42 protein-coding genes, 1 tRNA gene and 1 pseudogene (1 of these 44 running past the window's edge) are annotated in these 44121 nt (G+C 54.2%); 16 read left to right on the top strand and 28 right to left on the bottom strand.

Annotated features, from left to right (window positions below; genetic code table 11):
* Positions 1–10: 10 nt before the first annotated feature.
* Positions 11–1351: an MATE family efflux transporter gene (locus ACF8D4_RS06285; protein WP_071238768.1), complete on the bottom strand. Its 1341-nt coding sequence runs from the start codon at positions 1349–1351 to the stop codon at positions 11–13.
* A gap of 19 nt (positions 1352–1370) precedes the next feature.
* Between ACF8D4_RS06285 and ACF8D4_RS06280 the strand changes: the two genes are divergently transcribed.
* Positions 1371–2426, top strand: a complete 1056-nt coding sequence (locus ACF8D4_RS06280; RefSeq protein ID WP_028780836.1) for a polysaccharide deacetylase family protein — start codon at positions 1371–1373, stop codon at positions 2424–2426.
* Here the strand turns inward: ACF8D4_RS06280 and ACF8D4_RS06275 are convergent.
* From ACF8D4_RS06275 to ACF8D4_RS06220, 12 genes are all read right to left on the bottom strand, one after another.
* Entirely contained in the window at positions 2416–3435 is a 1020-nt protein-coding gene (locus ACF8D4_RS06275; protein ID WP_144165241.1) for a chemotaxis response regulator protein-glutamate methylesterase, read from the bottom strand. The two genes, ACF8D4_RS06280 and ACF8D4_RS06275, sit on opposite strands and share 11 nt — an antisense overlap.
* Positions 3436–3437: 2 nt before the next feature.
* Positions 3438–4310, bottom strand: a complete 873-nt coding sequence (locus tag ACF8D4_RS06270; protein ID WP_392464811.1) for a CheR family methyltransferase — start codon at positions 4308–4310, stop codon at positions 3438–3440.
* 10 nt (positions 4311–4320) lie between these two features.
* Positions 4321–6906 carry a methyl-accepting chemotaxis protein gene (locus ACF8D4_RS06265; RefSeq protein WP_144165243.1) on the bottom strand — a complete coding sequence of 862 codons (2586 nt, stop codon included), beginning with the start codon at positions 6904–6906 and terminating at the stop codon, positions 4321–4323.
* Positions 6907–6924: 18 nt separating this feature from the next.
* Complete coding sequence (locus ACF8D4_RS06260) at positions 6925–7476, bottom strand: chemotaxis protein CheW (protein WP_025888185.1); 552 nt, start codon at positions 7474–7476, stop codon at positions 6925–6927.
* A 12-nt stretch (positions 7477–7488) separates the two neighbouring features.
* Positions 7489–9579 carry a chemotaxis protein CheA gene (locus tag ACF8D4_RS06255; protein ID WP_144224326.1) on the bottom strand — a complete coding sequence of 697 codons (2091 nt, stop codon included), beginning with the start codon at positions 9577–9579 and terminating at the stop codon, positions 7489–7491.
* A gap of 21 nt (positions 9580–9600) precedes the next feature.
* Positions 9601–9963 carry a response regulator gene (locus ACF8D4_RS06250; protein WP_025010825.1) on the bottom strand — a complete coding sequence of 121 codons (363 nt, stop codon included), beginning with the start codon at positions 9961–9963 and terminating at the stop codon, positions 9601–9603.
* Positions 9941–10258, bottom strand: coding sequence for an STAS domain-containing protein (locus ACF8D4_RS06245; protein ID WP_025010824.1), 318 nt, complete (start codon positions 10256–10258; stop codon positions 9941–9943). Before ACF8D4_RS06245 ends, ACF8D4_RS06250 begins: the two co-directional genes overlap by 23 nt.
* Before the next feature lie 105 nt (positions 10259–10363).
* Positions 10364–11011, bottom strand: a complete 648-nt coding sequence (locus ACF8D4_RS06240; RefSeq protein ID WP_028780841.1) for an SCO family protein — start codon at positions 11009–11011, stop codon at positions 10364–10366.
* Between the two features lie 3 nt (positions 11012–11014).
* Positions 11015–11920, bottom strand: a complete 906-nt coding sequence (gene cyoE, locus ACF8D4_RS06235; protein WP_028780842.1) for a heme o synthase — start codon at positions 11918–11920, stop codon at positions 11015–11017.
* A 13-nt stretch (positions 11921–11933) separates the two neighbouring features.
* Positions 11934–12917, bottom strand: a complete 984-nt coding sequence (locus tag ACF8D4_RS06230) for a heme A synthase (RefSeq protein WP_392464807.1) — start codon at positions 12915–12917, stop codon at positions 11934–11936.
* Positions 12917–13459: a hypothetical protein gene (locus tag ACF8D4_RS06225; RefSeq protein WP_054745309.1), complete on the bottom strand. Its 543-nt coding sequence runs from the start codon at positions 13457–13459 to the stop codon at positions 12917–12919. The genes ACF8D4_RS06230 and ACF8D4_RS06225 overlap by 1 nt, the downstream gene beginning before the upstream one ends.
* Positions 13460–13510: 51 nt before the next feature.
* The gene (locus tag ACF8D4_RS06220; protein WP_144133262.1) at positions 13511–14257 is read right to left on the bottom strand and encodes an SURF1 family protein; all 747 of its coding nucleotides are present in this window, start codon (positions 14255–14257) and stop codon (positions 13511–13513) included.
* Between ACF8D4_RS06220 and ACF8D4_RS06215 the strand changes: the two genes are divergently transcribed.
* A complete protein-coding gene (locus ACF8D4_RS06215; protein ID WP_025010819.1) occupies positions 14229–14447 on the top strand; it encodes a DUF2909 family protein in 219 nt (72 codons plus the stop codon). The genes ACF8D4_RS06220 and ACF8D4_RS06215 overlap by 29 nt on opposite strands.
* Here ACF8D4_RS06215 and ACF8D4_RS06210 read toward each other — a convergent pair.
* The 6 genes and pseudogenes from ACF8D4_RS06210 to lexA form a co-directional block, all read right to left on the bottom strand.
* Complete coding sequence (locus ACF8D4_RS06210; RefSeq protein ID WP_025888193.1) at positions 14444–15319, bottom strand: cytochrome c oxidase subunit 3; 876 nt, start codon at positions 15317–15319, stop codon at positions 14444–14446. The genes ACF8D4_RS06215 and ACF8D4_RS06210 overlap by 4 nt on opposite strands.
* The gene (locus tag ACF8D4_RS06205) at positions 15316–15879 is read right to left on the bottom strand and encodes a cytochrome c oxidase assembly protein (RefSeq protein ID WP_025010817.1); all 564 of its coding nucleotides are present in this window, start codon (positions 15877–15879) and stop codon (positions 15316–15318) included. Before ACF8D4_RS06205 ends, ACF8D4_RS06210 begins: the two co-directional genes overlap by 4 nt.
* A 1-nt stretch (position 15880) precedes the next feature.
* A complete protein-coding gene (gene ctaD / locus ACF8D4_RS06200) occupies positions 15881–17491 on the bottom strand; it encodes a cytochrome c oxidase subunit I (protein WP_025010816.1) in 1611 nt (536 codons plus the stop codon).
* Positions 17492–17509: 18 nt separating this feature from the next.
* A pseudogene (coxB, locus tag ACF8D4_RS06195) lies at positions 17510–18631 on the bottom strand (cytochrome c oxidase subunit II); the annotation flags it as partial.
* 468 nt (positions 18632–19099) lie between these two features.
* Positions 19100–19591, bottom strand: coding sequence for a cell division inhibitor SulA (locus ACF8D4_RS06190; RefSeq protein ID WP_037475197.1), 492 nt, complete (start codon positions 19589–19591; stop codon positions 19100–19102).
* On the bottom strand, positions 19588–20208 hold the full coding sequence (gene lexA, locus ACF8D4_RS06185) for a transcriptional repressor LexA (RefSeq protein WP_025010814.1): 621 nt from the start codon (positions 20206–20208) through the stop codon (positions 19588–19590). The genes ACF8D4_RS06190 and lexA overlap by 4 nt, the downstream gene beginning before the upstream one ends.
* A 265-nt stretch (positions 20209–20473) precedes the next feature.
* Here lexA and plsB point away from each other — a divergent pair, with 265 nt between their 5' ends.
* From plsB to ACF8D4_RS06155, 6 genes are all read left to right on the top strand, one after another.
* Positions 20474–22900: a glycerol-3-phosphate 1-O-acyltransferase PlsB gene (gene plsB, locus ACF8D4_RS06180; protein ID WP_392464803.1), complete on the top strand. Its 2427-nt coding sequence runs from the start codon at positions 20474–20476 to the stop codon at positions 22898–22900.
* Complete coding sequence (gene mtr, locus ACF8D4_RS06175; protein WP_028780849.1) at positions 22900–24147, top strand: tryptophan permease; 1248 nt, start codon at positions 22900–22902, stop codon at positions 24145–24147. Before plsB ends, mtr begins: the two co-directional genes overlap by 1 nt.
* Before the next feature lie 98 nt (positions 24148–24245).
* A tRNA-Gly gene (locus ACF8D4_RS06170) sits at positions 24246–24319 on the top strand.
* 166 nt (positions 24320–24485) lie between these two features.
* A complete protein-coding gene (locus ACF8D4_RS06165) occupies positions 24486–26558 on the top strand; it encodes a TonB-dependent siderophore receptor (RefSeq protein WP_101058670.1) in 2073 nt (690 codons plus the stop codon).
* Positions 26559–26573: 15 nt separating this feature from the next.
* Positions 26574–27650: a PepSY domain-containing protein gene (locus ACF8D4_RS06160; RefSeq protein WP_115389562.1), complete on the top strand. Its 1077-nt coding sequence runs from the start codon at positions 26574–26576 to the stop codon at positions 27648–27650.
* A 391-nt stretch (positions 27651–28041) separates the two neighbouring features.
* Positions 28042–28839, top strand: coding sequence for a VOC family protein (locus tag ACF8D4_RS06155; RefSeq protein ID WP_107111066.1), 798 nt, complete (start codon positions 28042–28044; stop codon positions 28837–28839).
* A gap of 4 nt (positions 28840–28843) precedes the next feature.
* Here the strand turns inward: ACF8D4_RS06155 and ACF8D4_RS06150 are convergent, their stop codons facing one another.
* Complete coding sequence (locus ACF8D4_RS06150; protein ID WP_052678961.1) at positions 28844–29818, bottom strand: hypothetical protein; 975 nt, start codon at positions 29816–29818, stop codon at positions 28844–28846.
* Between the two features lie 287 nt (positions 29819–30105).
* Here ACF8D4_RS06150 and ACF8D4_RS06145 point away from each other — a divergent pair, with 287 nt between their 5' ends.
* A complete protein-coding gene (locus tag ACF8D4_RS06145) occupies positions 30106–30345 on the top strand; it encodes a hypothetical protein (protein WP_345871363.1) in 240 nt (79 codons plus the stop codon).
* A gap of 39 nt (positions 30346–30384) precedes the next feature.
* On the opposite strand, the gene ACF8D4_RS06140 is transcribed toward ACF8D4_RS06145, so the two are convergent.
* The 4 genes from ACF8D4_RS06140 to ACF8D4_RS06125 form a co-directional block, all read right to left on the bottom strand.
* Positions 30385–30615, bottom strand: coding sequence for a TM2 domain-containing protein (locus ACF8D4_RS06140; protein WP_025010807.1), 231 nt, complete (start codon positions 30613–30615; stop codon positions 30385–30387).
* Between the two features lie 9 nt (positions 30616–30624).
* A complete protein-coding gene (locus ACF8D4_RS06135; RefSeq protein WP_025010806.1) occupies positions 30625–30930 on the bottom strand; it encodes an NINE protein in 306 nt (101 codons plus the stop codon).
* Between the two features lie 129 nt (positions 30931–31059).
* On the bottom strand, positions 31060–31554 hold the full coding sequence (greB, locus tag ACF8D4_RS06130; protein ID WP_025888206.1) for a transcription elongation factor GreB: 495 nt from the start codon (positions 31552–31554) through the stop codon (positions 31060–31062).
* Positions 31555–31680: 126 nt separating this feature from the next.
* Positions 31681–32466: a TOBE domain-containing protein gene (locus tag ACF8D4_RS06125; protein ID WP_392464798.1), complete on the bottom strand. Its 786-nt coding sequence runs from the start codon at positions 32464–32466 to the stop codon at positions 31681–31683.
* 159 nt (positions 32467–32625) lie between these two features.
* Here ACF8D4_RS06125 and modA point away from each other — a divergent pair, with 159 nt between their 5' ends.
* From modA to ACF8D4_RS06095, 6 genes are all read left to right on the top strand, one after another.
* Positions 32626–33393 (top strand): molybdate ABC transporter substrate-binding protein, encoded by a 768-nt coding sequence (gene modA / locus ACF8D4_RS06120; protein ID WP_071237269.1) that lies wholly within the window; start codon positions 32626–32628, stop codon positions 33391–33393.
* Between the two features lie 16 nt (positions 33394–33409).
* A complete protein-coding gene (modB, locus tag ACF8D4_RS06115) occupies positions 33410–34102 on the top strand; it encodes a molybdate ABC transporter permease subunit (RefSeq protein ID WP_044733466.1) in 693 nt (230 codons plus the stop codon).
* Complete coding sequence (modC, locus tag ACF8D4_RS06110) at positions 34096–35184, top strand: molybdenum ABC transporter ATP-binding protein ModC (RefSeq protein ID WP_392464796.1); 1089 nt, start codon at positions 34096–34098, stop codon at positions 35182–35184. The genes modB and modC overlap by 7 nt, the downstream gene beginning before the upstream one ends.
* Positions 35185–35319: 135 nt before the next feature.
* On the top strand, positions 35320–36045 hold the full coding sequence (gene ompR / locus ACF8D4_RS06105; RefSeq protein WP_025010803.1) for a two-component system response regulator OmpR: 726 nt from the start codon (positions 35320–35322) through the stop codon (positions 36043–36045).
* Positions 36042–37358 (top strand): two-component system sensor histidine kinase EnvZ, encoded by a 1317-nt coding sequence (gene envZ, locus ACF8D4_RS06100; protein WP_044733425.1) that lies wholly within the window; start codon positions 36042–36044, stop codon positions 37356–37358. The genes ompR and envZ overlap by 4 nt, the downstream gene beginning before the upstream one ends.
* 90 nt (positions 37359–37448) lie before the next feature.
* Complete coding sequence (locus tag ACF8D4_RS06095; protein ID WP_101058675.1) at positions 37449–39374, top strand: methyl-accepting chemotaxis protein; 1926 nt, start codon at positions 37449–37451, stop codon at positions 39372–39374.
* Between the two features lie 7 nt (positions 39375–39381).
* Here the strand turns inward: ACF8D4_RS06095 and ACF8D4_RS06090 are convergent, their stop codons facing one another.
* The 4 genes from ACF8D4_RS06090 to ACF8D4_RS06075 all read right to left on the bottom strand — a co-directional run bounded on the left by ACF8D4_RS06090 (position 39382) and on the right by ACF8D4_RS06075 (position 43357).
* On the bottom strand, positions 39382–39855 hold the full coding sequence (locus ACF8D4_RS06090) for a peroxiredoxin (RefSeq protein ID WP_028780860.1): 474 nt from the start codon (positions 39853–39855) through the stop codon (positions 39382–39384).
* A gap of 81 nt (positions 39856–39936) precedes the next feature.
* Positions 39937–40464: a DUF2937 family protein gene (locus ACF8D4_RS06085; protein ID WP_243890094.1), complete on the bottom strand. Its 528-nt coding sequence runs from the start codon at positions 40462–40464 to the stop codon at positions 39937–39939.
* Between the two features lie 211 nt (positions 40465–40675).
* Positions 40676–42421 (bottom strand): ankyrin repeat domain-containing protein, encoded by a 1746-nt coding sequence (locus tag ACF8D4_RS06080; protein WP_335920946.1) that lies wholly within the window; start codon positions 42419–42421, stop codon positions 40676–40678.
* Between the two features lie 177 nt (positions 42422–42598).
* Positions 42599–43357, bottom strand: a complete 759-nt coding sequence (locus ACF8D4_RS06075) for a class I SAM-dependent methyltransferase (RefSeq protein ID WP_392464792.1) — start codon at positions 43355–43357, stop codon at positions 42599–42601.
* 131 nt (positions 43358–43488) lie between these two features.
* Here ACF8D4_RS06075 and ACF8D4_RS06070 point away from each other — a divergent pair, with 131 nt between their 5' ends.
* Positions 43489–44121, top strand: the 5' portion of a protein-coding gene (locus tag ACF8D4_RS06070) for a 23S rRNA (adenine(2030)-N(6))-methyltransferase RlmJ (protein ID WP_144167975.1). 225 nt of this gene lie beyond the right edge of the window; only the first 633 of its 858 coding nucleotides appear in the window; the start codon lies at positions 43489–43491; the stop codon falls past the right edge of the window.

The raw sequence follows: 44121 nt of genomic DNA, 5'->3' as shown, positions 1-44121 counted from the left end.
TTTATTGCCATCAGGCAGGAATAAATTGCCGCCGACGCCAGAGGAAGTGCAGCCCCAGGCTCAGGCTACGCGCCAGCATAAAGGCGCTCATGGCGGCCCATAGAGCATGGTTACCCAAGGGTTGCAACATGAACCAGACCGGGAAAAATACTGCCAAACTGGCGAAAATCATGCTGTTACGCATCACTTTACCCTTGGTGGCACCAATATAGACACCGTCAAATAGATAGGAAGCAAATGCCAGCAGCGGCAGGGCGATAAGCCATGGCAGGTAGATCAATGCGACCTGACGCACCTCGGGAATATTGGTCAGCATGCCGATGAGCTGCTCACCGAAAATCCAGAAACAGCCGCTGAACCCCAGCGCTATGATGGCCGACCAACTAAAGGCCAGGGAAACCGCCTGTTTGAGCGCATCCAGGTGTTTTTGACCCGTGGTGCGGCCCACTTCGGCCTCGGCATAGTAGGCGATGCCATCCAGGGCGTAGGAGATCAGCAGCAACATATTCAATAACACGGCATTGGCCGCGACAGTTTCATCGCCGAGCCCGGCACCCTTGAAGGTCATAAAGGCGAAGGTGGCCTGCAAACACAAGCTGCGGATAAAGATATCCAGGTTCAGGCTCAAGAGGCGACCAAAGTCGCGGGGATGTAACTGCCCGAGCAGCTCAGCAATAGGCGGCACATTGAACAGTTTTAACTGGCGCAACACCATGGTGCAGGCTACTGCGCAAGCGGTCATATCGGCGATGACGGATGCCAGGGCCGCGCCTTCTACGCCCCAACCCAAACCTATAACAAACAGCAGATCCAGAGCTATATTGGCACAGTTGGCGATGATCAACTGCCACATGGCGGCCTTGGGTTGCTGACGGCCCAGCAACCAGCCAAGTAGAGCCAGGTTCAGCAATGCAAACGGGGCCGACCAGATACGAATGGAAAAGTAGCTCGCGGCGTAGTGGCTGACCTGCTCACTGGCATCGGATAAACTGGCAGCCAGGCTGAGTATCGGCCCTTGCAACAGCAGAGCCATCAAGCCGAGGAAAAGTGCCAGCGTGCCGGCCTGCATCAACAGCTGCAGTTGCCGAGGCTTGTCATCGGCGCCATAGGCTTGGGCAACCATGCCCGTGGTGGCCATACGCAGAAACCCTAGCAACCAGAACAGCAGTGTTATAATGGTCGAACCAACGGCGACGCCCCCGAGATAATAGGCGTCACTCAAGTGCCCTATGACAGCCGTATCCACCAGACCCAGTAGCGGCACAGTTATGTTGGACAGTATCATTGGAAGCGCCAGCGCAAACAGCTGGCGGTTTTTTTGCCTGTCGAACAGGCCAATGCTGGTGGTCATAATTTCTCAGAGGTTAATGATGTTGAAAAAGCTGTGCTTTTTGCTCTGCAGTTGTCTTGGGCTAATAAGTTCACCCGTCCTGGCGGCAGTCATTCTACAGTATCACCATGTTTCTGACAGCTCGCCGGCCAGTACCAGTGTGACTCCGGCCCAGTTTCGGGAGCAGATGCAGTATCTGGCGGATCATGATTTCAATGTGGTGCCGCTGACCCAAGTAATAGAGGCGATTCGTCAGTCCAAAACGCTGGCACCGAGAACGGTTGCCATCACCTTCGATGACGGTTACCTCAGCATTGCCGAGGCCGCTCACCCAATACTGAAAGAGTTTGGCTTTCCCTACACACTGTTTGTGGCGATAGAGCCGATAGAAAAGGGTTACCGTGAGATGATGAGCTGGGAGCAGCTCAGAACACTGGTGGCAGAAGGCGCCGAGATTGCCAACCACAGTTGGGGGCATGAGCATCTGATCCGCCGCAATGCCACCGAAACCGAGGAGCAGTGGCTGGCGCGAATCGAAGCCAACCTGCTTGAGACCGAGGCCCGAATTGCCAAAGAAACCGGCGACAACCTGAAGATACTCGCCTATCCCTACGGCGAATATAACAGCCAGTTGGAGGCCTTGTTGCAGCGTCTTGGATTTGTTGGCTTGGGGCAGCAGTCCGGTGCGGCAGGCCCTCACTCTGCTTTGACCTCTTTGCCGCGTTTCCCCGTGGCCGGTGCCTATGCCGATATGAATGCTCTCAAGGTGAAACTGCATAGCCTGAATATGCCGGTGCAGGCCATCTCCCCCAGTAACCCTGAGTTACCCATGGGTCAGTGGCGGCCCGAACTTGAAGTGACTCTGGACATGAGCGATATCAATCAGTCGCAGCTCATGTGTTATGTACAGGGGCAGGGCGCCAAGAAACCTCAATGGTTGTCGGCGAATCGTTTCCGTATTCAGGCTGAACTGGACTTGCCTCCGGGGCGATCCAGATACAACTGTACCGCCCCCAGCAAACGTCACGGCAGCTATTATTGGTTTTCCCAGGCATGGGTTAGGCCAAAGGATGACGGCAGCTGGGTCAAGGAGTAGTCAGTAATTTCAACAGCCTGGCCGGGATATTCGCCAGTGGCAACTGCTCGTTGCAGGCATTGAGTGCCACTGCCGAGCCAGGCATACCCCAAACCACAGAACTGGCCTCATCCTGGGCTATGGTGTGGGCTCCCGCTTGATGCATTTTCAGCAGGCCGGCCGCACCGTCTTTACCCATGCCCGTGAGTATCACCCCTATCGCCGACTTAGCGGCAATCTCGGCAATGCTGTTGAACAGCACATCCACCGAGGGCTTATGGCGGTTGACGGTTTCCGTGTCCAGCAGTCTGGTGTAGATATGGGCCCCACGGCGCTCGAGTACCAAGTGGGCATGGCCCGGTGCCAGATAGGCAACGCCCTGACTCAATCTTTCCCCGCCCTGAGCCTCTATCACTTCCATTCTGGCGTGTTGGTTGAGTCGGCGGGCAAATGAAGCGCTGAAGGCCGCGGGAATATGCTGGGCTATGACTATGGGGGGGGTATTGGCCGGCAGTGGTGCGACTACCCGTTGAATGGCCTCAGTACCGCCGGTGGAAGCGCCTATGGCTATGATACGGTTTTTGAGTTTGGCATCACCGCTCAGTGGTGCAGTGCTGCCTTGTTGAGGGGTGACATGGCTGGCGGCAGCCAGATGCACCTTATCGATCAGCTCTTGCTGATAGTCCAGAAGCCTATTGGTCAAGTCCTGTTTAGGCTTGGCGATAAAGTCGACCGCCCCGAGGGATAAGGCCTCCAGGGTCACGTCGGCGCCGCGCTCGGTCAAGGACGACACCATCACTACAGGCATGGGCCTTAGGCGCATCAAGTTGCGCAGAAAGGCCAGGCCATCCATCTTGGGCATTTCCACATCCAGGGTCAGTACATCCGGCTGCAGCGCTTTAATCATCTCTCTGGCTTCGTAGGGGTCCTCGGCGCAGCCGACGACATCTATGTCTTGGGCCTGGCTGAGCATATGACTCAGCAACTGGCGTACCAGTGCCGAGTCGTCAACAATCAGAACTTTTACCATGATCAGTATGGCTCCTTGCTTCCTGAGACATGGGACAGTCGCGGCAGAGTCGAATCCTGATGCCGCAGGCGATAAGTGGTTTGAGCGACGGTTTCAAACTCACGGGAGATATTGGTCAGGCTTTCTGAGTGACCGATAAACAACACACCATCATCGGCCAGGAGTTTTCTGAAACCGGCCACTATCTTCTGCTTGGTGCTCTGGTCGAAATAGATCAGCACATTACGGCAGAAGATGGCATCGAATGGGCCCTGCATCGGCCAGGGCTCCAGTAAGTTGAGCTGCTTGAAGAAGAGTAATTTTTTGATCTGGTTGCTAATACTAAACTCTTCCGCTGCGCCTTGCAGATAGTGGTGCCACCGTTCAGGGATGGCCTCCATTCCGGCCAGGGGATAAACTCCGGCTTCGGCTCTGGCCAACACATTGGTATCGAGATCGGTTGCCAATATTTTCAGGTCCCAACCCGAGGCGGCGGGAAAGTGCTCTGCCAAGGTCATGGCTATGCTGTAGGGCTCTTCACCGCTGGAGCAGGCTGCCGACCAAACTCTCAGCCTGCGTTGCTTGCGCTGCTGCCAATAGGGCACCAGCTCGGTTTCCAGAAAGTTGAAGTGGTGCCGCTCACGGAAAAAGGAGGTCAGATTGGTGGTCAACGCGTTGATAAATGGCGCCAGTTCCAGAGGGTCGCTTTGCAGCTTGAGGCAGTATTCCCCGAAGTTGGCCAGCCGCAACAATCGCAGCCGGCGGCTGAGCCTGGAATACACCATATGGCGCTTGCGCTCGGGTAACACTATCCCTGTGTGTTGGTAGGCCAGCTCGCGGATAATGCCGAAATCCGCGGCTGTCATCGGGAATACCTTCTCTTCATCGAAGCTCAATCAGTATCTCCTAGAACTCGCTCCACTCTTCTGAACTGACACGGATCTTGGGGGACTTATCCCCGGCGATCAGGGTCAGGGGCTTACCGGCGCCCTTTTCCAGATTGGCGGTATTGAAGAAGCCCAATTGACGCTTCATGCTTCTGGCCTGTTCGGCCATGGCATCTCCTGCTGCCGAGACCTGTTCCACCAAAGCGGCATTTTGCTGAGTCATTTCATCCATCTGTGATACAGCCTTATTGACCTCCTGGATCCCAACCGACTGCTGCTCTGCGGCTATGCTGATCTGGTTGATCATGCCGGCTACCTTGGACACGGCTTGCACTATCTCCTGCAGGGTTTCACCGGATTGATTGACCAACTGAGTGCCATCTGTGACCTTGTTGACGCTGTCGCGGATCAGCTCCTTGATCTCTTTGGCGGCACCGGCGCTGCGCTGTGCCAGGTTACGTACCTCTCCGGCCACTACGGCAAAACCACGGCCCTGTTCTCCGGCTCTGGCAGCCTCGACCGCGGCATTCAGCGCCAGCAGGTTGGTCTGAAAGGCGATTTCATCTATCACGCTGATGATGTCGGCAATGCGTTTGCTCGAGGTGTTGATCTCCTCCATGGCACTGACAGCCTGTTTGACTACCTTGCCACCTTCGCCTGCCTTCTCGCTGGCCTCCTGAGCTAAGTTGTTGGCCAGAGTGGCATTTTCGGCGCTTTGCTTCACAGTAGCTGTCATCTCCTCCATGCTGGAGGCGGTTTGCTCCAGGGAGGCGGCCTGCTCTTCGGTACGCTGGCTAAGATCGGCGTTGCCCTGAGCTATCTCTTCGGCTCCTGAGGTGACGGTATTGGCCGAGTCATTGATACCCCCAATCACTTCGGTCAACTTACTGATGGTGGCATTGGCATCTTGCTGCAGTTTGGCAAACTGACCCTGATATTCGCCGTCAAGTTTTCGATCCAGTTGCCCCTTGGCCAGGCCATCGAAGATATCGGCGATTTTGGAGATGACATTGTCGGCTATGCCGACCAAGCGGTTGAGGCCGTTGGAGAGATTAAGGAAGAAGCCTTCCTTGTTGTGAATATCCAGGCGGCGGCTCAGGTCGCCGTCGTTGGCCGCCGTGATAATGGCGTCAATCTCCTGCTCTATGGCCACTTCATTGGTACGGTCGGCCCACTCAACCACAGTGCCAATTCGTCCCTGTTCCGGGTCCAGTATCGGGTTGGCAATGATTCTGAAGGTACGGCCGCCAACTTGCAGCTGGCTGTCGTAGGTCTCGGTCAATCCGGCGAGAATATTGCGCTGGTGGCTGGGGACCTTGTGGAAACCATCGATATTTTGTCCCAGCAGTTTGCTGGCATTGAACTTGGGCAGGTCGCGGAGAATATCTTTCTCAGCTGCCTGAAACATCTGCTGCACAGCTTGGTTGAGGTAGATGATATTGCCGTCGTTATCCGCCACCATGGTATTTGAACTGACATTATCCAATGCCTGACGAATGCGGGCATTTTCGGCCGCCAGCTGTTTTTCCTGCTGCTCTCTGGCCAGGCTGGCGGTGATATCCTGCCACTCCACAACTGTGCCGGTACGCTTGCCCTGTTCAAATACCGGGGTGGCAATCAGGTTGAATGTCAGCCCGGCCACCTTGATGCGTGTGTTATAGCTGTCGGTGAGCTGGTCCAGCAATTGTCGCTGATGCTCAGGATGGCGATGGAAGATATCGATATTGCTGCCAATCAGCTTGCTCATGTTGAAGGCCTGCAACTCCTGTTGCAGCTTTTGCTCATTGCCGGCCAGCATTTCATTCAGTGAGTCGTTCAGGTAGATGATGTTGTAGTCGGTATCGGCGACCATCACATTGGCCTGGCAGACATTGAGAGCCTGCTTGATGCGGGTGTTCTCTGTAGCGCTTTGCTGCTCCAATTGTTGTTTGCTAAGGGCTTCGGTGAGATCCTGCCATTCGACCACAGTGGCAATACGTTGCTTGTTTTCGTCGAATACCGGCGAAGCTATCAGGCTGAAGGTGCGACGACCTACCTTGATCTGAGTCGAGTAGACCTGCTCCAAGCCGGCGATCAATTTCTTTTGATGCTCAGGGTTGCGGTGGAAAACATCCATATTGGCGCCCTGCAGCTTGTCGGCCTGGAATTTGGGCAATACCTCTTGAATGTCGGCCTCGGCGTCCTGCATGGTTTGTTGCAGCGAGTGGTTGAAGTAGAGAATGTCACCGGCCGGATTGGCCACCATCACATTGGCCTGGCAGATATCCAGAGCCTTGAGAATGGCTTGCTGCTGTTGCTGGCTCTGACGCCAACGGCTGAGCTCGTCCAGCAGTGGCTTCCAGCCCGGCAAATCAAGCTCGGCAAACTGCTGCGTGCCGTCTTTCAGCAACCGCTGCAGTTGGTTGATGGCCCTATCCAGCGTGCCTTTGTGCTTGAGTGAGTGCAATAGCCCAAGCAGTATGCAAACCAGGGTGACGCCCTGCAGAATAATAATGATATTGGGATCCTGGCCTAGCAGCATGAGCGCCATCACGGCGATGCCCGTGATTAAGCCAAGCAGATTCCAGGGATTGCTGTTGATTATGTTGGCATTGGCGGCATCCATTCTTCTTTCCTCGATGTCTTAAAGGTTGGCAGCCTGAGGCTGTTCCAAGTCCAGTTGCTGCAGCAAACTGGAAAGTTGTGATGCATCCGGCAGCACTTCATTACCGAGTAACATATTGATATTCAATAGTATGACCATCTTATCGGCCACACAGGTGAGCCCATGGATGAAACGCATGTCCGTGTCCTGGCCAAAATCGGGCGCACTGCGGATCTCGCTCTGGGTGATACTGAAAACATCGGAAACGGCATCCACCACTATGCCCATCACCTTGTGCTGTTTATCCAGGCGCACCTTCAGCACTATCACTACTGTGGTTGGGCCATATGCCAGGGTCTTGATACCGAACCTTTGGCGCAGATCTATGATGGGGACTATGGTGCCGCGCAGATTGATCACCCCTTTGACATGGGGCGGCGCATTGGGAATAACCGTGGTTGCTTCCCAGCCACGGATCTCCTGCACCGAGAGAATATCGACGCCATATTCCTCATCGGCCATCATAAAGGTGAGGTATTGCTGTGATTGATCTTCCGCAGCTGCCGATGTTGCAGGGTTGGATTCTGTCATTGCGCTTCCCTTCTAGGCTGCATGTTCCTGAGTTTGATTGAGGCCAGACATGGTCACGAGTCCGGGAATATCCACTATCAGCGCCACCCGGCCGTCACCGAGAATGGTGGCACCGGACACCCCGGGCACTTTGGCGTAGTTGTCTTCCAGACTCTTGATCACCACTTGTTGCTGCGCCAGCAACTCATCGACCAGCAGGCCGACTTTTTGGTTGTTGTTGTCCACCACCATCACCAGCCCCTCTTTGACCTCTTTGGCCTGAGCCTGGTGATTGAACTCCTGATAAACGCGGATGACCGGCAGGTACTCGTCTCGCAGGCGGATCACTTCGTGTTCTTCAGACAGCTTGTTGACCTTACTGCTTTCCACTTGCAACGACTCATAGATGGAGACCAGCGGCACCACATAAGTATGCTCGCCGACCCTCACCAACTGGCCGTCGAGAATGGCCAGGGTCAAAGGCAAGCGAATGGTAAAACGGCTACCCTTGTCGGGCGTCGAGGCCAGCTCTACACTGCCGCTGAGTGCTTGAATGTTGCGTCTGACCACATCCATACCCACGCCCCGGCCAGAGAGGTCGGAGACGCTGTCGGCGGTAGAAAAGCCGGGTTTAAAGATGAGTTGCTGAATCGCCTCTGTGCTGAGTTCCTCTTCAGCGCCGACCAAGCCTTTATCTCTGGCCTTGGCGAGAATTCTGCCGGTATCCAATCCGGCGCCGTCATCGGTTATTTCTATGACGATATTGCCGCCTTGATGGAAGGCGTTGAGGGTGATCCTGCCGGTTTCCGGTTTACCCTTGGCACTGCGCACGGCAGGGGATTCAATGCCGTGATCCAAAGAGTTACGTACCAGATGCACCATGGGGTCGACAATTTTCTCCATCACTGTCTTGTCCAGCTCTGTCTCCTCACCTTTGAGGATCAGCTCAACCTTCTTGCCCAGCTGCTGACCTATATCGCGTACCAATCGGGGAAAACGGTTGAAGGCGAAGCTGATAGGCAGCATGCGGATCTGCATCACGCTTTCCTGCAGATCCCGAGTGTGATTGGCCAATTGCTCCAGCCCCTGCTGCAGTGACAGCAGAGCGTTACCGTCAATGCGTTCCTGTTGGCCTATCTGCCCCAGCATAGCCTGGGTGATCACCAGTTCACCCACCATATTGATCAGCATGTCTATCTTGTCGGTGCTGACCCGGATAGAACTGGTTTCCGCCGTTTTGGCAACAGCCTTGCCGGACTCCACTTTGGCTGTGGTGGCTGCGACCTGTGTCTCTTGGGAGGATGGGGCAGAAGTCGAGATAGGGGCTTGTTCCTGCGGTGAGACACCTTCAACAAGCTGTGCCTTGGCGGGTAACTGCTGATAATGGATTTCACAGTCGTCCTCGACCCACTCAAACACCTCTTTTATCCGCTCAAGTGGCGCCTCTGTGTCGAGTTGCAGCTGCCAATACAGACGGCAGGATTCGGGGTCCAGGTCTTCAAACTCAGGCAGTTCCTGCGTTGGCAGGCTGACCTTTAGCTCACCCAGCTCGGCGAGTTCGTTGAACATCAAAATGGGGTCGTTGCCGCATCTGAGAATGTCGGCGCCGGCATGGAAATCTATCTGCCAGCTGAGCCCAGTTTCTTTGGTTTCAGAATCTTTGGTTTCTGATGCTTTGGTTGATGACTTTTCATTATTTTGGCTGGCGTTATCCGGCGCATCTTCGACCCCGGCAACTTCGGACAGCTCCTGATTGAAGCGGTTTTCCAGCTCTTGTTGCTGGGGTGATTCAAAGCTTTGACCTGCCATCAAGGCCTGCAGCATGTTGCGCAGCAGATCCACCGACAAGAGCAACATATCCTGATGATTGGCGGTCATTTCCCGGCGGCCATCACGGATTTCATCCAACAGGGTTTCCAGCAAGTGGGTGAATCCGGCGACCTGGTTGAAACCAAAAGTGGCGCTGCCTCCCTTAATCGAATGGGCGGCACGAAAAATGGTATTTATGGTTTCCGGATCCGGTTGCTGCACGTTCAGTTTCAGCAGCTCAGATTCCATGACCTCCAGGCCTTCGAGGCTTTCTTCAAAGAACACCTGGGTGAATTGGCTCAGATCTATGTCCATATATCCGCTCCTTGCCGGAGGCTAACCCAATACTTTGCGAACCGTGGCCAACAGCTGATCCGGGTTGAAGGGTTTGACTATCCAACCGGTGGCTCCGGCGGCTCGTCCCTGTTGCTTCTTGTCTGTGGTCGACTCTGTGGTCAGCATCAACATGGGCACAAACTTGTAGTTGGGCAGCTCGCGCAAGTTACGTATCAGCTCGATACCATCCATAATTGGCATGTTGACGTCCGATATCACCAGGTCAAACTCTCTGCCTTGGGCTACTTTCAACGCTTCCTCGCCATTGTTGGCTTCGGTCACGTCGAAACCTGCTGTCTTGAGAGTAAAGCTCACCATTTGCCGCATGGAGGCTGAATCATCAACTGCGAGGATTGTCTTCATTGAGCGTTTCCTTTTCAAAATCCGAATCGAGTGTCGGGATCCTGATACCCAGGCGCGTCAGTTGAGCGATAAAGGCGGGTTGAGCCTGTTGCCATGACAGTTTCAACCCTCGCTTGTCGCAACTCAGAGCAAACAGGTACAGCAACTGGGCGCCGGCAGTATCCACCTTGTGCAACTCACCGGCATCCAGGATCAATTCATCGACCCGATGCAAGAGCTCCAATAGTTTTTGGTAGAGTGGCTGAATATTGCGAATGCTTATTTCTGAACCCAATGCCAGTGTGTCGATGGACATAGTGCTTCCCTGTTTTCCCAACACACAAAAGATAGTCGGCAAATTTCACTTCTGCCTCTTTTCAAAAGAAAAAATGGTATATGAATGACTAGGCTCTTTAGGGGGTTAGTGAGGCCCTTGATACTGAGTAACCAGAGTGCGAAAGTCGGCCAGCAGTTCATCGTTGCGGATTTGCGGCAGTTGTCCGGGTGTCTGTGAACTGGGCTTGATGGTGGCGTAGCGGCGGCCGTCGGGCGAGATCAGGATTAAAGAGGCGCTGTGATCCACTTGGTAGTCAGGGCCATCGCCGACCAGTGAATACACCAGGCCCAGATCGCGGCTGAAGGGCAGTAATGCCGGGTGCTCGGCCCGCAAACCTATGAACTCGGGATTAAAGAAGGCCAGGTAATCCTTGAGTTTGCTTTGGCTGTCTCGCTCAGGGTCGACACTGAGCAGTATCACCTGTATTGGTGCCACTTGTGCCAGTTTCGGGTAGACGGCACTGAGTTTGCCAAGGGTGGTGGGACATACGTCCGGGCAGGAGGTGTAACCGGCGAAAATCAGACTCCATTTCTGTTTTAGCTTGTCATTATCGAATTGATGACCGTTTTGGTCCTGCAACTCAAAAGGTTGCAGAGGCCTTGGGGTTTCATATTGAAAGCTGGTTTGTAGTGCCTGCGGCGGCTGAGACGAAGGTCGGTGAAACAGCTGCACACTGGCCAAACCGCCAAGACCTATGAGCAAAATACCCGCCACCAAGATGCGTTTCTTCATGATTCAACTCCAGAGGTAATGATCCACAAGCAGGGCAATAAACAGCAGCATTAGCTGATAGATGGAGAAACGGAACACGGCCATCGCCAGCCCGGGGCGGTCGGCAAACTTGAGTTGCCAGGCCTTGTAGATAAACAGGCAACTGAGAATGGTGGAAGCCAGCAGATAGACGGGGCCACTCAAGCCAACCAAAACCGGCAATAAGCAGGCGATGGCCAGCAGTAGGGTGTAGAGCAGAATACAGGTCTTGGTAAATTCCACCCCGTGAGTCACAGGCAGCATGGGGATATCCACCTTGGCATACTCTTTTTGACGGTGAATGGCCAAGGCCCAGAAATGAGGTGGAGTCCAGGTGAAAATAATGATCACCAACAGCCAGGCGTGGCCGTGAAAGTCATTGGTTACCGCCGTCCAACCCAGCAGTGGCGGCATGGCACCGGCAAGGCCACCTATCACGATATTTTGGGGGGTTGCCCGCTTTAAATAGGCGGTATAGATAAGGGCGTAGCCAATCAGGCTGGCACAGGTCAACCAGGCGGTGAGTGGATTCACCAGCCAATAGAGTAGGGTAAAGCCCGCCAATCCAAGCAAGACGGCAAAGCTCAAGGCTCGGCTCACGCTCACTCGTCCCTTGGGTAAGGGGCGGTTATAAGTGCGGGCCATCAGGCCATCAATGCGTCGATCGATAAGGTGATTCAAGGCGGCCGCCGAGCCCGCCATCATGGCAATTCCCATTAGCCCGGCAAGCAAGGGCTGTAGGGGGACGGCACCGGGCAACGCCAGGCACATGCCCACCAGGACGGTGAGCAGCATCAGCGCCACCACCTTGGGCTTGGTCATTTCCAGGTAATCGCGCCAGGAGATCTCTGTGCGGGTCGCATCCTGGGCTATGGAGAGTAGTTTGGCCATAAACAGTCCCTCTTCAGGCTTTACGCCAAAGCGCATAGTTGATGAATACCAAAGTCAGCAGCAGCAGGGCTGCGCCGCCGTTATGGGCAACCGCCACCGGCAGCGGCAGATGCAGCAATACGTTGGCCAGGCCCAATGACAGCTGTAATCCCAGCACTAAGGTGAGTCCCAGAGCCGAGCGTTTCAGCATGCTCGAGTCGGCTCTGCGCCAGAGCATGAATGCCAGGGTAAGTACCACTATCGCGGTCAGCAGGGCACCTATTCGGTGGGCAATATGTATGGTCATCCGGGTGTGATAATCCAATACGCCGAACTCAAAGCTGGGATGCTGACCCTGAAAAGGAGAGAAGGCATCTGCCAGACGTAGGTTGCTGCTCCAGTCACCTTCGCAGATAGGCAACTCTGTGCAGGCCAGGGCGGCGTAGTTGGAGGAGGTCCAGCCGCCAAGCATAATTTGCAGTACCACAATGGCCAGCGCCACCATGGCCAAAGGCGCCAAGGTGCGGGCTTTGGGATCGCCATCCGGGATTTGCAGCGGCCGGAGCCTGAGATACAGCAGCAGCAACAGCGAAAACAGGGTGAATCCCCCGAGCAGGTGAGACATGACCACGACGGGCATCAGTTTCATGGTCACAGTCCACATTCCCAGCAGCGCTTGAAATACGATCAGGGCAGCGATCAGTCCCGGCAGCTTCTTCGGGGTTGTGTTGCCACGCCAACTCTGGATCACAATAAGTAATACCAGAATCCCCAGCGAGCCGGCCACATATCTGTGGATCATCTCCAGCCAGGCTTTCTTGGGTTCTATTTCTTGTCCCGGAAAGTGGCGTTCGACATGAGCCAATTCATGGGCCTGAGAAGGCACCTTGATATGGCCATAGCAACCGGGCCAGTCGGGGCAGCCAAGGCCGGCATCCGACAGCCGGGTGTAGGCGCCCAACAGGATTACCGTCAGAGTGCAGATGAGGGTCATCTTCAGTAGCAAGTTCAGTTTCATCAGCCCACCCTCGAGAGTTTCAACAGCTTGCGCAGGTCGCTGACCAAGGCCTTGCCCTGTAGGAGTTGGCTCTGGTGATCCACTACCCCCGGATAGGCCAACACCCAAGCGCCCAGAGGGTCGACTATCACCAACATCTGCTGCTGTAATGGATTCTCGGCGGTCAGAGGTTTATCCAGAGTGACTCGATGAAAGTCGTTGTTTAGCGGAGCTTCCGTGTCGCTTTCCCGGTTAACGAAAATCAGGGTGTCGACCCTGTCCATCTCGGCGCCCAGCGCCGTATGGCTCTGCTGCAATATGTAGAGTCGTTCCTGGCATAGTTCATCGCAGTTGGACGGTATCAGGTATAGGACTTGCCAACGGCCGGGAAGCGGGTTGTCGAGTCCAAGTTGCTGATAACCCAGATTAGTCGGCAGCAACTGGCCCTTATTGGTGGCCCCACCTTGATATAGCTCGAAGCTCAGTACCAGTTTTGCCAGTATCACAGGCAGGGCAAAGGCCAGCAGTAGTATCAAGAGTGGTCTTTGGGTTCGGGAGTTCATCCTGGCTCCTCTTGCTGTAATTGGGCGTTCTGAATTCAGCTCGCCCTATGGTTAGTGTCGATTCAGTTTCCAGCGCCACCAGACAAGCAGTAACAACAGGGCGGCAGCCATGGAAAACCACTGCAGGGCATAACCCAAGTGTTTTTCAGCCGGCATGGGCAATGGCTGCCAGGGTCTTGGCAAGTCCACACCTTCCAGCTGAACCGGCTGCAACACGGCCGGAATCAGTTTGTGCCCAAGCAAGTGTTCGAGCTGCGGCCAGTTGAGATTCTGTATTCGCTTGGGCCAACCGGCTTCGGCCAAGAGCTCCTGGCTCAGTGGGTTACTGCCCTTTTGCCACAATCGGCCTTCGAGGGTGAGGTGTGGCGGTAATGGCAATATCTCTGGCAGTTCACTGCGTTTTTCTGGAGCTGGGATAAACCCCAGCTCCAGCAATAACCAGGGTTGCTCCGGCTCAACTTGCAGAGGTTGCAGCAACAGGTAGCCCACTCGTCCTTGGTACACCTGGTTGTCCAGCAGCAATTGCTTACCGCTCAATACATTGGCACTCAGCTGCAGTTTCTGCCCTGTGAGCCGGCTGCCAGGGTCTTGCCTCAGCAGAGCTGAAAAACTGCTTGGCCCCGCATCTGCTTTGGCAGCAATCTCCTGAGCCAATAGTTGCTTTTCTTCAGCGCGCTGCAGTTGCCAGAATCCCAGCTTGACCATGAGTAGAAACAGCCCCAAAGTAAATAACAGTGCAAGGTAACGCCCCCAAGGGATGGGAGAGTGAATGTCAGTCAGTTTTTTCTTTAAAGTCATATTGGTACTGCTACTGCTGTTCATCATTTTCAACCTTGGTCGCGCCCTGTGGATCATGGTGCGCGGCGATTCATCTGTTCCCATGAGCCGTTTTCTTGGCCGCCGGGTGTTGTTTTCGGCGCTGGTGGTTCTTTTGTTGCTGCTGGCATTGGCGCTGGGGATTATTTCCCCCAATCCCCGGCCTTACTAAAGCACATACACAAAAACAAACAGGCATAGCCAAACCACATCGACAAAGTGCCAATACCAGCTGCCGGCCTGAAAGGCAAAGTGACGCTCAGCGCTGAAGTGCCCCTTTAAAACCCTGAAAAACAGCACCAACAGGAATAGCGTGCCCAGAGTCACATGCATACCGTGGAAACCTGTCAGCAGGAAGAAGGTGTTGCCATAGACACCGGACTGCAGCGTCAGCCCCAGCTCAGTGTAGGCATGGACATATTCCTCTCCCTGCAAGATTAGAAAGGCCAGTCCCAGCAAGATGGTGAGTCCAAGCCAGAGGGTTAAGGCGGTGCGTTTGCCTTTCTCTAACCCCAGGTGGGCAAAGTGCAGGGTAATAGAGGAGGTGAGCAGAATAATGGTGTTGAAAAGGGGTAAACCATTCCAACCCATGGCTTGGGTTTCAGTGCCGTCCGGGGTTTTCAGTAAGGGCCAGCCTGCGCTGAATCCGGGCCAGAGCACTTCGTTGGTCATGGCATTGTTGGATGCGCCACCCAACCAAGGCACGGCCACCATACGGGCATAGAAGAGGGCGCCGAAAAAGGCCGCAAAGAACATCACCTCAGAGAAGATGAACCAACTCATTCCCTGACGAAATGACCTGTCCATCTGTGGCGAATAGAGACCACTCATGGATTCATGGATCACGTTTCTGAACCAGCCAATCAGCATGAACAGAATGACGGCAATTCCTGCCAGCAGTACATAACTGCCATGGCCACCGTCAGACTTGAGCTGGGATACATAAGTACCGGCACCATAGGCGATAAGGAAAAGCCCCAATGCGCCGACAATCGGCCAGGCGCTTTGAGCCGGAACATAATAGTGTTCATGTTTACTGGTCATTTCGCTGCTCCTTGCTCCAGGGCATCGGATATCTGTCTATCCGTGATGTCATAGAGGGTGTAAGAGAGGGTCAGAGTGCTGATGGAGTCCGGCAGGTCCGGATCCACGTAAAACACCAGCGGCAGCTCGGCACTGGCATCGGCAGCCAGCGGCTGCTGATTGAAACAGAAGCACTCGGTTTTATTGAAGTAGGCGGCGCCTTGTCCCGGTGAAACGGAAGGGATCGCCTGACCTATCTTGTATTGGTGTGACAGGTTGCGGGCCAGAAAGCGGGTATGGGTCAACTGGCCGGGATGCACCTTGATACGGGTCACTTCCGGCTTGAACTCCCACGGCATTCCCTTGGCCACCTGAGAGATAAACTCCACAGTGACCAAGCGGCTGTTATCCACTTGGGCACTATAAGTGGCGGCGCTGGTGTTGGTCTTGCCATTGATCCCCAACTGCTGACAAAGCACATCATAGAGCGGCACCAGGGCAAAGCCGAAGCCGAACATGGCTACGGCGCCAAGTAGCAGCAGGCGTACCAGTTTACGGTTGTCAGGACGGGAGTCTGTCATATCACTTAATCTCCGGCGGAGTGCTGAAGGTGTGATAAGGCGCCGGACTTGGGAGTGTCCACTCAAGCCCCTGGGCTCCTTCCCAAGGTTTGGCCGGAGCCTGGGCGCCACCACGAATACACTTGATCACCAGTACCAGAAATATCAGCTGTGACAGGCCAAAGGCAAAACCGCCAATGGAGACAATCTGATTGACATCGGCAAACTGCACCGAGTAGTCGGGGATGCGTCTGGGCATACCGGCCAGCCCGAGGAAATGCATCGGGAAGAACAACACATTGACCGAAATGACCGAGCACCAGAAATGCCACTTGGCCAAGGTCTCGCTGTACATATGCCCGGTCCACTTGGGTAGCCAGTAATAGGCGGCGGCCATGATGGAGAAGATGGCGCCGGTGACCAGCACATAATGAAAATGGGCAACCACAAAGTAAGTGTCATGGTATTGGAAGTCGGCTGGGGTGATTGCCAACATCAGGCCGGAGAAGCCGCCTATGGTGAAGAGAATAATAAAGGCACAAGCGAACATCATAGGGGCTTCAAAGCTGATGGATCCCCGCCACATGGTGGCAACCCAGTTGAATACCTTGACCCCGGTTGGCACGGCAATCAGCATGGTGCAGTACATAAAGAAGAGTTCGGCAAAGACAGGCATACCTGTGGTGAACATGTGATGTGCCCACACCAGGAAGGAGAGGATCGCGATGCTGGCGGTGGCGTAGACCATTGAGGCGTAGCCAAACAAAGGCTTGCGACTGAATGCCGGAATGATGGCCGAGATGATGCCGAATGACGGCAATATCATTATGTACACCTCGGGGTGGCCGAAGAACCAGAAAATATGCTGGAACATCACAGGATCTCCGCCGCCGGCGGCATCGAAGAAGCTGGTGCCGAAGAATTTGTCTGTGAGTACCATGGTCACAGCCCCGGCTAATACAGGCATAACGGCTATCAGAAGGAAGGCGGTGATAAGCCAGGTCCAGACGAACAGGGGCAGCTTCATCCAGTTCATGCCAGGTGCGCGCAGATTCACTATGGTGACTATCACGTTGATAGCCCCCATAATTGAGCTTATCCCCATGATATGTATTGAAAAAACAAACAAGGCTGTACTGTCGGCGCTATAAGTTGTCGACAATGGGGCATAGAAGGTCCAGCCAAAATTGGGGCCGCCACCTTCCATAAACAATGAGCTAAGCAGGATCAGGAAGGCGAAGGGCAAAATCCAGAAGCTCCAGTTGTTCATCCGCGGCAGCGCCATATCCGGCGCACCTATCATCATGGGGATCAACCAGTTGGCCAGACCGGTAAAGGCCGGCATCACGGCGCCAAAAACCATGATAAGGCCATGAACTGTGGTCATTTGGTTAAAGAAGTTGGGTTCGACCAGTTGCAATCCGGGCTGGAATAGCTCAGCACGGATCACCATGGCCATGGCGCCCCCTATCAGGAACATGATGAAGCTGAACCAGAGATAGAGTGTGCCTATGTCTTTATGGTTGGTGGTCAGCAACCAGCGCATGATCCCCTTGGGGGCGTGATGATGCTGGTGTTCCTGTTCAGCGATTTCCTGAACGCCGGCTTCGGCATCTTGACTGAATGAGTTCATCTTCTCCCCCTACTGCCCGTGGTTATTGACGTCGGCGGCTTGCACTGTGTCGCCTGTATTATTGCCCCAGGCATTACGCTCATAGGTCACCACAGCAGCCAGTTCCTTGGCGGTTATCTGTTTGCCGAAGGCCTGCATGGCGGTGCCTGTCTTGCCATGGATCACTATGTCCAGATGGGCAGCCATTGGGCCTATGGCAATAGCACTGCCCTTGAGCGCCGGGAACACCCCTTGAAGTCCGGCGCCGTTGGGCTGATGACAGGCGGCGCAACGCGCCATATAGATCTGTTCGCCAAGCGCCATGGCCTCATCATGGCTCATGGTCTCACTGAGGGCCGCCTGAGCTTCTTCGGCGGCCGTAGCCGCGGCTTGTTTCTGCTCCGCCATCCAGGCGTCAAACTCATCTTCTGCCAGTACCTTCACCACAATCGGCATAAAGCCGTGGTCTTTACCGCAAAGCTCGGCACATTGGCCGCGGTAGATCCCCGGTTTGTCCACCCGGGTCCAGGCTTCGTTAATAAAACCGGGATTGGCGTCTTTTTTGACGGCAAAGGCGGGCACCCACCAGGAGTGGATCACATCATCTGAGGTCATCAGGAATCGGACTTTGCGATTGATGGGCAATACCAAAGGCTTGTCGACTTCAAGTAAGTAGTGCTCGCCCTTGGCTTCCTGGCCTTCTATCTGGGATCTCGGCGTTGCCAATATGCTGAAGAAGTCGATGTCTTCGCCGAAATAGCTGTAGTGCCATTTCCATTGCGAGCCGGTGATCTTGACCGTCAAGTCGGCATCACTGGGATCTTCCATGGCAATCAGCGTTTTGGTTGCGGGGATTGCCATCAGGATCAGGATTAAAAAGGGGATAAGCGTCCAGGCAATTTCTACCTTGGTACTTTCATGGAATTGGGACGCGACTGCCCCTTTGGACTTCCTATGGTTGATCATGGCGTAGATCATCACGCCGAATACGACCAAACCTATGGCGCAACAGATATAAAGAATGATCATGTGCAGGTGATACACCTTGCCACTGATCTCAGTTACCCCTTGAGTCATATTCAAGGGCATATCTGCCTGAGCGCCTGGAGACAACAAGCTGACGCACAACAAGGTCAGCAAAACACACAGCCATTGCTTCACAAGACATCTCCTCTGTCAATTGCATTCGCAACTACAAAGAAGAGTCACACAGTAAGTCTTTGCTCTATGCAAACTCTTCAGTTCCCAAAAAAGCAACGATGACTTCAAAGTGCGGCGGCGGTTTCACTTAGCTCTAGGTATACAGGTGGTGACCACTGTTGCACTTACCGCTGAATATACTCAGCATTTCCGGCGACGGCACCACTCGCTATGAATCGAAATGGGGCGGTCAACCTACGACGAATTGCATGGAGATAACACAATCGTTGTTCTTACATTACTTGTAGATTAAATATTGATCAAGATCACGATGTTTTCTAACTATATGAAAAAAAAGCGTCTGTTAATCCAGAGGTGAATTCTGTGTGAGTAGCAGAGCTGCGCGGTTTGCCGCCGATTGACAGGGGAAGGCATTGCACCAAAAAGGCACAGAAAAAAGGCCATCCCAGGGATGGCCTTTAAACACAATCAATGGATGGAGTGGGTAAGTTCGTTGAGGTGGTTATCCACCTCTTTCGCCTGCTGTCCCGTTTCCAACACTATGCCCATGGCTCTGGCGTTACGGGCGACCAGCTGCAATCGGCGGTTATCACGGGCATCCAGGCTGTCTATCCAACTGATCACTGCACTGGAGGTGCCGTTGGTCAGGGCTCTTTCCGTTGCCCACAAGGCTTCTACTTCATCCTTGGTGCGCACCAAGAGTACTCTATCCATTCTGACACCGGCCCTTGCTAAGGTTTCTTTGTAACCTATGCTGGCCGGGGCGTTAATCAAGACTATCCAGCGTCCCTGTTGACTCAATTGCGCCAATTGAGGGCAGAGGCGCAATAATTCCTGACGTCCCTGGCTATGGCTGGCCAAGCTGGAGATACCGGTATGTTGCCAAGGCTGATTGCCGGCAATACCGGTGTCTGTCCACAGGCCTGGGTGTCTTGGGGCGTTGCCAGTCATTATGCTCATAGCCAGTCTCCATTGCGTATTATCCCTACCGCCAGTCCTTCAATGGTCAATGGCTGGAAAGTCAGGTCGACTTTGATTGGGGAGTAAGCCTCGTTCTCGGCATGTAGATAAACCACATTACCTTTCTTTTCAAAGCGTTTCACAGTTACATCGTCTTCAACCCTGGCCACCACGACTTGACCGTTACGGGCTTCCTGTACCTTGTGAACCGCCAGGAGATCACCTTCGAGAATACCTATGTTCTTCATGCTGTCGCCGCGTACCCGTAGCAGAAAGTCGGCATTGGGGTGGAACATGCCAGGGTCGACCTGGTAATACTGCTCAACGTGTTCCTGAGCCAGTATGGGTTCACCGGCGGCAACCTGACCAATCAGGGGCAAGCCTGTTTCTGACTCCGCTTGTTCATCATGAGGCAGGCGAATACCACGAGAGGTGCCTGGCATGATCTCAATACAGCCTTTCTTGGCCAATGCCTTGAGGTGTTCCTCGGCGGCATTGGCGCTCTTGAAGCCCAGCCGGGTGGCAATTTCGGCCCGGGTTGGCGGCATGCCGGTGTCGGCTATATTGCGTTTAATCAGTTCCAGAATCTGTGCCTGGCGCGGTGTCAGTGGTCTCATGGTGATTCCTGTTTTTTCATACAGTACCTGTCAGTATATACAGTATTTTTGTCAGTGCAAGTATTAACCAAAATTGAAACTTTTAGGGAGCGGATAAGTAAGCCATTCGGTGCTTTGGTTTTAACGGCTTGTCTGATGCAGCATGGGGAGTTCAAGGCATTGGCCAGAGGAACTGCCGGGGCCGGTTCGCACCTTCCCTAGCTAAGGTTCAGGAAATTCTGGTATTCTATTGGGCTATTGATTGTGGCTCAGACACTGAAAAAACATGTCCAAACAAGATTCATTCTGGTTTAAATCTCTTCGCTGGCTCCAAAGCAAGCTGGTGCATACCACTGTGGTGCCTCAGGATCCTTTCGCCGATTTGAACCTGGATCCGGCCAAGCCGATGGCCTATGTAATGAAGACGGAATCTGTCAGTGATATTGCGGCATTGGCGGAAGTCACCCGTAAGTTTGGTTTGCCTTGTCCTTATGAGGCACTCAAGGTTGATGATATTACCGTTCCCCGAGTCGTCTGCCTGGAAGGAGCCAAGCCCCTATTCGGCAAGCGCAAGAGCAACAAGCCATTTCTCAGCTGTTTCACTTCTCTGCTGAACCTGCATCAGGCCAATCCACAACTGGATATTCAATTGGTGCCAGTGAGCCTCTATTGGGGCCGCACTCCGGGTAAGGAAGATGACAGCATGCGTGCCGCCGTATTTGAGCGGGAAAATCCCACTTGGCTGCGCAAGTTTCTGATGATCCTGTTCCTGGGGCGCGACAACTTTGTGCAGTTTTCCAATGCCGTGTCGTTGCGGCTGATGGCCGATGAACATGGGACCGACAAGGCTATTGCCCATAAGTTGTCACGGGTGGCCAGGGTACATTTCCGCCGGCAACGCAAGGTGATGACAGGACCCGTGCTGCCCAACCGTCAGGCTCTGTTCAATGAGTTGCTGCGCTCGGAAACGCTGAAAAAGGCGATTAAAGAAGAGGCCGCTGCCAAGAAGATCCCCGAGGCCAGAGCCCGGGAGATGGCGGAAGAATATCTCGATGAGATTGCCGCCCACTATTCAGACAGCCTGGTGCGTATTGCCGAGCGGATCCTCACCTGGTTGTGGAACAAGCTCTACAAGGGGATCAACATCAAGGGCGCCGAGCAGATACGCCAGCTGCACCACGATGGCCATGAGATAGTTTATGTGCCTTGCCACCGCAGTCATATGGATTACCTGCTGCTCTCCTATATTCTCTATTTTCAGGGTATGGTTCCGCCCCACATAGCCGCCGGTATCAACTTGAACTTCTGGCCCGCCGGGCCCATGTTCCGCCGTGGTGGTGCTTTCTTCATCCGCCGCAGCTTCAACGGTAACAAGCTCTATACCGCTGTGTTCCGCGAGTATCTGGATCAGCTGTTTGCCAAAGGCTATTCGGTTGAATACTTCACCGAAGGTGGCCGCTCCCGTACCGGGCGGCTGTTGTCACCCAAGACAGGAATGCTGGCGATGACAGTCAACTCTGTGCTGCGAGGCATTGAACGGCCGGTGACTCTGGTGCCCGTGTACCTGGGCTACGACCATGTCATGGAAGTGGCCACTTACCACAAAGAACTCAGCGGCAAGAAGAAGCAGAAAGAATCTGTTTGGCAGGTGGTTGGCGCCTTGCGTAAGCTGGGCAATTTCGGTCAGGGTTATGTGAACTTTGGTGAGCCTGTGACGCTGCAGAATTTCCTCAGTGAAGCGGCGCCCAACTGGCGCGAAGAAGTGGCGGCCGATCCTGAGCAGAAACCCAGCTGGCTGACCCCGGCGGTTAATACTCTGGCCAATAGGGTGATGACTCATATCAACGATGCCGCCGCAGCCAGCGCCGTGACTCTTACCAGCCTGGTACTCTTGTCATCAGAGCAGAATGCGCTGGAGCGAAGCCAGTTGGAACGTCAGTTGGACTTGTATCTGGATCTGCTCAAGGAAGTGCCATATACCCAGTATACTTCTGTAGCTGAGGGCGACGGTAAGCAGTTGCTGCAACAAGGTCTGGAGCTGAATAAGTTCACGGTTCAGGAAGATGAACTGGGCGATATCATCTCAATCGACGAGTCGATTGCGGTAACCATGACTTACTATCGCAACAACATCATTCACCTGTTTATGGTGCCTTCTTTGCTGGCCAGCTGCCTGGTGCGCCTGGAGCAGTGCCGCCGCGCTCAGATGCAGGCGGTGCTTGAGGATTTCTACCCTCTGCTGCAGGCCGAGCTGTTTATGGGTAAGGCTGATGTCAGTGCCTATGCCGATCAGCTGCTGGATCGTTTCATTGCCAAAGGTTTGGTCGCCGAAGAAGCCAATGGTTTCCGGGTGCTGGAAGCCGGGATAAACCCGCTGGCGCTGTTGGCCGAAACCATGAGCGAAACCCTGCAGCGCTACGCCATCATCTTTAACTTACTGGCCGCTCACCCAGGTATTGAGCGTGGCGATTTGGAGCGCGAAAGCCATAAATTGGCCAGTCGTCTGGGCGCGCTGCATGGGATTACGGCCCCCGAGTTTTACGACAAGAAACTCTACGGCATCTTGAGTATCAAGCTCAAAGAGCTGGGGTATCTCACCAAGGAAGATACCCGCCATGATATAGAACGAACCCGGGATTATGCCAACCAGCTGCTGCGTCCACAGGTCAAGCAAACCATAGTCGACAGCGTCGCCGCCGAACAGGAGGCCTGATGGCCAATCATATGAATGCGGCGCCTGCCAAGGCGTCTTTGCTGGGCGGCGCCATGATCATCGCCGGGACCACAGTCGGTGCCGGGATGTTTTCCCTGCCGGTAGAAGGCGCCGGCATGTGGTTTGGCTACTCTGTGCTTATGCTGCTGGGGGTGTGGTTTTGCATGTTCATGTCCGGGCTGCTGCTGCTGGAAACCAACCTGCATTTTGAACCCGGCGCCAGTTTTGACACCCTCACCAAGGAGACCCTGGGGCAGTTTTGGCGGGTGCTTAACGGCGCTTCGATAACCTTCGTGCTCTATATTCTCACTTACGCCTATATCAGTGGTGGCGGCTCCATAGTCAATCATAGCCTGGAAGGTATGGATATCAGCCTGCCGCAGAGTTTTGCCGCCTTGGTGTTTGCACTGGTGCTGGCGCTGGTGGTGCTTATCAGCACCAAGGCCGTGGATCGGATCACTACCATAATGTTGGGAGGGATGATCATCAGCTTCTTTCTGGCGATAGGCAATCTGTTGATCGGCGTTGATACCAGTAAGCTACTGCTACCTAATGGTGAGAGCAGCTATGGCTCATATCTGTGGGCGGCCATTCCTTTCGGCCTGGCCAGTTTTGGTTATCACGGCAATGTGCCGTCTCTGGTGAAATACTACGGCAAACAGCCGGGCACCATAATCAAGGCGATTTTTGTTGGTACCTTTATCGCCTTGGCTATCTACCTGTGTTGGCTGGTGGCAACCATGGGTAATATTTCCCGCGGTGAATTCGGCGCCATTATTGCCCAGGGCGGCAATATGGGGGTGTTGGTTGGCGCCTTGTCCAAGGTGATGGATAACTCGCTGCTCAACACCATGCTCACCCTGTTTGCCAATCTGGCCGTGGCGTCTTCATTCCTTGGGGTAACCTTGGGCTTGTTTGACTATCTGGCAGATCTGTTTGGTTTTGACGACAGTCGCAGCGGCAGGGTCAAGACCGCCCTGGTGACTTTTCTGCCTCCGACTCTGCTAGGTATGCTGTTTCCAGATGGTTTCCTGGTAGCCATCGGCTTCGCTGCCTTGGCGGCCACGGTTTGGGCTGTAATAGTGCCGGCCTTGATGGCTTGGCGCTCAAGGCAACAGTTTGCCGATAACCCGGGTTTTCGCGTACCGGGTGGTACGCCTTTGATAGCGATAGTAGTGCTGTTTGGGGTGCTGACGGCCGCCTGCCATCTGTTGGCCATGGCCGGCATGTTACCCAAGTATTCCTGAAGTGAGGAGCGGCTCTCTTTTTCAAGGGAATGAGAGAGCCCCACCTTGACAAGACTATAAAAGTCAGTAATTTATACCGTCCACGCCGAGTATTTCGTGCGGGTGTAGTTCAATGGTAGAACGGCAGCTTCCCAAGCTGCATACGTGGGTTCGATTCCCATCACCCGCTCCAAAATCGCCCATCCTTCTTGTGATTACCTTTGTTACTTTTTGTATCTTTGTGAGCCTTTTGGCGACTTTACACTTAACTGACGTTTGTCCAATTAAAGTTAACGCAAATCGTTATCATTGGTGTTAGTATCGTGCGCTGATTCATTCAACCAAGGAAATCTCAATCCATGTCCAGATCCAGCTTACCGATACTCTCGGGGCTGACTGTGGCACTGATGTCGGCAAGTGCAGTGAGTGCAGAGGAAGCCGCCGATACCAGTATCGAAAGGATTATCGTGACCACAAAGGCCACCTCCCCATCCACTACCAAGGGTGATTTCAATCTGCTCAAGGCACCGCAGAACATTCAGATATTGTCGAAGAATTTCCTCGACGAGCAGGGCGCCGTGTTACTGCAGGATTCGCTTAAGAACGTTGCCGGGGTGCAACCTGGTGGTTATTACAAGGGATATGACTATTTCCGGATCCGCGGTTTCGATGCTTCGAAAGAGATCTATCTGGATGGTCTCAGGCTGAATGATAACGGCTTGGGGGCCAACGTCGAGCAATCCAACCTGGAAACCTTGGAAGTGATGAAGGGCCCGTCATCCACCCTCTATGGTTCGGGAGCCATAGCCGGTATGGTGAACCTGGTCACCAAGAGGCCAACCGGTAGCGACTTTGGCAATCTGGATTTACGCCTTGGCAGCAACGACTATCGGGAAGTGAATGCTGATCTCAACCAAGTGCTGAATGAAGAAGGCAATATCTATGGTCGTTTGGGGCTGACCTACCGGGAAGGTGCCAATGAGACGGATTATGTCGATGGCCAGGATAGAGTCTTTATTGCACCATCCGTCACTTTCGAGCTGAGTGACAAAGCCATGTTGACCCTGTTGACCAGCTACACCAAGGACAGCAATCAACCCGGAATGCCACTACCTGCCCAGGGGACAGTGTTGCCATCCGAGCTTGGGCAACTGCCTTCAGAACTCTTCTACGGTAATATCAAGGATCCCGGCACCATAGAGGATGAAACCTACCGAATAGGCTATGAGTTTCGCTATCAACTGACGGATAACATCAGTTTTCGTCAGAACCTCAGGTATCAGGATGCCTCCAGCGACTGGAATAACCTCTATTATCCCAGCAGCTATGATGCAACCAGCGGTGACATGACACTGTACAAGTTCAGCTATCAAACCCAGTGGCAGACATGGGCAATAGACAGTGGCTTTAATGGCAGTTTCTATCTCGGGGATACAGAGCATACCTTTACTACAGGGCTGGATATTTTCCTGTCGGATCTCAAGACCCGCAGCGCCCTCGGCAGCCAGTACCCGGTGATCAATCTCTATAATCCGGATTACAGCGTATTCCCGGATCAGGAACTCAATAACTTTGGCCCTGAATCAGAAGTGGAAAACCGTATCTTCGGCCTCTATTTCCAGGATCAAATCGACTGGGGTGACCACTGGAGCATGACGCTGGGGGCCAGGGTCGACAGATACAAGCAAGCATCTGTGGATGAATATGAGAATAAGCTCAGTCCACGAGCTGGGCTGAGTTACGCCTTCAACGACGATTGGGTTGCCTTCGCCAGCTACTCGGAAGCCTTCACGCCTCAGTCCTATGTCGATACCAATGGCAAAGTGCTGGATCCGGAAGAGGGCAGTCAGTGGGAAGTTGGCCTCAAGGCCAAGGCGCTCGATGGCGATCTCAATGCTACCTTGTCACTCTATGATCTGACCAAGAAAAATATCGCCATCGCCAATGTGGACGCAGGTGGTAACTTTACCTATCTAGCTTCCGGAGAACTCAACAGTAAAGGGGCTGAACTGGACATGCAGTGGTTGGTCAGCGACTCGCTGCAGTTTATCGGTCATGCGGCTTATACCCATGCGGTGGACGCCGAATACGACAACTGGGTTGCCAATGTGCCCCGTTATGCCTTGGGCGGCTGGCTCAAATACAACATAGATGAGGGTGTGCTTTCCGGCATGAGTATGGCGGCCGGGGTGAATCACTACGGTAAGCAGCAGGGCAACGCCCAGTCGGTATTGAACAGTGGTGATGATTTCTTCCTGCCGGCTTACACTCTGGTGGATCTCAATCTGGGCTACAGCTGGGATGATTATGATCTCAAGTTCATCGTCACCAATCTGCTGGACGAAGATTACTATTCCGGCTCTGACAGCTTATTGCGGGTTATGCCTGGCGAGGGTCGCCAGTTCAAGCTCAGTCTGAGTGTTCACTGGTAAGGAAGTCCTGCTGTTATGCGTAGATTCCTGTGGAAATGGCATGGGCTGCTGGGGCTGATTGTCGCTATGCCGCTGTTTATCATAGCGCTCAGTGGCAGCCTATTGGTGTTCAAGGCCGAATTGGATGCCTGGCTTAGCCCTGAACAGGTGCTGGCCAGCGCCGATTCCCGGCTGGGCTTCGGACAACTGCTGAAGCATGCGGATCAGGCTCTGCCTGAGCATGAAATACTCGGTTGGGAGTTTGCCGCCAATGGGGAAGCCGATAGTCTCTATGTTGCCAAGATGGGCAGCTATGAGTGGCAAAAGCTGTGGTTGGATCCCGCCACGGGGCAACTGCTCAGCCCGCCCATGTCAATGACACATATGCTGACCGACTGGCTGCTTGAACTGCACTATACCTTGCTGCTGGATCATGCGGGATTACTCTTGTCGGCATTGGTGTCAGTGCTGCTGATCCTGCTTGGGCTCAGCGGCATAGTTCTGCATCGTCATTTTTGGCGTACTCTGTTTACCCTGAGGTTTGGCCGCGGCTTACGTCTGCTGCTCAGTGATGGCCACAAAATGTTGGGAATTCTCGGTGTGCCGGTTTTCCTTATCCTGGGGTTTACCGGAGCCTGGTGGAACATAGAGCACTTCATTGATGAAGAGTTCGGAGGCCACGACGACAGCCAGTTTGTGCTGACCAAGCGCTACTACAATGCAGAGCTGGATTTCGATGCCATACTGGCCGCCACCCAAGAAGCGTTGCCCGGGTTTGTCACTACCTATGTACGCTTACCCGACCCCAGTTATCCGGGGGTGCACTTCTTTGGTCACCAATATAACAAGGGGCCACTGCGCAGCCGTTTTGGTTCCATCATCAGTTTCGACGATCAGACCGGCAAGCTCAGCAGCAGTTTTGATGTCCGTACTGCCGGGACGCTATACCAGTTTGTCGATAGTTTCAGACCATTGCACTACGGCACTTTTGGTGGCCTGACAACCCGAATTCTTTGGTGTCTGTTGGGTTTCTTGCCCTGCTTGATGGCGCTGTCCGGTTTTTGGATGTGGCGCAGCCGGGTGCGGGGCCGTAAGCGAACAGCTTGCCGATAAGGCGTTACACCAAAAAGTCTCCCTTCGTTGGGAATAAATCCAAGCCCCCTTGGGATTTGTCTGATAGACCCCCAAGGGGGCTTTCTTTAGTATCGAGTCTGCAAAGTGGGCTTGGTCCATTACCCTTTTGCATCCTTTTTACGCACGAGATATCGAGTCTCATTGTTCCGCCGTAGTCTGTTAGTTGGCACACTGCGTCGCTCAGGGAGGAGTGACAGGGAGAAGCTTATGCCAACTAACAGACTACGGCTTTTTTTACATCTTGACGGCTTAACCCTTTCCTCTCGCCGAACACTTTCTATACAGCTTGGTATAATTTCTGTTAGCGTTTACCTTAAACGGAACCGACCTTGGTCAGCCTCCACAGCTTCACATTGAAAGGGAATCGGTAATGAAGATTACAGCATACAGACATGGTGAACCCTGCTGGGTCGAGTTGGGGACGCAGGACTGGAATAGTGCCAAGCACTTTTATTGTCGACTCTTTGGTTGGCAGGCCGAAGATATCCCCATGCCGGAAGGCGCCTATACCATGTTGCAGCAGGCCCATGAGGATATAGGTGCCATGTATCAATTGCCCGCCGAATTGCAGCAGCAGGGTGTTCCCAGCCACTGGGCGGTTTATTTCGCGGTGGAGGATATTAATGCGTGTATCGAAGCTGTCAGCTCCGCCGGAGGCCAGCTTCTGATGGGCCCTCATGAAGTTGGCAGCGCAGGTAAAATGGCCCTGTTTACTGACCCGGAAGGGGCCCATTTTTCGGTTTGGCAAGGTGTCGAACATCCTGGTGCCGGACGTAAATGGGAAGCCAATACTCTGTGCTGGGTAGAGCTCGCCTGTCGGCAATCCGAACTGGCCAAAACTTTTTATCCCAAGGTGTTCGACTGGCAGATGCGCCGCAGCGAGAACGCTGCCGACTTTGAATACACAGAATGGTTACTCAATGGCGAGAGTGGTGATGAAGGCATTGGCGGCATGCTGGAAATGACAGAGCAGTGGGGCGATGTGCCGCCCCACTGGATGATCTATTTCAGTGTTGATGATTGTGATGTGATGGCCAGTCGGGCGGCCGAACTGGGCGGCAAGGTTTGTGTGCCGCCAACAGATATTCCCAATGTGGGGCGCTTTGCGGTGATCAACGACCCACAGGGAGCTGTATTCAGCATTATTCGGCTGACAATGGCACTCTAATCTCTCAGTTGGCGGCATCGATGAGCATATAGTTGCCACAGTTGCCTGGGGCAATTCTGGGCGCCTGCTCCAGCAGCGCCTTCAGATTGCTGTTATCTATCTTGGCTGGAAGGCTGAGTTGAATTTCGGTCAGCATGCCCTGGTGGCATTTAAGACTCAGCTTGTGGTTGCTCTCTGGGCCGAAGCTCTGCTGAAACGCTTGTCTCAAAGAAGCGGTCGCTATTTTTGCGCCGATATTTTGCTGCAGCAGATTAAGCAAGGGCGTTGCCTGATTCACCTCTGTCGTTAGCCTGAGTGCCAATGAAAAATAAGCTTCGGCACTTTCATCCCGGCAGCTGCCGTGTTTCCACCATTCGTGCCGCTCCAGGCAGCTGCCATAGGCGTGACTGGGCATCACGCGCCCCAGGCGTTGGGATAAGGCTTCACTCAACTCAATGGCGGGATAATCGCAGAAGTTATCGGGCTTGTGTTTGACCTTGCCGCAATAGCCATAGCTGATACCGCAGGAACGCTTATTGGGCCATAAGCCATGCAAGCTGAAATGACTGGCATCGAAGCGATCGGCGCTCTGGCTGCGACATTCGGCCTTACTTGAACCTCTTGACTCGCAAAAGGCGTTTTGCCACGACAGAGCCAGCAGATGGCTATCGTATTTGTCGGCCAGGTTGCAGGCGTTTTTGGTTTGAGGTTCAGTAGGCAATGCGCCTGCTTGCAGTTGGCCACAATCGGCGGCAATCCAGCGCAGTGGTGATTGCACCGCCGAGGTCTTGACCCTGAACCAAGAGGGAGAGTCTTGGCCGAGGCGCTCAACTATCACCAGTCTCTGCCCTGGGCTGCTGTAAAGCTGCCCGGGGTTAGTGCCCTTGTTCTTCGATTGAAACAGCGGACAAGCCTTGTCTATTAACAACTCACCGGAAAATGGTGCAGCCATTATGCCTACAGGCAACAGCCACAGCAGTAGTATCAGTAAGCGGGTCATAAGATTCCTCTTGGGTGAAACTGTCATCATGCGGATTTTAGTTTTGCCATGTGACACTTTGTATCCATGCTGGTTTGGCGCGCAACTTATGTTAAAAAATGGATCTTTGGTTTTGGGGCCAAGATTCAGATAAAACGCGCTATAGCCGAATATAGTCGATGCTTTGGCAACGAATAAGCCGCACCAATTTGTATCTTTGCCATTGTTGGACAAATGAAACGTAATTGTTGCTTGTCGATTAATTGTGTAGTTTGGCAATGACAGCAGAATTTTACAGGAAAAAGTTAATGAAAGGATGTATTCCCGCAGTGGTTATGGTGCTTTGTCTGGGAGCTTGCAGCAATACTAATGAAACGCAGCAGGCTCAAGCAGATGTGGAGCGCAGTGATGGTTACCGCTGTGAAAAAGTCACAGTGACAGGTTCAAGAATGCCGATCAGAAGATGTACCACCCAGGCACAAAGGGAGCAAGAACGCCAGGAAGCGGAAGAGATGCTAAGTAAGGGAAGAGTGCTTTCGCAGGAGTGAGTATGGATGCCAGTGGCTTGCACCACTGGCATTCAGGGATCAGGCTGACTTGATCAGTCGGCCTTCGGAGTCACGGAAACTACCGATGGCGATACGAACGAAGTCGATCAGAGTCCAGATACCCAGGCCACCCAGAGTCACCAACATCAGCAGACCAGTGCCGATTTTGCCGGTGTAAAAACGGTGTACGCCGAAGCCACCCAGGAAGAAGCACAGCAGCAGAGTAGGAACGAAACCCTTGTCGCTCAGTTGCTCATTTTCGATTGTCATTGTTTGTCCTTAAGTTAACTTTTGTCCCGGGTAAGTGATCAGCTTACCCTGCCCATCTTTGTAGCTTCCCACCAGTAACATAAAAGTGACTATCACAGTGTGGATAATATCGACTGCAAGTACCGCCATTCCGGTGAATACCAACGTAGGTTCGTCGGTTGAAATAAGCGTAATACCTACTATTGCCAGACCGAGATCGAACAGGCCATGGAGTATACGGCCACAGTAAAAGTGATGTATGCCCAAGATGCCGAAAATGCCTGAAAGACACACGGCTACGCCATAACTCTTATCGGATTTGCTGAGAGTCTGCACTTCCTTGTTCCTTTGTTGAAAGCTGAATAATCTGGCCCGGCAGGCATCTCCCTGCACATCTTCGAGCCAAACAGGTGGAGTCTACCCTTTTCAAGGGATTTTTATCAATAACAAAATGTTAAATTGAGATTATTCTGGCGTTTCTGTTTCAAACGCTTGGTATTGGATCACATTGATGTACCACTCTTTGACCCCTGATGGAGTTTGCACCTGAACTTCATCGTCAACCTGTTTACCTATGAGGGCCCTGGCCATAGGGGAATCTATAGTGATATAGCCTTTCTTAGTGTCTATCTCGTCCTTGCCGACAATCCGGTAGCGCACCACAGTGCCCTGGTCATTTTCCAGTTCGACCCAAGCACCGAAGAACACCTTTCCTTCCTGCTGCGGTGAGTAGTCAACAATCTTCAACTCTTCCAAGCGTTTAACCAGATAGCGGATTCGGCGATCTATCTGCCGCAACAAGCGTTTGTTGTAGGTGTAATCTGCGTTTTCGGAGCGATCGCCCTGGGCCGCGGCCTCTTGCACTTTTAGGGTGATCTCGGGGCGGTATTCCTTCCACAGGTATTTGAGTTCTTTATCCAGGGCTTCCCAGCCCTTACGGGTAATCAAATGGGCTTTCATCGATTTATTCGGTCAACTGCTGATGGCGCCAGGCGCCGATGCCAATAATGCAGAAGATTTACAGAACTCAGGCGTGCTTGCAAGTGCGCCTTCTTGCCAATGGGATAAACAGGATGCCTTTGTTTGTCATTTAACACAGGCGATGAGTGTCTGCCCCGGCTCGAAGCAGGCTTGTAGATGATCGCCCAGAGCCAATGGCAAGCCCTCAATGCCGTCGTTACATACCGAAGCGTAGAGGCGGTCGTTGCCGCCGATATCCAGGGTAATTTCGCTGCGCTGGGTATCGCGTTTGATTTGCAACAACTGGCCTTTGAGGCGGTTGCCACTGCTGAGGGGCTGCTGCAGCGAGTGGATACTGACAGCGGGAGCCTTGAACAGCAGCAATACCTTCTTGCCGATATGCAACCCCAGTTTGTCAGTGCTGGCATGGGTGATGGCGGCATCTATCTCCTGTCCACCGGCCAACTTGACCCTGACATTGTCATTGAGAGAATCATCCTTGAGCGCAATAACTTCACCGGCCAGTTGATTGCGGGCGCTGGTCTTGAGCGAGAAGTGTGCCATCAGATCCAGCAGGTTATCCATGGGAACGGCCGCATCCAACAGCGCCTTGAGCACCATGTCCTGCATCTGATCCATCAGTTCGTAGAGCTTCAGCAGACGCTCGCCAAACTCGGTCAACTTGGCGCCGCCACCGCCCTTGCCGCCCTTTTCACTGCTGACCACAGGCTGAGGGGCTTGCAGATTCATGTCGTTGACCGCATCCCAGGCCGCCTTGTAACTGATGCCCGCCTGTTTGGCTCCCTGGCTGATGGAGCCGGTAATGCGTATCTGCTTCAACAGCGCAATTCGTTTGGGATTGGCAAACAGTTTATCGGCATTGTTGAGAGTCAACAGGGCTTTGAGATCCATGGCATATTCCTTATCAGTGTCGGGGTTATTCTCCCTTATTGCGCTGATAAAGACCACAGGGATCACTCACTGACGATCACAGGCTTGCTTATCGTTATATAACTATGTATATAACGTTGGCAGTGTCAAATAGTGCATATATCTCATCAAGGAGTCGTTATGAAGTCCCTGTTCCGTCCTGCCCTGAGCCTGGCTCTGGGGCTGTTGTTGGCCTTTAACGTCAGTGCCAAGGAAAAAGTTACCGTTTTTGCCGCCGCCTCACTCACCAATGCCATGAATGAACTGGGCGCCGAATATGACCGCAAGCATGACACTGAAACCGTGTTCTCTTTTGCTTCCTCTTCGACGCTGGCCCGGCAGATTGCCCAAGGTGCGCCTGCTGAGCTGTTTCTGTCGGCCAACCAGAAATGGATGGACTATCTCGATGAAAACAAGGCCATCGACGCCGGCAGCCGGGTCACTCTGCTGCGTAACACTCTGGTGCTGATTGCGCCGAAAAGCAGTGCGCTGAACCAGGTTGAAATCTCGGCTTCCTGGGATCTCAAACAGGCTTTGGGTAACAGTCGGATGGCGGTTGGCGATCCAGATCATGTGCCGGCCGGTCGCTATGCCAAGCAGGCGCTGGAAAATTTAGCTTTGTGGCAACAGGCCGAACCTCTGCTGGCCAGAGCCAATAGTGTTCGCGGCGCCTTGGCGTTGGTTGAACGCGGCGAGTCATCTCTGGGGATTGTCTATTCCACAGATGCCAAGGTTGCCAAAGGGGTAAAACAGCTGGCGGTATTCCCCCAAGAGACTCACAAACCAATCAGCTATCCCATGGCACTGGTGGGTAAAGAGCACAGTAAAGGCGCCGAAGGTTTCTATCAATTCCTGCAGTCTGACGCTGCCAAGGCGGTATTTGCCAAATACGGCTTTGGCGTAAACTGAGATTTTGCCCTTGAGCATATTGACCGACTATGAAGTGGCCGCCTTGTTGCTCAGTCTCAAGGTGTCCACAGTGGCCGTGCTCTGCAGCCTGCCGCTTGGCATTTTGTGTGCCTGGGTGCTGGCGCGGCTGGAGTTCCCCGGCAAGTCTGTGCTCGATAGCCTGATCCACCTGCCACTGGTGCTGCCACCTGTGGTCATAGGGTATTTGTTGCTGGTCTCCATGGGCCGCAGCGGTTTTCTCGGTGGCTGGCTCTATGACACTTTTGGCTTCAGCTTTAGTTTCAGCTGGCGCGGCGCCGCACTGGCAGCTGCGGTGGTGTCATTCCCGTTAATGGTTCGTGCCATTCGTCAGGCGCTCGAAGGGGTGGATGTGCGTCTGGAGCAGGCGGCGCGCACCTTGGGCGCCGGCCGGCTCAAGGTCTTCTTCACCATCAGCTTGCCTCTGACCGCGCCCGGCATAGTCTCGGGCATGGTGCTGGCCTTTGCCCGCAGCCTCGGGGAGTTCGGCTCCACCATTACCTTTGTTTCCAACATACCCGGTGAAACCCGCACCATTCCCTTGGCCATGTACTCTTTTATCGAGACCCCGGGCGCCGAAGCCCAGGCCGCCAGGCTGTGTGTGATTGCGATATTGATTTCACTGGCCTCGCTGATCGCCTCCCAATGGCTCAGCAAGCGGGCGCAACAGAGGACGCTGGGACAATGCTGAAAATCGCTATCAGGCAACAGCTGGGGCAAACCCTGCTGGATGTGGACACAGAATTACCCCTCTCCGGGGTCAGCGCCGTCTTTGGCCGCTCGGGCGCCGGCAAGACCTCGCTGGTCAATATTCTCGGTGGCCTGGCAACGCCGGATGCCGGTGAGATCCGCTTGGGAGAGCGCTGGTTGTTTCATAAAGAGAAGAAGATCAACTTGCCACCTGAGCGGCGTAACGCCGGCTTTGTGTTTCAGGATGCCAGGTTGTTTCCCCACTATCGGGTGCGCGGCAATCTCAATTATGGCCGCAAGGATAAAGACAGTCGCGAGTTTGATACCGTGGTACAACTCTTGGGGCTGGAGAAACTGCTCGATCGTTTTCCCTTCACTCTCTCCGGTGGGGAAAAGCAGCGGGTCGCCATAGGCCGGGCCTTGCTGACCCGCCCAGAGATCCTCTTGATGGATGAACCGCTGGCATCGCTCGACTTGCCGCGCAAGCTCGAGCTGTTGCCCTACTTACAGAGGCTCACCGCCGAACTTAAGCTGCCGATTATCTATGTCAGCCACAGTCTGGATGAGATCCTGCAACTGGCGGATCAGATGCTGGTGCTGGACAAGGGCCGCTGCGTCCTCAGCGGCCCGCTGGAACAGGTGTGGGACAGTGACGAGCTGAGACCCTGGCTCAGTGCTCAGGAACAAAGCTCCTTGCTGCATGCCACTGTGGCCGAGAGTCATCCCGAATATGCCATGACACGTTTGCAGCTTGCTGACGGCAACAGCTTGTGGGTCAATGAACTGTTGCCCAAACAGGATATGCCGATACGGGTGCGGGTTCACAGCAATCAAGTCTCTGTGTGCCTGCAGGTGCCGAGCGGCAGCAGTATTCGCAATATCCTGCCGGTAACCCTGGAAGAGGTGAGCCGGGTCGACAGCCGCGACTATGTGCAGCTCAGGCTGAGGCTGGCGGGTATGCCGCTGTGGGCCAATATTACCCGCTGGGCCCTCGAGGAGCTGGCGTTGCAGCCCGGTATGTCGCTCTTCGCCCAGATCAAAGGGGTCAGCCTCACGGCCGCCGACTTGGCCCGTTCTCACTGAGGTGCAACAGAAGATCAACTACTGTTACAAAGTCTCGGGTGATTTTTGGTATCAAAATGGCTAAATTTAAGATATTTGGCCACTTTTTCAGATACTATTGTGCAAGTTTCAGGCTTGGCACTCGAGGAATAGCACATGGGACAAGAAACCTCCAAGATTCTGGTTGTCGATGATGATATGAGGCTGCGGGCCTTGCTGGAGCGCTATCTGATGGAACAAGGCTATCAGGTACGCAGCGCCGCCAATGCCGAGCAGATGGATCGCTTGCTGGAGCGGGAGAACTTTCACCTGCTGGTGCTTGACCTTATGTTGCCGGGAGAAGATGGCCTGTCCATCTGTCGCCGCCTGCGACAACAGGGCAACCCACTGCCGATAGTGATGCTGACCGCCAAGGGCGACGAAGTCGACCGCATCATAGGCTTGGAACTTGGCGCCGATGACTATCTGCCAAAACCCTTCAACCCCAGAGAATTGCTGGCACGGATCAAGGCGGTAATGCGCCGTCAGGTGCAGGAGATCCCCGGCGCGCCTTCGCAGCAGGAAGAGATGGTCAGTTTCGGCGAGTTTAGCCTCAACCTGGCTACTCGAGAGATGTACCACAACGAAGAGTCCATCGCCCTCACCAGTGGTGAATTTGCCGTGCTCAAGGTGTTGGTGACCCATCCCAGGGAGCCTTTGTCCCGCGACAAGCTGATGAATCTGGCCCGTGGCCGTGACTATTCGGCGTTGGAGCGCTCCATCGACGTTCAGGTTTCCCGGCTTAGGCGGCTGATTGAAAAGGATCCCGCCAACCCGCGCTATATCCAAACGGTTTGGGGCCTGGGGTACGTATTTGTGCCAGATGGTGCCGCCCGTAAATGAAGCTGCGCTGGTGGCAACGCCTGTTGCCCAGGAGTGCCTTCAGCCAAACGGTAATGCTGATAGGCTGTCTGCTGCTGATCAATCAGCTGGTCTCCTATTTGACTGTGACGGTTTATTTCATTAAGCCCAGTTATCAGCAGATCAACCAGCTTATCGCCCGCCAGATCAATCTGTTGTTTGTCGATGGGGTCGAGGTGGGCCGTGAACACCTCACCATAGTGGATGCCCTCAATGCCAAGGTGCGCGACGATGGCATGCATGTCTACAACCAGAAGCAGGCCAGGGAAGCCGGTATCGAGCGGGCGACCTACTATGGTTTCCTCTCAGCCCAGATGTCGGAATATCTCGGTGGCCCGGCCGAAGTGCGTATAGCCCAGAGCAATCTGTTGCAGATCTGGATCCGCCCGCCTCAGGCTCCCTCCATCTGGATCAAGGTTCCCCTCAATGGCTGGAACGAAAATGCCCTGTCGCCCCTTAACCTCTATCTGTTGGTGATAGGCGCCTTGAGTGTCGCCGGTGGCTGGTGGTTTGCCCGGCAACAGAACCGGCCGCTGCGGCGGCTGCAAAAGGCGGCTATCTCAGTTTCCAGAGGCAATTTCCCTGACCCGCTGCCGCTGACCGGCTCCAGTGAGCTCGTCGAAGTGACCAATGCCTTCAACCGTATGTCCCAGAGTATGAAACAGCTGGAGCAGGACAGGGCGCTGCTGATGGCGGGCATCTCCCACGACCTTAGAACTCCCCTGACCCGAATTCGTCTGGCTTCCGAGATGATGGTGGACGACGATGCCTACCTGCAGGAGGGCATAGTCAAAGACATTGAAGACATGGATGCCATCATCAATCAGTTTATCGCCTATATCCGCCAGGATCAGGAGAGCATTCGCGAGCCGGAACAGATCAACCGTTTAATTCGCGAAGTGGCCCAGGCCGAGAGCAACAGAGTCGGTGAAATAGAGCTGGTACTGGCCGAGTGCCCCGAAGTGCCGATGCAGAGCCTGGCCATCAAGCGGGTGATCGGCAATCTGGTGGAAAACGCCTTCCGCTATGGCCGCGGCTGGATCCGTATCGCTTCCCAAGTGGAAAAACACCGCATAGGTTTCAGTGTGGAAGACAATGGCCCGGGTATTGCCGAGAGCCAGATCCCCAAGCTGTTCCAGCCCTTTACCCAAGGTGACAGTGCCCGCGGCAGCGTCGGCTCAGGGTTGGGACTGGCGATCATCAAACGCATCATAGACAGGCATCAGGGCAAGGTCATTCTCAGCAATCGCCCCCAGGGTGGGCTGCACGCTCAGGTGTGGTTGCCGAGAGATTAACACGCCATACGCTTTATGGCCGATTGTCATTCAACTGTCATGCTCCAGTCATAAACTGCGCTCAGTTCAATCAATTGGGCGCAGTTTGCCATGAAGATTTCCACCCTTTCTCTCGGCGCTTCGGCGTTGTTGCTCTTGTTGGCGGCCTTGCTCGCCTCACTGGTGCTCTGGAGCAGTGAACAGAGACAAGAGGCAGAACTGCAGAGCCAGACGCTGCAAGGCTTGCAGCAAGAATTTTTGGTGGATATCCGTGCCAATCTGGATAAGTATCTCGCCAGTGGCGATGCCGGGCGATTGGAACAAGCCAGAGCCCAGCTCAATGATATTCATGACCGTCTGCCGGTAGATTCACAGCTGGCACAGGAGCTGGCGCAATTGGTGACGGCTCTGGATGGTAAATATCGCGCCGCCGGCAAGTTGGCCGGAAATCCCAGGCAGCTGTTGGCCCATGCAGAAACCGAAATGTTGGACAACAACAAGCGCCTGGCGGATTACGGCGATCAAGGGCTGGCAACGGCGCCACAAGTGGCGCATGAATATCTGCAGCTTAGTCGGGAGCTTCCGCCGCTGGTTTACCAGTTGTCACAGCTGACCCAGGATTACTTGCTCGGACGGGAGCAAAGACTCAAGCCTTACCTCGACAGTACCATAACCCAGTTGGCCGACTGGCATGACAGACTCAGCGCCTTGCCACTGCTTGGTCTCTATCGCACAGTAGAGGCCGATGAATTTGCCCTGGGTGACGATGAACCCGAGCGCGAGGAGATAGGCGAGAGCTACCGCGCCGAGCTTCTGAGTCTCAGCAGTCGCTATGCCAAGGAAGTGACCAATACCGAGCAGCAACTGTTGGATAACCGTCAGATGCAGGATGCGCTGCGCGCCGATATGCACAAGTTGCAGCAGAACTTGCTGACCATGGCCGCTGAGCAGCAACGGCGTACCGACAAGCTCAAACACGAGCTGCAGCTTTGGCTCTATCTGGCTTTGGGGGTGCTGGCCTTATTTGCCGTGGCTTATTTGATTTTGCAGCAGCTCAGGGTGGTGAAGCCGTTGCAGCTGCTCAACACCGCCTTCAGTCAGCTGAGTGAGTCCAATACCCGCGAGCGCCTCAATATCAGTCGTCGCTGTGAAACCGGCCAGATAGCCGCCCACTTCAATGCTCTGCTGAATCGTTTCGAGTCCGAGGATGAACAGCAGCGGCAACAATTGGCACGTATCTCCCAAAGCCTATCGGCCCTGGTGCAAAAAATCAGTGAAATGGCCGGCAGTACCCGTGAGACCCAACAAGTGGTGGATCAGGCTCGGCAGCAAACGCTGGAGCTCAGTGAATTGGCCGGACTGGTGAGTGATAGCTCAGCTGCGCTGGCCTCCCGTGCCGGCAATACCGCCGAACAGATGCACCAGAGTGAACTCGAAGCGCAGCAGATGCTGGAAGCCACAGATTCAACCCGCACCGCCGTTGCCGAGTGTCATCAAGCGCTTGCCAGTCTGGATGATTCAGTGGCGGCTGTGGCGGGAATTATCGACGTGATAGGCAATATCGCCGGGCAGACCAATCTGTTGGCGCTCAATGCCGCCATAGAAGCCGCCCGTGCCGGTGAGCAGGGCCGAGGCTTTGCCGTGGTGGCCGATGAGGTGCGCAGCCTTTCCAGTCGCACCCAGAGCTCGCTCGATGAGATAGGTGCCATTCTCAATCGGCTTACCAATGCCAACAAGAGTCTGGGGCAGAGTATGGATGGCATAGCCGAGGCGACCGACAGGCAGAGACAGAGAGCCGAGAGCCTGAAACAGCTGGCGCAGGAGGTGAGACAGCAGGCTTTTGCCATGGCGAGTGGGACTCAGCAGGGTACTGAGTATGCCCAGTCACAGCTGGCGCATCTGCAATCCTTCTCCAGCGCCATGGAACAGCTGCGCAGCCAGGCGATCACCGCCTCAGAGCAGGGGCAGGCAATCGCCTCTCAGGTGGCTGCAGGTGTCGCCGAGATAGAACAGAATCTCGGCATTAAAGCCGCCTGAGTCGCTATTAGAGGCTCGCCAGTATGGTTTCGGCCTTGCTGACTTCGAAAGTCTTGGGCGCTTCCACATTCAACAAAGAAACCACGCCATCGTCTATCACCATGGCATAGCGCTGCGAGCGTAAGCCTCCGAAGGCGCCAGTGTCCATTTCCAGCCCCAGCGCCTTGGTGAAGGCACCATCACCATCGGCCAACATCATGATCTCACCGGCGTTTTGGGCTTCACCCCAGGCTTTCATCACAAAGGCATCGTTGACCGACACACAGGCAATGATATCGACGCCCTTGGCCTTGAGTTCATCGGCCAGCACCACATAACCCGGCAGGTGAGCCTCGGAGCAGGTGGGGGTAAAGGCACCGGGAACAGCAAATAGCACGGCCTTCTTGCCGGCAAACAGTTCCTTAACCTTGTGGTTGATCATGCCCTCTTTACCGAGTTGGCTCAGAGTGGCATCCGGCAGAGCTTGACCTTGTGCAATCATGGTATTTGTCCTTTCAGTGGGAATTACAAACCATCATAGCCGTTAATGGAATGGACAAACACAGACATTCTACAGGGGCAATCAGGCGGCAGCCGGCCGGTGCCGAAACAGCGTCCGCAACGCCAGCCAGCATAAGCTGAGCAGCAGTTCGGCCGAGGCTGCGAGCAGCAAGCCACTGAGTAGGCCAATGGCAATGGCATCGCCCTTGAGCAGAATATTGTGGCTGTAGTTGTCCCAGACTTCGCGGCGGATATCCGCCTGTGGCGCAAACGCCAGTTGCAGGTAGGGGCTGTAGAGACTCTCGCGGAAATCGGCCAAGGCCTGCTGCAACTCGGAGCGGCGTTCTACCATGGCGTTGAGCTTGTCGCCGCCGGAGGTAAATACCGGATCTTTGTTGGTCACATAGTGGGCGATAAGCTTATCCAGATCGCCCCCGAAGAAACGGTCGGCATCGCGCTGAAACCCGGCCAATTGGGTTTGGATCTCGCTCAGGTGGGCCTGCAGGCTCTTGCCATATTGATCGACAAAGCCAGGGAGCTGAATCCCCGACAGCACCCCTACAAAGAACAGCAGCAGTCTGAGATAGTCGCGTATGGTTCTAAGCATCATGCCTCCCTGAGTTCCGGCCAAACCAGATTGCCGCAGCCGCCCTGTATCTTAACTGACCGGTTCTGGCTTTGTTGCCGCTCTATCTGTGTCGCCCATAGCACACAGGGCTGCAACCAAAATGGATGCTGACTCAAGCGGGTGTTTTTGACAAGTGCCTGCCGCTGAACACAGGCTTGGCATAGCAGAGCCTCCTCAAGCGCAATGATGCGGGTTACTGTTCCGCCGGAGGCTTGATCCCATATTGGGACAGGGAATCAATAAATTCCTGCTTTTGGTAGCTGATAGCACGCTTAAGTGCCTTATGGCCCTGCGGAAGTATGTCAGCGCCGAGCTTGCTCAAAACATAGTTAAAGTCCTGGATATCACTGGTTCTCACCATCTGCTCCAGCATGGTTTCCCCCGAGTGGCTGACTAGGGTCAAGTCAGCCTTTGACTCAACCAAGGCCTTTACCACCTCAAGATTGCTTTTTTCACCTGCTCCTTGAATCGGATTGGCGGCGTACATCAACGCCGGGCGGCCGTCACTATCTCTGGCATTCACATCGACATTGATGCCGATAAGGTATTTGACCGTGTCCAGGTGTCGGTACATTGATGCCGCCATTAAAGCGGTTTCCTGGCGACGCCCTGAATGCCCGTTAATATCGGCGCCTCTTTCAACCAGGAGTTTGACCATCTCTACGCTCTCTTTCCCTGCAGCCGAGTACAATAACTCAACCAAGGTTTCAGCCGTGAGAAGGCCTGGCGGCGCGTTGTCGAGTAATTGTCTGGTTATTTCCAGTTGGCTACTCATAACGGCTCTCTCAATATCTTGTTTGGTGATATTGGCGCCGTGGCGAACCAGAGTAGTGACATAATCCAGCTGGCCAAACCAAGCTGCGTAATACAAGGGGCTGTTGCCAGAGTCGTTGGTTTGATTAATGTCGGCACCACTCTCCACCAGATAATTAAAGACTTTGGCATCATCTGTGCCCACGAGTTGATGCATCAGGGTTTCTTTATAGCTTCCCTTGACATTTAAATTGGCGCCCTTGGCCACCAAATAGCGCACAACCTCTAGGTTGTCATCACGCACGGAGTAAGCGAGAGCGGTCACTCCGTCTGTGTCCTGGGTCTCGAGTTTCGCCCCCTTATCCAATAGATACTTCACTATATCCAGGTCGCCCCGATTCGCAGATATCATCAGCGGTGTACTGCTGCGCTCGGCATTTATTACCAGTAGGGCATTGATGTCGGCGCCCTTGGATACCAGGTACTTAACCGAAGCCAGGCTGCCGGCCGATACGGCCGTCTTGAGCATCAGCTCCTTGTTGCCAAGGGTGACTCTTTGTTGTTTTACCAGGTAATCCAAAATCTCTGTGGCACCGTTTTTGAGCGCAATGATGGAAATCTCTTCGGCATATTCCCTGGAGAGCACCTGGCCGGTTTTATTCAATAATGACTTGAAGATATCCAGATGATTATTGTGGGCCGCTATCTCCGGTAACCCCCAGCCACCGTTATTCTTTTGTTTGAGGTTGGCGCCGTTCTCCAGCAGCAAAGAGATCGCCTGCTGATGGCCAAACTCGACGGCCACCATCAGAGCCGTCCAGCCATATTGGTTTGAGGCGTTAATATCGATATTTTTCTCAAGCAGAAAAGAGATAAGGGCCAGGTCCCCCAACTTGGCGGCAACCAGCAGAGAGTTGAAACCATTTTGACTGCTGGCGTGAATATCGGCGCCTTGCTCAATCAGCAGCTTTGCCATCTCAGGAGTGGGTGACATCAACAGCGCATTCCAGCCGGCAGGGTTCTCAAGGTTGATGTCAGCGCCCTGAGCAATCAGCTGCTTTACCGAGTCCAGTTGGCCATCCAATACAGCTCGCATCAGTGGCGACAGACCCTCCTCATCCAAACTGTTCAGCTTGTGCGCCGCAGTTGTGGCTGCTGCTGTCTCGGGCTTAGCGCTTGCGGCCATAGCTGGTTTGCCAAAGAGAAAGATTCCCATCAAAACACATACAAACATCATCCTGAACTGCATTGTGATATTTCCTGAACTCTGTTTATGGGGCTGATCCGATAAGTCTTGCCCAAAAGTGCGGAGCAAAATATGCGGCGAGCCACAAAATGGCGCGGCTCTATGTTCCTTGTCGACTCAGTTCATCGCCGCTTTGACATAGACATCGAAGCGGTTTTTCTTGGTGGCGATAACAGTGCTGGGTTTAACCCCGGCCAGGTTTTCGGCGTAGTCCGGCCGTTTGACCACTACCCGCTTGCTCGCCAGTGCCAGCGCCGGGGCCAGCAAGCCGTCGGCATCGGTATCGGCGCCGACCAGGGTCTGAAATACCCGCATCTCTTTTTTTACCAATGCCGACTTGTCTCTGTGGGGATACATGGGGTCCAGATAGATCACATCCGGTTGCGGACTTATCTGGCTCAACGCCTCCAGACTGGAGTCGTGCAGCAGCGTCATTCTTTGCTGCATCCAGGGGCCGATTTCGCTGTCCTGATAACCGCGGCTGAGACCGTCTTCCAGCAGCGCCGCCACCAAGGGGTTACGTTCAATCAGAGTCATTTGGCAGCCAAGGCTTGCCAGCACAAAGGCGTCACGGCCAAGACCGGCCGTGGCATCTACCACTGAGGGGCAGGCGCCTTGCTTGAGACCGACCGCCTTGGCTATGGCCTGGCCACGGCCGCCGCCGAACTTACGTCTGTGGGCCACGGCACCGCTGACAAAATCGACACAGATACCGCCAAGCTTGGGTTCGTCACGTTTGAACAGGGTCAGCATCTCCTGCTCAAACCCCAAGGCAAACACAGAGTCTTCTGAATGCTTCAGGCCCCAGCGCTCGGCAATAGCGCACAGGCGTGGCTCCCGGGTATCAAAATAAATGCTATGGCTTGGTTGCTTCACTGTGTTTGAGTCCTTGGCTGAATTGGCGCCATTATGCCAAATGCCAACCTGACTGAATACGTTCGGCTGCAACTCGCAGGCAGAGCAGCTATAATGCCGCGGTCATTTACCCGTCAGTCATTGGGGAACTCATGCTCAGCTACCGTCACGGTTTTCATGCCGGCAACTATGCCGATGTGCTCAAACATTCCATCTTGTTGCAGGCGCTGAGCTTGTTGCAGAAGAAAGATAAACCTTTGGTTTATATCGATACCCATGCCGGTGCCGGTGGCTATGCACTGGAAGATGATTTCGCCCAAAAGACAGGGGAATATCTGGAAGGTATAGGCAAGCTCTGGCAGGAAACGAGTGTGCCGCAGGCGATGACAGCCTATCTGGAGGCGGTACGCCATTTCAATGAAGGCAACGAGGAGCAGGCCACAGATGAGCTGGCCTGGTATCCCGGATCTCCGGCGATAGTGGATATGCACCTTAGAGAGCAGGACAGAATGCTGCTGCACGAGCTGCATAATACCGATGTCGAACTGCTGCAGGAGTATTTTGAAGGTGCCCGTCAGGTGAAGCTGGTTCACGGCGACGGTCTGCAGGGCCTGTTGGCCGCGGTGCCGCCACTGGAGCGTCGGGCACTGGTGCTGGTGGATCCCAGCTATGAGCTCAAGAGTGACTATCAGGATGTGGCCGATACCCTGATAAAAGCTCATCGCAAGTTTGCCACCGGGGTGTATCTGCTCTGGTATCCGGTCGTCAATCGGGCCCAGACTGAA

Source organism: Shewanella sp. YQ_9, from assembly GCF_043103185.1.
GTDB classification, from domain to species: Bacteria; Pseudomonadota; Gammaproteobacteria; order Enterobacterales; family Shewanellaceae; genus Shewanella; species Shewanella algae.
This window is presented reverse-complemented; position numbering and strand designations above follow the sequence as displayed.

What these genes read in the sequence shown, in the direction of transcription:
- ACF8D4_RS06230 (WP_392464807.1), bottom strand. Translation starts at nt 12,917, where the DNA reads ATGAAACTGAACTTGCTACTGAAGATGACCCTCATCTGCACTCTGACG.
- ACF8D4_RS06245 (WP_025010824.1), bottom strand. Translation starts at nt 10,258, where the DNA reads ATGTCCATCGACACACTGGCATTGGGTTCAGAAATAAGCATTCGCAAT.
- plsB (WP_392464803.1), top strand. Translation starts at nt 20,474, where the DNA reads ATGTCCAAACAAGATTCATTCTGGTTTAAATCTCTTCGCTGGCTCCAA.
- ACF8D4_RS06145 (WP_345871363.1), top strand. Translation starts at nt 30,106, where the DNA reads ATGAAAGGATGTATTCCCGCAGTGGTTATGGTGCTTTGTCTGGGAGCT.
- ompR (WP_025010803.1), top strand. Translation starts at nt 35,320, where the DNA reads ATGGGACAAGAAACCTCCAAGATTCTGGTTGTCGATGATGATATGAGG.
- ACF8D4_RS06250 (WP_025010825.1), bottom strand. Translation starts at nt 9,963, where the DNA reads ATGAAGACAATCCTCGCAGTTGATGATTCAGCCTCCATGCGGCAAATG.
- ACF8D4_RS06265 (WP_144165243.1), bottom strand. Translation starts at nt 6,906, where the DNA reads ATGGATGCCGCCAATGCCAACATAATCAACAGCAATCCCTGGAATCTG.
- ACF8D4_RS06080 (WP_335920946.1), bottom strand. Translation starts at nt 42,421, where the DNA reads ATGGCCGCAAGCGCTAAGCCCGAGACAGCAGCAGCCACAACTGCGGCG.
- ACF8D4_RS06165 (WP_101058670.1), top strand. Translation starts at nt 24,486, where the DNA reads ATGTCCAGATCCAGCTTACCGATACTCTCGGGGCTGACTGTGGCACTG.
- ACF8D4_RS06155 (WP_107111066.1), top strand. Translation starts at nt 28,042, where the DNA reads ATGAAGATTACAGCATACAGACATGGTGAACCCTGCTGGGTCGAGTTG.
- ACF8D4_RS06160 (WP_115389562.1), top strand. Translation starts at nt 26,574, where the DNA reads ATGCGTAGATTCCTGTGGAAATGGCATGGGCTGCTGGGGCTGATTGTC.
- ACF8D4_RS06150 (WP_052678961.1), bottom strand. Translation starts at nt 29,818, where the DNA reads ATGACCCGCTTACTGATACTACTGCTGTGGCTGTTGCCTGTAGGCATA.
- ACF8D4_RS06190 (WP_037475197.1), bottom strand. Translation starts at nt 19,591, where the DNA reads ATGAGCATAATGACTGGCAACGCCCCAAGACACCCAGGCCTGTGGACA.
- ACF8D4_RS06225 (WP_054745309.1), bottom strand. Translation starts at nt 13,459, where the DNA reads ATGAACTCCCGAACCCAAAGACCACTCTTGATACTACTGCTGGCCTTT.
- ACF8D4_RS06285 (WP_071238768.1), bottom strand. Translation starts at nt 1,351, where the DNA reads ATGACCACCAGCATTGGCCTGTTCGACAGGCAAAAAAACCGCCAGCTG.
- ACF8D4_RS06280 (WP_028780836.1), top strand. Translation starts at nt 1,371, where the DNA reads ATGTTGAAAAAGCTGTGCTTTTTGCTCTGCAGTTGTCTTGGGCTAATA.
- lexA (WP_025010814.1), bottom strand. Translation starts at nt 20,208, where the DNA reads ATGAGACCACTGACACCGCGCCAGGCACAGATTCTGGAACTGATTAAA.
- ACF8D4_RS06125 (WP_392464798.1), bottom strand. Translation starts at nt 32,466, where the DNA reads ATGGATCTCAAAGCCCTGTTGACTCTCAACAATGCCGATAAACTGTTT.
- ACF8D4_RS06255 (WP_144224326.1), bottom strand. Translation starts at nt 9,579, where the DNA reads ATGGACATAGATCTGAGCCAATTCACCCAGGTGTTCTTTGAAGAAAGC.
- ACF8D4_RS06090 (WP_028780860.1), bottom strand. Translation starts at nt 39,855, where the DNA reads ATGATTGCACAAGGTCAAGCTCTGCCGGATGCCACTCTGAGCCAACTC.
- ACF8D4_RS06140 (WP_025010807.1), bottom strand. Translation starts at nt 30,615, where the DNA reads ATGACAATCGAAAATGAGCAACTGAGCGACAAGGGTTTCGTTCCTACT.
- ACF8D4_RS06215 (WP_025010819.1), top strand. Translation starts at nt 14,229, where the DNA reads ATGTCAGTCAGTTTTTTCTTTAAAGTCATATTGGTACTGCTACTGCTG.
- modC (WP_392464796.1), top strand. Translation starts at nt 34,096, where the DNA reads ATGCTGAAAATCGCTATCAGGCAACAGCTGGGGCAAACCCTGCTGGAT.
- cyoE (WP_028780842.1), bottom strand. Translation starts at nt 11,920, where the DNA reads ATGGCCAAACTACTCTCCATAGCCCAGGATGCGACCCGCACAGAGATC.
- ACF8D4_RS06240 (WP_028780841.1), bottom strand. Translation starts at nt 11,011, where the DNA reads ATGAAGAAACGCATCTTGGTGGCGGGTATTTTGCTCATAGGTCTTGGC.
- ctaD (WP_025010816.1), bottom strand. Translation starts at nt 17,491, where the DNA reads ATGAACTCATTCAGTCAAGATGCCGAAGCCGGCGTTCAGGAAATCGCT.
- ACF8D4_RS06210 (WP_025888193.1), bottom strand. Translation starts at nt 15,319, where the DNA reads ATGACCAGTAAACATGAACACTATTATGTTCCGGCTCAAAGCGCCTGG.
- ACF8D4_RS06275 (WP_144165241.1), bottom strand. Translation starts at nt 3,435, where the DNA reads ATGGTAAAAGTTCTGATTGTTGACGACTCGGCACTGGTACGCCAGTTG.
- ACF8D4_RS06205 (WP_025010817.1), bottom strand. Translation starts at nt 15,879, where the DNA reads ATGACAGACTCCCGTCCTGACAACCGTAAACTGGTACGCCTGCTGCTA.
- ACF8D4_RS06220 (WP_144133262.1), bottom strand. Translation starts at nt 14,257, where the DNA reads ATGACTTTAAAGAAAAAACTGACTGACATTCACTCTCCCATCCCTTGG.
- modA (WP_071237269.1), top strand. Translation starts at nt 32,626, where the DNA reads ATGAAGTCCCTGTTCCGTCCTGCCCTGAGCCTGGCTCTGGGGCTGTTG.
- envZ (WP_044733425.1), top strand. Translation starts at nt 36,042, where the DNA reads ATGAAGCTGCGCTGGTGGCAACGCCTGTTGCCCAGGAGTGCCTTCAGC.
- ACF8D4_RS06095 (WP_101058675.1), top strand. Translation starts at nt 37,449, where the DNA reads ATGAAGATTTCCACCCTTTCTCTCGGCGCTTCGGCGTTGTTGCTCTTG.
- ACF8D4_RS06260 (WP_025888185.1), bottom strand. Translation starts at nt 7,476, where the DNA reads ATGACAGAATCCAACCCTGCAACATCGGCAGCTGCGGAAGATCAATCA.
- ACF8D4_RS06085 (WP_243890094.1), bottom strand. Translation starts at nt 40,464, where the DNA reads ATGATGCTTAGAACCATACGCGACTATCTCAGACTGCTGCTGTTCTTT.
- greB (WP_025888206.1), bottom strand. Translation starts at nt 31,554, where the DNA reads ATGAAAGCCCATTTGATTACCCGTAAGGGCTGGGAAGCCCTGGATAAA.
- mtr (WP_028780849.1), top strand. Translation starts at nt 22,900, where the DNA reads ATGGCCAATCATATGAATGCGGCGCCTGCCAAGGCGTCTTTGCTGGGC.